The following is a 57,671-nucleotide window of genomic DNA, read 5'->3' as shown; positions in this document are numbered from 1 at the left end:
ACGGCGGGCAGACCGGGGGTGGCCACCAGCCGCACGAAGGGGACGTCCCCGCGGCCGAGGATGCGGTGGACCTCGCCGTCCACCCGCGCTCGCTCCTCGATCGGGCTCAGCGCGAGGGCGTTCTCGTAGTAGGAGCTCATCAGCTCGATGTCACCGACGCGCAAGGTGACGGCGTCCATCGCGAGATCACCGGAAAGGTGCCGCTCATCCACTGCGTCGCTCTCCGTGCCGGTGGCGGTGAGGGGGGAGGAGATCATGGCGATCCTTTCGATCGAGGGGTCGATGGATCCATCATCCCCCGAGTTGGTAGAAAATTCAACCAGAGCGGACTGTGGAGTGGCTCATGGGCGATGACCTGAGCGGCACGCCGGGCTGTGGCGCGAGATGCAGAGGCGGGCGGCAGGCGCCGGTGCGGGCGCTCGCGCGGACGTTCGCGCGGACGCTCGTGGAGGCCCTCCGGAAAGGGTTCAGGGCGGTGAGCTCAGCTCACCGCCCTGTCCCCAAGTCTGCTCTCCCCTGCCGACTCGGGGCCCTCCCGACCTCGACCCTCGAGATGCTCGAGGGGAGGCGTGGGCTCCACGATAGGCGGCCCGACGATACTTGTTCCGGGACCTAGTTCCCTCGCTGTGGAGGCTCACACCACCGACTGGAACGAACGTTCCTGCTGGTCACACCTTCGCATCAAGGGTCCGAGTCGAGCCCGCAGACCCGGGGAACGGCCGGTTCCCGCTCCCTCAGGCGGGCGTCCCGGTCACGTCCGGACGCGCCGCATGAGCCGCGGCGAGCTGCTCCGCCCGCTCGAGGAGCGCGGCGCGGGAGCCCGCGGTGGTGGCGACGTCGCGGATCACCCAGGCCATCGCCACTGCGGCGTCGTCCATCAGCCGGTAGCCCTCCACGGAGGCGGCATGACCCGCGAATTCACGGGTGTGCAGCGCTCCCCCGGCACCGCTGATGCCGACGAAGGGGTGGAGGCCGGGCACCCGCTGCGTCACGTTGCCCATGTCGGTCGAGGCGGCCATGACACCGAGCGAGCCGTTCAGCGGCCGGCCGAGTCGCTCCATCGCCGCATTCCAGGCGGCCCCCAGCACCTCATCCTGGCGCAGCGGCTCGTAGACGGGCTCGGTCTGCTCGATCTCGAGGCTGGCGCCGGTCGCGACCGCACCCGCCTCGAGGCAGGCGAACAGCTGGTCGCGCAGCGCTTCGAACTCGGGCATCGTCAGCGCCCGGCATTCGAAGTCGACCACGGCGGTCTCGGGGACGATGTTCGTGACCCCGGACTGCTGCGGAACCAGGGCCAGGCGCTGGCCGTCCTTGATCCGCTGGCGCAGCAGACCGGCCGCGACCTGCGCGACCACCGCGGCGTCATTGGCGTTGATGCCGTCGGTGGGATTGGCGGCGGCGTGAGCGCCGCGACCGGTGTAGGTGGCGCGCCAGCGGCCGACGGCCTGGCTGGTCGAGCCCAGCACGTCATAGGTGTCCGTGTGCGGAGTGGGGTGGCTCATCAGTGACAGGTGCACACCGTCGAAGATGCCGCGCTCGATGAGCAGCTGCTTGCCTCCTCCGTGCTCCTCCGCGGGGGTGCCGATCACCTGCAGCGTCACGTCCAGCGTGGGGACGAGCTCCGCGAGTGCCAGCGCGGCACCGAGCGAGGCGCCGGCGATAAGATTGTGCCCGCAGCCGTGGCCGATCCCCGGCAGCGCGTCGTACTCGACGCACAGCGCGGCCACCAGGGAGCCGGAGCCGAGGGTGGCACGGAAGGCCGTGGGCAACTCGGCGATGCCCCGCTCGACGGTGAAACCGGCCTCCTCGAGGAGTCCGGCGCAGCGGTCGTGGGCGCGGCGCTCCTCGAAGGCGGTCTCCGGATCCGCGTGGATCGCGCGGGCGAGGGCATGGACCTGCTCGCGCTGGGCGCCGTAGGCGGCGGCGAGGGTGTCCTCGGCGAGGTCTGGCTGGGGGGTGGTGGCGTCATCAGTCACCCGCTGATCCTGCCATGATGCCCGCCCAGGCGGGCGCGCTCGGAGCGCGCCGCTCGGGCTGGAGCGTCAGAGGGCCAGAGCCAAAGGGCCACGGTCAGAGGGTCAGCGGGTCACGGTCAGCGGGTCAGCGGGTCACGGTCAGCGGGTCAGCGGGTCAGCGGGTCAGCGGGCCAGGGTCAGCAGGCCGGACGCTCAGAAGGCCGCAATTACACCCCGATCACGGGGACGACGCCGCAGCTGCGGCCTCAGTCGCCGTTGCGCAGCAGCGGCGGCACCAGGTAGCTGCCCTGACCCGCGCAGTAGAGGCGCGCCGGGCGCCCCCCGGTGGGTGCGGCATGCCGGTCCAGCTCCACGAGGAAGCCGTCGGTGCGGGTGGCCTTGCGGTGGAAGTTGCCGGCATCCAGGGTGGTCCCCCAGACGCTCTCGTAGACCCCGCGCAGCTGCGAGACCGTGAACTCCTCGGGCAGGAAGGTGACGGCCAGGGTGGTGTACTCCAGCTTGCTGCGCGCCCGTTCGATCGAGGATTCGAGCACGGCGGCGTGGTCGAAGGCCAGCGTGACCTCGCCGAGGTCCTCGAGCGCCCACCAGCGGGCATCGGCCACGTCATCGCCGCGACGGGGATCCGGGAGATCCGCGCCGAGCGCCATGAAGGACACCGAGACGACGTGGCCGCGGGGGTCACGCCCGGGGGTGCCGAAGGTCCGCACCTGCTCGAGATGGACGGCGCCGCTGCCGAGCGAGGCCTCATCGGACAGCACCCGGTAAGCGGCCGCATCGAGATCCTCGCCGTGCTGGATGAATCCGCCGGGAAGCGCCCAGGCACCTCGGTGGGGCTCGTCCTCGCGCTGGATCAGCAGCACGTTCAGCACGCCGTCCCGGAGGGTCAGGACGGTGAGGTCGACGGCGACGTGGATCTCGGATGCGGTGGGAGCCATGTGTCCAGATTAAGCATAGTTATGGTCAGATTGACTTCAACTGCAAGGCGACTCACAGGTAGCCACCGCACGGTCGGCCTCCGAGCTCCGGCACCGAGTTCAGTCCACCGCGGAGCTCAGTCGGTGAGCCAGCGGTCCCACTTCTCCGCGCGGTGCTCGGCCTCCACGATGCGCACGGTGCCGGAGGTGGAGCGCATGACGATCGACTCGGTGACGATGCGGTCTCCTCGGTATCGCACGCCGCGCAGCAGGTCGCCATCGGTGATGCCGGTGGCCGCGAAGTAGCAGTTATCCGTCGCGACCAGGTCATCTGTGGTCAGCACGCGGTCGAGATCGTGCCCGGCGTCGATCGCCTTCTGCTTCTCGTCATCGTCGATCGGGGCCAGCCGGCCCTGGATCATGCCGCCGGTGGCCTTGACCGCGCAGGCGGCGATGATGCCCTCCGGGGTGCCTCCGGTGCCCAGCAGCATGTCGACGCCGGCGCCGCGGGCCGCCGCGATGGCCCCTGCCACGTCGCCGTCCATGATGAACTTGACGCGCGCCCCGGCCGCCCTGATCTGCTCGACCAGCGGTTCGTGCCGCGGCCGCTCGAGGACGCACACGGTGACCTGGTTGACCGGCTTGCCGAGCGCCTTGGCGACCAGCTTGATGTTCTGCTCGATCGGGAGCCGGAGGTCCACGAACTCCGCGGCCTCCGGGCCCACCACCATCTTCTCCATGTAGAACACGGCCGAGGGGTCGTACATGCTCCCCTTCTCGGCGACCGCGAACACCGCGAGCGCGTTGTTATAGCCCAGCGCGGTCAGTCGGGTGCCGTCGATCGGATCCACCGCGACGTCGACATCCGGGCCGGTGCCGTCGCCCACGGACTCACCGTTGAAGAGCATGGGGGCCTCGTCCTTCTCCCCCTCGCCGATGACGACGGTGCCGTTCATCTGCACGGTGTCCATGAAGGAGCGCATCGCGTCGACCGCTGCGCCGTCGGCCCGGTTCTTGTCCCCCGCACCGACCCAGCGCGCTCCGGCGATGGCGGCCGCCTCGGTCACCCGGACGAGTTCAAGGGCGAGGTTGCGGTCGGGAGCATTGGAGGCGGGGGTGATCATGAGGTCTCCTCGTCGTCGAGTTCAGGGCGATGTCATGGCCCGAACCTGCCGTCTCGACAGGCCGAGCGGTGCCTGACGTGCTCCTCGGACTCTACCCGGAGCGGAGTGCGCGCGAGGAGACTCGGGGCCCCTCGCCCTCAGGCGGTGACGGACTCCCGCTCCGCTGCCACGGTGCGGTCCTTGAGGGCTGCGCGCAGGGAGACGAACAGGGCGAACAGTCCCACGGTGAGGATGATGTGCCCGAGGCCCGCGATGCCGGGGATCGCGGCGGTGGTGGTCGCGGGGTCCTGGCCGTCGAGGGTGAGGATGCCGCGCACGGCCTGCATCACCACGGTGAGCAGCAGGCCGATGTTGTAGGTCCAGTAGAATACCGTGAAGGAGCGGCGGCCGGTGAGGGAGAAGACCGCGTCCAGAGCCAGCACGATCAGGAAGACCAGCATCCCCAGCGCTAGGAAGTGGGTGTGGAGGGTGCTGAGCTGGGTGTCGACCCCGAGAGCGTCGGTGGCCTTGGTGTACTCGCGGTAGAAGAGGCCGGAGGCGACGCCGAGGATCATGTAGACGAATGAGGTGCTGAGCAGTCGGTTCATGTCATCAACACTAGAAAGCGTGCCGAGTCCTGTGATCGGCCAAAGGGTTGATCTGCGCTGGTCCGTGCAGGACGGCGCCCGCCGTCCCCGACAGTGCGGGGGCGACGGGCGCCGTCGTGGTGCATGGCCCGGGACCGGGTCAGACAGTCCCGGATCAGACGATCATGCGGCCTTCGTCGCGGGCTTCCTTGGCGTCCTTGGCGAAGCCGCGGACGATCGTGATCAGGATGCCGAGCACGAGCACGGGCCACATCAGCACGTAGATGGTGAGCAGAGCGGTCATGACTGTTCTCCTCTCAGAGGGTGCGGACCGGCCGGAGCACGGTCACGCGGGGGACGGAGCGGCGGCCGGTCCGGTTGCCGCGAATGGATGGCGCAGCCGCCACGAAGGGGTGGCGCAGTTGCCGTGGACGGGCTGATCAGCTGTCGGTCGAACGCCCCACAGCAGCGGTGGCGCCCGGGAGGTCGATGTCCTCATCGGCGGTGAGGGTCTCGTCGTCGAAATCGCCGGTGACCTTGCGGATCGAGGAGAAGTCGAAGTTCTGCGTCGACCGGAAGCTCAGCAGGTAGCAGACCAGGAAGGAGACCGAGTAGGCCACCAGCGAGCCGGAGAGGGTCTCGAAGTCGCGCAGGTAGCCGAAGCCGAAGGGCAGCACTGCGAGGATGGAGACGACGCCGACGATCACGGCCACGCGCTTCCCGAAGAAGCCGAAGCTCATGATGCCGAGCACCACGCCCACGCCGATGATGGCGAGCAGCTCGACCACCAGTGCCCAGGCACCGGTGATCGGGATCAGCGTGAACCGCACCGGCAGGAACACCACCAGGGCGGCGATCACGGAGAGCGTGAACGCCTTGTTGGTGACCTTCTTCCAGTAGAAGGAGGCGATGACCGGGAACACCAGGCAGCCCCACAGCGCGCCGACGAAGACCAGCAGGTCCAGGATGTTGAACTTCGCCGTGGCGAAGTACAGGGCCAGGCCCGTGGCGACGATCATCGTGAGGCGGCCGATGAGGATCATCAGCTTCGGGTTCACGTTCTTGCGGCCGACGGACTGGCCGTAGATGTCTGTCATCACGATCGAGCTGAGCGCGGCCAGGTCGGAGTCTGCAGTCGAGGACAGCGAGCCGATGATCATGATGAATGCGAGCGCGACCAGCGCGACGGGCAGGTAGGTGCCCACCATCTGCGGCATCAGGTTGTTCACATCGCCGCCCATGGGCTCGACGCCCAGGTACAGCGCCATCACGCCCAGCATCCCGATCCCGATCACGGTCGCGCCGTAGCCGATCGTGGCGGTGATGAAGGTGGGCTTGATGAGGTCCTCGCGCACGGCGAAGAGGCGCTGGGCGATGGTCTGGTTGCCGATCGCGTAGGCGAGCACGGCGGCGATATACGGCGCACCCTGGTTCATGAAGGCGTCGGAGGAGAAGAAGCTCTCCTGCTGCGGCGTGACGTGGCCGGCTGCCACACCTTCGGCGAATATCGACGGGCCGCCGGCGAGGAGGAACACGGCCGGGATGATGATGACGGCAGCGCCGAGCATCGCCACCACCTGTGCGAAGTCGGTGAGGACGGAGGCGCGGAAGCCGGACCACAGGGTGTACATCAGGACCCCGGCGGCGATGATGAGGATGCCGTGACCGAAGTTCAGCGGGGAGAGCATCGCGATGATCGCGCCCCCGGCGATGAAGTTCGAGGTCAGGGAGATGACCGAGCCGAGCACGTTGGAGCCGGCGAGCATCAGCTGCGAGGAGCGGCCGTGGCGGGCGTACATCACCTCGGCGAGGGTGTGGGCGCGCGGGGCGACTTTGCGGATCCGCTTGCCGAAGGGGTAGATGAACAGGATCATCAGCGCCCCCCAGAGCCCGTAGTGGATGGGGCCGGAGACGCCATAGGTGTAGCCGGCGGTGACCGAGGCGTACATCGAGGACGCCCAGATCCAGGTGGCGGTCATCGAGGCGGCGGAGACGCCGAAGCCGATCTTGTTGCCGGCGGTCATGTAGTCGTCGGCGTTCTCCTTCTTGCGGGAGATGGAGACGGACATCCACATCGTGGCGCCGTAGAACAGGATCAGAAGGAGCAATACTCCGACGATTCCGAGCTGGACGATCTCACCTGAGGGCGCGGGCGGCACTGGGCTTCCTTTCATTGCGGACAACTGGTCTCCTGCAACCGGTCATCCGCGCACGCTGCTCAGAGCGCGCTGGCATCAGGGCGGAGCCCTGCGGGGCCGACCGGCAATCGACCCCCTCGCACGAGCCGTTCTTCGTCCACCCGGGCGGCGCCTGGCGCCTGCTCCGGGGACGGGACGGCGGCCGCAGCTCTTCGGCCCTCCCGGGACGGTCCGCGGCTCACATCGCACGTGGAGCCGTATAGATACTCGCACAGTGCATGCCGCTTGGCTACCGCGTGGGTAACATATCGATAAACCATGCAGGTCACAGCGGGTAAACTTTTTGTCGGACAAACTGATTCCGGGTAGCTTTTCGGTCGATCTGCATGTCGATGCACTCTGCGTTCCCCTCGCCTGCTCGCCTGCATCCTTCCCGTCTGCTCGCCCGCCTCCTCCCCGTCTGCACCCTCCCCAGAAGCGTCGAATGCATCCGATGGCATCTACTCGCTCTCCCGCAGACGCCCCACGTAAAGTGCGGACATCGACGTCGGTCGCATCGGTGCGGCCAGAAATGAGGAGACATGAGCGCCAGGCGCATCGGACTGATCGGGTGCGGCGACGTCTCGGTCGTGCACTTCGAGGCGATCCGGGACATCGAGGGACTCGAGCTGGTGGGTGTCGCCGACACTGACCCGCAGGCGCTCGCCCGCGCCACCGAGGCCACCGGGGTCCCCGGCTTCACCAGCACCCAGGAGCTGATCGATGCCCTGAAGCCCGACGCGGTGCACGTGACCACCCCGCACGACGAGCACATCGACCCCACCCTCACCGCGCTGGCCGCCGGGGTGCATGTGCTGCAGGAGAAGCCCCTCGCGCACACCCTCGAAGAAGGACAGCGCCTGGTGGACGCCCTGAAGAGCGCGGGTCCCGATGCTCCGAAGGTGGGCATCTGCTTCCAGAACCGCTACAACCTCGCCAGTGAGCGCCTGCGCGAGCTGCTCGCCTCCGGTGAGCTCGGCGCGGTGCGCGGGGCCTGGGCCTCGGTGGTGTGGACCCGCAGCGCGGACTACTACCGTGCCAAGCCCTGGCGCGGCACCTGGGCGAATTCCGGCGGTGGCCTGCTGATCAACCAGGCGATCCACACCCTGGACCTGGTGCAGTGGCTGCTGGGCGGCGTGGAGCGCACCGACGGGCATGTCGCGACCCGCAAGTATGGGGACGTGATCGAGGTCGAGGACACCGCGGAGCTGCTGCTGCATCACCCGGGCGGCGTGACCACCTCGTTCTACGCCACCCTCACCGCGCCCCAGCACCGCCCCGTCGAGGTCGAGCTGGACTGCGAGAATGCCTACGTGACGCTGCGCGGCGGCACCGATGGCGGGCTCACCATCCGCTGGGCCGACGGGCGAGTGGACACGATCGGCGAGCGCTCGGTCACCTCCGGCGGCCGCTCTTACTGGGGCGTCTCCCACGAGCTGCTGATCCGGGACTTCTACGAGCACCTCGAGGACCCCGAGCCCTTCTGGATCGGTCCGCAGGAGGCGATGGCCTCGCTGGAGATCCTCAAGGAGGCCTATCGGCTGAGCGGCGTGGGCGCGGGCGCCTGAGCTCTCCGTCCTGAACCCGGTGGCCTGAGCTCTGCGGCGACCGCAGGACCGCAGGCCCCCTGCCTTCCGGGCCCCGTCGACGCACCGACGGGGCCCGGACTGCTCCGCCGGCGCGGCGCTGGTCGACGAGTTCGGGCTTGCAGGACTCCGGGCTCGCGGCCGAGCAGCAGCCCGGGCCGGGGCACCTGTCCATCGCGACGGCGCGGAGGAATCGCTCGCCCTAGCCCTCTGCGACCAGTTCTGTCTCCTCAGCCGCGGGAGAGCTCGACGGAGCGCACCGTTGTATTGCCCTTGGTGTCCACGAAGACCAAGTTGCTCCCCACCCGGTAGTTGGATGCTGCATTGTTCGCAATCCTGAAGGTCTTCATCCGCTCGTCGAAAGTTCCGTCGAGATAGGTCTCAGTCACCGTGATCCTGAGCTCGTTCTCACTGCCCGGCAGACGGGTGACGACGGCGATCATCCCGTTGGCGCCCAGCACCTCGCTGTTGGCGGCAAGGCCCGTGATCTCCGGGGCGACGGGCTCGGCGCTCGGCGCGTCGGCTGCCTGACGTCCTGCCTGCGCTTCGATCGCGATGCGGAGCGTGTCCACCCCTGTCGCGGAGTTCGGCCGCTCACTCCTCGCGGCGCTCCACGATGCCACTGCGCAGCAGGTAGCGCAGCACGTTGCTCGCCGTGCGCTGCATCTCCCCCAGGGTGAGGCCGTCCTCGCGGGCGAAGGAGTCCATGATCGCGTCGTCCCGAGTGGTCCCGAAGTGGACCTTCGCCCCGGGCATCAGCACATCGACCTGCGCCCGCACTCGGTAGGCGCTGTCGCGCAGGGCCGGGAAGTGCGGATCGGGCTCGTTGCGCATCCACCAGTCGGTGACGACATTGCCGTCGTAGCCCCACTCCCCGCGCAGCACCGTGGTGACGAGGTCGTAGTGGTAGTGACCCCACACCCCGTTGATGCGGTTGTACGAGGTCATGAGGTTCTGCGGGGGCGCGACACGGACCAGGATCTCGAAGCCGCGCAGGTAGATCTCCCGCAGGGCACGCTCGGAGACCCGGGAGTCGCTCACGGTGCGCTGGGTCTCCTGATTGTTGGCGGCGAAGTGCTTGGGGCAGGCGGAGACCCCCTGGGACTGCACCCCGGCCACGATCGCACTCGCCATCGCTCCGGTGAGCAGAGGATCCTCCGCGAAGTACTCGAAGTTCCGCCCGCACAGGGGATCGCGGTGGATGTTCATCCCGGGGGCGAGGATCATGTCGGACCCCTTGTCGAGCATCTCCTGACCATGCAGCACCGCCAGCTCGCGCACCGCCTGGACATCCCAGGAGGATGCGAGCGCGGTGCCGCACGGGAGCAGCGCGGCGATCGTCGCCAGCCGCAGCCCGGAGGGCCCGTCGGTCGTGGTCGCGGGCGGAATCCCGCGACTGCGCAGGGCTTCGGTCACCCCGCCCAGCGTTCCGGCGTTCCCGGGAGCCCCCAGGGGGCTGTCCATCACGAGGTCGCCGTAGGCGAGGCTCGTGAGCTCCTCGGGGCTCAGCGTCGCGACGAAGTCCGACAGCTCCGCACGCCCGGCGAGCACATCCTCGAAGCTCACCTCAGAGCTTCCCTCCGCGCCCTCGACGAGGTCGAGCGCAGGCGGGAGCCGGTCCAGGATCCGCTGGGCGAGATCGACGCTTGCGGTGGGCACCGGCTCCCAGCTCACCTGCGCATCGCCGCCCTCCCCGCGGCGCACCACCATCCGGTCGAAGCCGTGGCCGGGCTGGACCGCGGCGACCTCCTCCAGCTGCCGCACCACTCTCAGCTCCCCGACCTGGACCGAGCCGACCAGGGCTGCCTGGCGCACGTCGGTGCCGACGAACACGCGGTACTCCCCCGGCTCGAGCACCCAGGCGCTGCGGTGTCCGGTCGCGCCGGTGTCGTCGTAGCTGGCCAGGTCCTCGAGCTGGACGGTGAGGGGAACGTTCTGGTTCTGGCCGGGCTCGAGCTCGGTAGTACGGGCGAAGGCGGCGAGGGAGCGGGCAGGCTTCGACAGCGCGCCATCCGGGGCCTGGACGTAGAGCTGGACGACCTCGGAGCCGCTGCGCGCTCCGGTGTTGGTGACGGTGGCCTGCACGGACAGTCCGGCGTCGGTGGCTGCGACTCCCGACGCGGCGATCTCGAAGGAGCTGTAGCCGAGCCCGAAGCCGAAGGGGAACAGCACCTTCTCCTGTGCGAAGGTCTCGAAGTAGCGGTAGCCGACGAAGATGTCCTCGACGTACTCGCTCACCTCCGGGTCACCGAAGTTCCCGGCCGAGGGGTAGTCCTCGTAGCGGTGGGCGATGGTGTCGGTCAGGCGTCCGCCGGGCTCGACCACCCCGGTGAGCACGTCGGCCGCGGCGCGCCCGCCCTCCATCCCACCGGACCAGGCCAGCAGCACTGCGGAGAGCGGGAAGTCCTCGACCCAGGAGAGGTCGATGACGTTGCCGGTATCCACCAGCACCACGGTGCGCTCGAAGCTGGTGGTGACCTGGTCCAGCAGCTCTCTCTCCGCGGTCGAGAGGTAGTACGCGCCCGGCTCGAGGACGTTGTCACGGTCCTCGCCGGCTGCCCGGCCGATCACCACCACGGCGCTGTCATTGCGCGCGGCGGAGGCGGCGATGATGCCCGCCGCGAGCTCCGGCTCGGGGAAGGAGCGGGGCCACTGCCCCCAGTCCTGGCCGGGATCTGCGGGATGCTGCGCGGAGAAGGCCTCGTAGAGGGCGGCGAGCTCCTCGTCGACGATGACCTCGCCGCCCTCCCGGAGGGAGTCCAGCAGGTTGGTGACATACGGCGGGTTCACATCGCCGCCGGAGCCGTAGCCCACCGCGATCCAGTCCTTCTGGATGCGGCCGAAGACGGCCACCCGCGAACCCTGTGACAGCGGCAGCACGCCGTCGTTGCGCAGCAGGATGGTGCCGCGGGCGGCAAGGGAGCGGGCTCGGGAGGCCAGCTCGGGGTCGACGCGCTGCTCTGCATCGGGAGCAGCGGCGGTCACGGCGGTGGAGGTCTGCGAGAGCAGGGTGTCGGTCATGGTGCAGGCACTTTCGTCAGCGGCACCGCCAGAAGCGGGCCGCGGGATGGAGCAGGCCGATGACGGGCCAGGGGTGAGGAAGGGCAGGGGCCCCGGGTGATGCAGGGTCAGCCCTTGATCGCCCCCGTGAGCACACCCTTGGTGAAGAACCGCTGCGCGAAGGGATAGACGATGAGGATCGGGATCGTCGCGACCACCACGATCGCCATCTGCACGGTCTGGGCAGGCGGGGCGGGACGGTCCGGGGCCTGGAGATCGCTCATCGCATTGCCCTGGACGACGTACTGGTTCAGCACCAGCTGGATCGGCCACTTCGTGGTGTCGTTGATGTAGAGCAGGGCGTTGAAGAACGAGTTCCAGTAGCCGACGGCATAGAACAGGGCGATCACCGCGAGCACCGCCTTGGACAGCGGCAGCACGATCGAGCCGAAGATCCGGAACTCGCTGGCCCCGTCGATGCGAGCCGACTCGAGCAGCTCGCTGGGCAGCTCCATGAAGAAGTTGCGCATCACGATCATGTTGAAGGCGCTGATCAGCCCCGGCAGGATCAGTGCCCAGTAGCTGTCCAGCAGGCCCAGCTGCTTGATCAGCAGGTAGTTCGGGATGATCCCGGCGCCGAAGAACATCGTGCACAGCACCAGCACCATCGCGCTCTTCGCATAGGGGACATCGCGGGTACGGGTGAGCCCATAGGCGAGCGTCGAGGTGAACAGCAGCGACAGCAGGGTGCCGACGATCGTGATCCCTGCGGTGACCAGCAGGGACCTGGTCACCACGCCGCCGGCGAAGATCGATTCATAGGCCGCACTGGAGAACGACGTCGGGATCAGCTGCCCGGAGGTCACGGAGCCGGCGTCGGCGAAGGAGAACAGGATGACGTACAGGAACGGGTAGAGCATCACCACGGCGATCATCGCGATGGCCGCCACCTTCAGCGCCTGCATCGTGGGCGAGGGGGTCCCCATCCAGGGCGGACGCCCTGGGGATCGGCGGGGGCCCTTCGCGCGGCGGGGCGCGGCGGGCTGGGCGATCTGGTCGATGACGGCCATCAGAAGATTCCTCCGGTTCCGAGGCTCTTCGCGATGCGATTCGCGAAGATGACGAGGACAGTGGCGATGACGCCCTTGAGCAGTCCGGCGGCCGCGGAGAGCCCCCAGTCACCGCCGGCGATGCCGCGGAAGTAGACGAAGGTGTCCAGCACCTGCGCCGCATTCGCGCCGACAGCGGGCTGTTGCAGCAGCAGTTGTTCGAAGCCGACGGTCAGCACGTTGCCCACGGTGAGGATGAGCAGCAGGGAGATGACGGGCACCAGGCCGGGCAGGGTGATGTGCCACATGCGCCGCCAGGAGCCGGCGCCGTCGGTCGCGGCGGACTCGTACAGCTCGGTCGGGATCGCCGAGATCGCGGCGAAGAAGATGATCGTCCCCCAGCCGATGTCCTTCCAGATCACCTGGCTGACCACGAGGATCTTGAACGTCTCGGGGTTGGTCATGATGTTGACGCCGTGGATCCCGATCGCCTCGAAGAGCTGGGCGACCGGGCCCGCACCGCCGAGGATCTTCTGCCAGATCGCGATCACGATCACCCAGGAGATGAAGTGCGGCAGGTAGACGACGGTCTGGATGATCCGCTTGATCCCCTCCCCCAGCAGGGAGTTCAGGAACAGCGCCAGGATGATCGGTGCGGGGAACGCGAAGACGATCTGCAGCAGCGAGATGACCAGGGTGTTGACGACGGCGCGCAGCACTTCGTCGTCGGTGAAGAGGTTCGCGAAGTTCTGCAGTCCCACCCACTCGGACTCGAAGACGCCCCGGAACGCGGAATAGTCCTGGAAGGCGACCACATTGCCCGCGAGCGGGACATAGGCGAACAGCAGGAAGAACAGCACACCGGGCACGATGAACACATACATCTGCCACTCGCGCTTCATCCGCTGCCACCGGGACCGGGACCGAGGGCGCGGTGGCCCCGCAGGTGGCTCGGGGTGCGTGGGACTCTCCTCGGGGACGCTCGCGACCGCCTGCGCGATCGCCGGGGACTCGACGTCCCGTGCTCCGATGCTCATCGAAGGATTCCTTCCTGGGCCGCGCCGGGGGCGCGGGTGGTGGGTGAGGGGCTGGAGATCCCCGGGAGCGCGTCGAGAACGGCCTCGCGCGGGGTGCACCGGGCGACGGGCAGGTTCTCGAGCAGCTGGTCGAAGATCTCCTGGGCGTGCGAGGGCGCGGGTCCCTGCTCGGACGTCCCCCAACCAGCGGCGAAGCGGATGATCTCCTCCCAGCGCTCGGGTGGGGTGATGATCTGCGGCGAGGTGCCGCGGGCGATCTTCTTCCAGGTCCAGAACGTCCAGGGGATGTCGTGCTGCTCGAACAGGCCGAACGCGTCGGAGTACCACTGATCGTCGTTCTCACCGCTCTCCCCCATCCACAGCGGAAGGCCCAGCCGGTCGCGAAGATCGAGATGCTGCTGGATGCTCTGAGTCGTCGGTTCCGACCAGTACTTGTGGAAGTGGACGCAGGAGTTCTCGTCCCAGATCTGATCGATCCCCTCGAAGCGGGTCGCCCAGTTCCAGCCTTCGATGGAGAGCAGATGGTGGGGGTCCGCCTCGCGGATCACCGCGATCACGTCGCGGTAGAACTCCGCCAGCCGCGGCACCAGGGCTGCGTGCTTCTCCGGCAGCGGTTCGTTGAGCAGGTCATAGGCGCTGACGGTGGGCTCATCGGCATAGCGCTGTGCCAGCAGCCGCCACAGGCGCAGCCCCTGCTGGTAGGCGGCGGGGTCGGTGAAGAGCTCGGGCAGGCGACGCGGTGAGTCGTCGATGTTCTCGCCGGTCTGGCCTCCGGGGGCGCCGTGGAGGTCCAGCACGCAGCTGATCCCCGCCGCGCGGCACCAGTCGATCGTGCGATCAACGTGCGCGATGCCCTCGTCGATCAGATCGTGGCCGTCGAACAGCGCGCGGGCATTCAGCGGCAGCCGCACATGGTCGAAACCGGCAGCCGCGATCTGGGTGATGTCCTGCGCCGTGAGGAAGCGCGCTCGATACTTCGCCCAAAACTCCGCGGCGGCGGCGGCCCCGAGCAGCTCGGTGACGAGCTGCTCGATGCGGCGCGGCGAATCGACCGGTCCCTCCAGGTCCCACATATATCCCTCCGGCAGCAGCCAGCCACCCAGCCCCATGCCGCGCCGGAAGGGGAGCGCTCCCTCAGGAGCGACGATGCTCGCCCCCTCGCGCCGGTAATACCTCGACTGCGTCATCCCTGGTCTCCTGTTCCTGGCCATCGAGCGGAGGCGCTAAGGTGCCGAACATGCCCAGCGCCTCCATGGATCCGGCCGATGCCTCCCTCGGCCCCCGAGCTCGTCGCTCTGCGCTGCGCCGCAAGGAGATCCTCGAATCCGCCGCCCGCACCATCGGCCAGCGCGGCTACGCGGGGGCCACGCTGGCGGCGATCGCCGAAGATGTCGGCATCTCCGCCCCGAGCCTCCTGCACCACTTCCGGAACAAGGAATCCCTGCTCACAGAGCTGATCGACTACCGTGACGACGTCTCGCGGGACATCGGGGGAACGTCCTTCGACGCCGGCGGGCAGGCGGCGCTGGACCACCTCGGCGACACCGCCGCCGCCAACACCGCCAACCGCGGGCTGACCCAGCTGTACGCGGTGCTCCTCGGCGAATCGATCACCGAGGGGCATCCCGCGCAGTCCTACTTCCGGGATCGTCTCGCGGGGCTGCGGGTCATGGTGCGCGACGCGATCCTCACCGCCGTCGCGGATCCGACGATCGCCGAGGCCGATGTCCTGGAGACCTCGGCGGCGATCGTGGCTGTGATGGATGGCGTGCAGTACCAGTTCCTGCTCGACCCCGGCGCCGTGGATATGACCGCGGTGACCCGTCGCACCATCCGGGCCCTGCTCGCCGACCTCAGGAGCGGCTCCGCGATGGGCGATGAGCACTGACATCGCTCAGGACGCCTCGTCGAGCGCTGCGGTGTACTCGTCGCAGAGGGTCTGCCCGCCGCCGCTGAGCCATGCCTCGCGGTAGGCCGCCAGCTCGCTGAGCGGGCGCCGACCGGTGATGAAGCCGTTGCGATAGTCCTCGTTCAGAGAATCCAGCTTCGCGTTGAGGGTCGCGGCGCTGGGTGCGATGGTCCCGGCCACCGGGTTCGGGACGGTCGCCGAGACGAGCTGCTCCATCGTGGTGCGGAAGTTGTCGACGTAGTCGGTGAGGGTGGCGCCGATCGAGAAGATCGGCGAGTTGAAGGCGCCCAGCCACTGCAGCGCCGCCCGGTCCGCGTCGGCCTGCTCGTCCTCGAGCCCGACGACCTCGTGGTCCGGTCCGAACTCATAGTTCACGCCCTCGGTGCCGGAGCCGATGAACAGGGCCTCCTGGGAGCCGAAGGGGGCACGCCAGTAGTTGATCACGCCCAGCAGGGCGTGCAGGCGGGCCTCGTCCTCGGCGGCTTCGGCGGAGATCGCGACGATGCCCCAGTAGCCGTCGTCGCGCTGGATGACGATGTCCCCGCCATCGAAGGCCGGCGGCACGAAGAACTCGGGCTCGGCCTCCGGGGTGGAGTCGACGACCTGGCCGATGATCGGGTTCCCGAAGAAGCCGTTGAAGGAGTCGATGGTCAGGGCGATCTGCCCGGTGGTGAATAGATCCGGCAGTTCGCCGCCGATCCCGTCGGGGTGGATGACCCCGGCATCCCACAGCTGCTTCTCGAACTCCATGACCTGCTCGAAGGCATCGGTCATCAGCACATTGGTGACCTTGCCGGCGTCATCGAGCTGCCAGGTGGTGCCCGCGCGGAACATCCACTCGAACATGGCCTGCTCGTTGCCGCCGATCGTGGACATGCCCCAGATCTGCTTGCCGTGCGCGGTGCCGAGGCCGGCGATATCGGTCATCACCTGCAGCCACTCCTCCGCCGTGGACCCCATGGAGTCGTGACCCGCCAGACGCATCAGGTCGGCGCGAACGAGCGGGAAGTTGGTGAGGAAGGGGTTCTCGTTCGGGACGCCGTAGATGTGGCCGTTCTTCGCGGAGACCTGCCAGGCGTTGGTGGAGACGTTGGCCAGGTTCGGCCACTTGAGGATGTTGTCCCCGGAGAGCACCTCGGAGAGGTCCGCGAAGGCTCCATCGGCGAGCGCGCGCTGGCCGATCGCATCGGTGTCCTGCACGAAGGACAGATCCGGCACCGAGCCCGAGGCGATGGTGGTGGAGAACTTGTCGTTGTATCCGTCGGCCGCGGTGAGCGTGGGGGTGAAGGTGACGTTCAGCCGCTCCTCCAGGGCCTGCCAGTACTCGTTCTGCTCGCGAGGGCGCGGCGGTGCGCCCCAGAGGACCTGGAAGGTGGTGACCTCGTCGCCGGTGCCCGGCGCTTCGTCGACGGAGGTGAAGTACTCCTTCAGGGGCGAGGTGAAGATCATCGGCATGCCTTCCACCTCGGAGGCGATGCCGCCCTCCGGGACCGGAGGCTCGACGTGGGTGGGCAGCGTGAGCGCCTGTTCCTCGAAGCCGCCGGAGCCGGATCCTCCTCCGGAGGAGCTGCCGCAGGCGGCGAGCCCGCTGACGGCGAGGGCGGTCGCGCCGAGTCCGAAGACGGCACGGCGGGAGGGGCGGAACGGGCGAGGCGAAACGTTGGTCATGACGCTCTCCTTTGAGGTCGACAGGAACGGGATCAGCCAAACACCTAACGAACGTTAGGCGTTCATGTCGAGGAGCGTACAGGGACGCCGCAGGCTTGTCTGTGACTCCGGTCGTCACGATCGGGTAACGGCTTCCGACGGAATCTCGCGCGCGCGAGCAGGTCTTTGATCACACCCTTGACCTGGTGTTCTGTACAGACTCGGGGGCTGGCGGCCTGCCCGCCGAGCACGCTAGCGTCGGCGCCGTTCCATCCCGGCCACCCGTTAGAGGGCGTTCTCCTCCCTCCCGCGGCGCCGGGTCGCACAGCACCGACCACCGCAGAGCAGCGGTGGCGATCGCTCCGGAAAGGGCACCCCATGACCACTCGTCATCCCCGTCGCACCCTGCTGGCCACCCTCGGTCTCGCCGCCGGGGCAGGTGTCCTCGCACCTGCCGCCGCGGGGGCCGACGGGCCGCCCGATCGATCAGATCCGCGGGGCCGCTCCGTCGGCGCCCTCTCTCGCGGTCAGGACCGGGCGCCGGGGCGGAGGGGCATGCTCGCGCAGCAGCACCGCGTGGACCGCACCGGCGGGGTGGTGGCGACCCACGGCGAGCGCGAGATCGTCTGGGAGCAGGTCGCCACCACCGCCCAGACCAGCTCGGCAGTGATCGACGTGGACCCTGAGGATCCCGGCCATCCCTTCGAAGGCTTCGGGCCGGCGCTGACCCATTCCGCGGCCTGGCTGCTGCTGCGGATGCCACGCCCCCGCCGCCTGGAACTGCTCCGGGGGATGTTCTCCCCCACCGGTCCGCTGCGCCTCACCGCCCTGCGGATTCCGCTCGGGACCAGCGACTTCGCCCCTGACGCTGGAGCCTCGACCTACTACACCTTCGCCGACGAGCAGGGCCCGGCGGATGATCCGCTGGCGCATTTCGACATCAGCCGTGACGAGGAGACGATCCTGCCGGTGCTGCGGGATATCGTCGAGATCGCGGGGACCCTGAGCGTGGTCATCTCGCCGTGGTCCGCTCCCGCGTGGATGAAGACCAGCGGTTCACTCATCGGTGGCCATCTGCTCGACGATGGGGCGACCCGGCAGACCTGGGCGAACTACCTCGCCCGCTCCCTGCAGGCCTACGAGCAGGCCGTCCCTGGCCTCACCGTCAGCGCGGTCACGGTGCAGAACGAGCCGCTCCACGAGACAGCGCAGTACCCCTGCATGGGAATGACGGCGGAGGTGCAGGCCGAGGTGATCGGCCAGCTGCTCGGAGAGCTCGACCAGCGCGGCTCGTCGGCGGCGGTGCTGTCCTACGACCACAACTGGGACCGGGTGGACTACCCGATGGCGGTGCTCGACGAGCTCCGCGCCACCGGACTCGACGATCCCGGACGGGTGGGCGCGGCGTTCCATGCGTACGCCGGAACTGCCGACGCGGTGGACCCGCTGCACGAGGCGCATCCGGAGGCTCCGCTGTGGTTCACCGAGCAGAGCGGCACCCAGGATCCCGCGAAACCCTATGAGGGCGACTTCGCCGACGGGATCTGGTGGATGTCCAACCAGCTCTTCCTGCCTGCGCTGCGTCATCACCACCGCGGCGTGATCCTCTTCAACCTCGTGCTCGACCAGGACGGCGGACCGGGACCGGCGACCTTCACCAACGGCACCGGCCTGTTCCAGATCGAGGAATCCACCGGTGAGCTGATCCCGAATGCGGAGCTGTACGTGATGGCCCACCACAGCCGGTTCCTCCCTCCGGGCACCCCGACCGTCGCCTCCACCGCCCCGCTGGGCCTGCCGAACGTCGCGGCACGGCGGGCCGACGGCTCCCTCGTGGTGGTCCTGCACAACGACGCTCCGGCGCGGGCCGTCACGGTCCGTGCCGGCGACCGGGTGCTCACGGCCGAGCTGCCGGGCTGGACACTCGCCACTTTCGTGCTGACCGAGCACCAGCGGGTGCGCGGCGGGCGGTGAACCCTCGACGGTGCGCGGCCAGGCGGTGAACGGGCGTGCGGCGAGCAGTGCCCGGCACTACTCTCACCCCATGGCAGAGCATCCCGCGACCGGCGGGCACCGGACACACCGCTCGGGCGGATATGCCCTGGCCTTCGGTCTGCTCGCCATCGCGTGCGCGCTGATCCCGGTGATCGGTGACCTGGTCGCCGTGCCCATCGCGGTCGTCGCGGTCGTCTGCGGCGTCGTCGGCGTCGGCCACCACGACGCCGGCCGGGCCCCGCGGATGCTCCCCGCACTCGCGGGTGCCATCCTGGGCGCCGTGGCGCTGCTGCTCGTAGTGGTGGGACTCATCGCGACGAGTCCGCTGGGCTGATCCTCGTCCGGGACGCCGGCGCTCTCGTTCTTCGCAGTGCCGGACGAGCTGGTGGTGTGGCTGGTCGAGCAGGGCGCCGACATCAACCAGCCCGACGCGTACGGCGAGACCCCTCTGCATCATCACGCGGGCTCCTGGCGCGGCAACCCGACGCTGATCCTGCAGCTCGGCGCCGACCTCCATGCCCGCGACGCCAGCGGACAGACGGCCCTGTTCGGGGCCATGATGCATCCCGGGCACGTGCGCACCCTCCTCGAGGCGGGCATCGACGTCAACGCCCTGGATCAGGAGGGCGAGACCGCCCTCGAAGCTCGCCTGCGGCGCACGAGCACCCACGAGATCACCGAGGTCACCGAGTCCGTGCAGCTGCTCCTCGCAACTGGGGCGCAGATCCCCGAGGGGATCGGCGAGGAGGTGCGCGCCCTCAGCGAGGACTTCGAGCGGATCCGCGAAGATTATGCCCCCGAGTCCGTCGAGGAGACGGGCGCCGCCGTCCAGGAGCTGTGCCGGCTCTTCGGGGTCGTGCCGGCCGCGGAGGTCGTGCGCCACGACGGCACCTCCCCCATCGACACCCGCGCGGACTCCCCCGTCGAGCAGTTCTCCGAGCTCTGGGATCTGCTGGTTCCCGGCATGGGACCGGCCGACACCGTGCAGGGCGAAGCCGTGCGCATCGTCGGCCGCGTGACCGCCGAGATCCATGGCACCGGCGGCGCGAACTGGGATACGGAGTTCGCGCGCATGATCACTGCGCTGCCCGCGCTGCTGAGTGCCCATACCGCCTCCGCAGCACAGTCCACCGCAGCAACGGCCACCACCGCAGACGCCTCCGGGACCTCGCCCGAGCTCGCGGCTGCCGAGCTGGCAGAGCTGGCCCGTGCGATGCGCAGCGGCGCGGCCGACGACATCGAGCTCGCGCGGCTACGAGACCTCGTCGTCGCCTGGGTGGCTCGGCACCCGGCACCGATCACCCTGCCGCCGCAGTCCTACCGCAGATAGCAGTCTCCTCGCAGGCAGCGGTCACCGCGGGTGCGCGTGGAGCAATGCTCAAGGAATCGTGCTCGAGGAAGGGTGCGCGACGAGGGGTGCCGCGTGTCCGTCAGCCCCAGCTCTCGGTGCGGTCCTTCAGCTCGCGGTACGCGCCCAGCACCTCAGGCGTGGGCTCGGCGCCGACGGTGCGGGACCCGCTGAGCCTCCAGGTCGGCGCTTCGCCAGCGCCGGAGAGCGCCCAGGCGGCCTGGCGAGCCGCACCGAGGGCGACGTACTCCCCCTCGGGGGCGATCGTCACCTCGCGGCCGAAAATCGCAGGAGCCAGCTGCTGGACGGCCTGGCTGCGGGCAGCGCCGCCGATCAGGGTGATGCGGGCGGCGGCGGTGCCGGTGCGGTCCTCGAGCGCAGCGATCCCGTCGGCCAGCGAGCACAGCAGTCCCTCGACATAGGCGCGAGCCACGTCCTCCCGGGTCGTCGCCGTGCTCATCCCGGTGAGGGTGGCGCGGGCGGTGGGACGGTTCGGGGTGCGCTCACCGTCGAAGTAGGGCAGCAGGGTCACCCCGTTCGCGCCGGGCACGGAGGCCAGCGCCAGGCGGGAGAGCTCCTCGTGCTCCACCCCGAGCAGCGCCCGGGCGGCCTCGAGGATGCGGGAGGCGTTGATGGTGGTGGTCATCGGCAGGAAGTTGCCGGTGGCGTCCGCGAAGCCGGTGACGGTGCCGCTCGCATCGCCGGGCCGGGTGGGGCTGACCATCGCGCAGACGCCGGAGGTGCCGATCGAGACGGAGACGTCGCCAGGGCCCTGCGAGAGGCCGAGCGCGGCACCCATGTTGTCGCCGGTGCCGGCGGCGATCACGGCGCCGCGGGCGGTGCGGGCCATGACCTCCTGGGGGGCGCCGGGCAGGCGGGGCAGCGCGAGTGCGGTGCCCAGCGCCCGCTCGGCCAGCTCGGGCGCCCAGGCCTCGGTGCGGGTGGAGTAGTAGCCGGTGCCGGAGGCGTCGCCGCGGTCGGTGAAGGGCGCGGCGCCCTGCTCGGCGAGATGGAGGGAGACGTAGTCATGCGGGAGCAGCACGCTGGCGGCGCGCTTCGCGTTCTCCGGTTCGTGGTCCCGCACCCAGCGCAGCTTGGAGGCGGTGAAGGAGGCGACCATCAGGCTGCCGATCTCCTCGACAGAGGCCTCCGGCCCGCCCATCTCCTCGATCAGGGTCTGGGCCTCGGGCGCGGAGCGGGTGTCGTTCCACAGCAGCGCATCGCGCACCACCTCGCCCTGTGCGTCCAGGAGCACCATGCCGTGCTGCTGGCCGCCGACGGATACCGCGTCGGCACGCTCCAGCAGCGGGCCGGCGGCCTCGTCGACCGCCGCGAGCCAGGCGCGGGGATCGACCTCGGTGCCCTCGGGGTGGGCGGCGCGGCGCTGCTCGAGGACCTCACCGGAGTCCGCATCGACGAGGAGGGCCTTGGTGGCCTGGGTGGAGGAGTCGATGCCGAGGACCAGGGGTGCCATCAGAGGGCCTTTCCGTCGTGAGTGCTGGAGCGGAGCGTGCTGGAGCAGATGAGTGCTGAACACATGGGTGCTGAACAAGCAGTGCAGCAGTGAAGTGGCGCTGGGGCGAGGATATGCCCCGCAGCGGAGGCGCGAGCCGGGTGCAGCGCGAGCCGGGCGCGAGCCGGGCGCAGCGCGAGCTGCTCCCGACGATTGTGCGCTGAGGACCTATATCGGTGTCCCGTATAGGTCCTCAGCGCACAATCCCGCGGCGGTCACACAACGGGCACGCGATCACGCAGAACTCACGGGAGCTCGGAAGCTCGAGCGAGCCGGGTGAGGCAAGCGAGTCGGGCGGGTCGAGTGAGTCGGATCAGGCGCGGAAGCCGAGCAGGTGCTGCATGGCGAGCTGCTGCAGGCGCACGAAGCCGAAGTTGCGCTCGCCGGCCTTGTCCGCGTCGAAGTCCTCGAACGTGGAGCGGTCCGCGAGCAGGTCCGCGAGGGACTCGCCCTCGGCGAGGGTCGGCTCTGCGAGCTCCTCGATGCCGGAGTACTTCAGCGCCTCCTGGACCTCGGAGTCCTGACGGAACGCGAGAGCGCGCTCCTTCAGCATCAGGTACATCTCCATGTTCGCCGCGGCGGAGTCGTACTGACCCTGCTCGTGCTCGGTGCGCGAGGGCTTGAAGTCGAAGTGACGGGCACCCTCGTAGGCGCCGGGCTTCGACGGGAAGCCGTTCTCGAGCAGGTCGACGGTGAAGAACGCGGAGATCAGGTCGCCGTGGCCGAACACGAGGTCCTGGTCGTACATCGGGCCGTGCTGGCCGTTGAGGTCGATGTGGAAGAGCTTCTCGCTCCACAGCGCCTGGGCGAGACCGTGGGTGTAGTTCAGGGTCGCCATCTGCTCGTGGCCGGTCTCGGGGTTGATGCCCACGATGTCGCCGTGCTCGAGCTGCTCGATGAAGGCCAGAGCGTGGCCCACGGTGGGCAGGAAGATGTTGCCGCGGGGCTCGTTGGGCTTGGGCTCGAGGCCGATGCGCAGGTCGTAGCCCTTGTCCTTGATGTAGCCGGCCACGGTGTCCAGGCCCTCGCGGTAGCGCTCGAGCGCGGCGAAGAGGTCCTTGGAGCCGTCGTACTCCGAACCCTCACGGCCGCCCCACATCACGAAGGTGCTCGCACCGAGCTCGGCGGCGAGGTCCACGTTCGCGAGGACCTTGCGCAGGCCGAAGCGGCGCACGTCGCGGTCGTTGGAGGTGAAGGCGCCGTCCTTGAAGACGGGGTGGGCGAAGGTGTCGGTGGTGACCATCTCGATCACGAGGCCGGTCTCGTCGGTGACGGACTTCAGCTGGTCGATGATCGTCTGGCGCTCGGCGGGGGTCGCGTCGAAGGGGACCACGTCGTTGTCGTGGAAGGTGAAGCCCCAGGCGCCGAGCTCGGAGAGCTTGCGGATGTGGGCGCTCAGCTCGAGCGGCGGGCGGGTGGCGGAACCGAACTGGTCACGGGCCTCCCAGCCGGTGGTCCACAGACCGAAGGAGAACTTGTCGTCGCGAGTGGGGGTGGGGGCGGCCATGGAAGGCTCCTTCGTCGTTGCGTATGGCGTGCTCTCGGCGGGCTGTCATCGCCGCGCCGCTGTTAGTAAGTTACAGTAACTAACGCAGTCGTGCCAAGCTGTTCCCAGATATTCCGGGTCAGCATGCCGCCGCTGCCCGCATCGGAGCCGGCGAAAGGGGCACAGGTGCAGTCCACCCATCTGCGTGAGCACAACCTGTCCATCATCCTCAGCACGCTGGCCACAGCCGCCTCGACCGCCTCCCCGCTCTCCCGCGCCGGGCTCGCCAAGCACACCCGGCTCACCAAGCCGACCGTCTCCAAGCTGGTCGAGGAGCTGGTGGGCGCGGGGCTGGCCGAAGAGGGCACACCCATCTCCGCCGGGGCCGGGCGGCCGATGGTGCCACTGACCCCCGCCCGCGGCACGCTGCTGGCGATCGGGCTCGAGATCGCCGCCGATCACGTCGCCTGCCTCGGCATCGACCTGGCCGGCGAGGTGCTGAGCCATCGGATCGAGTACCGGAAGGTCACCGCGACCTCCGCCGAGGAGTCGATCGACCTCGCCGCCGAGCTGGTGGGCAAGGTGCGCGCCGACGCCGGCGACCTGCCGGTGGTCGAAGTGGTCGTCGCCGTCCCCGGCCGCATCGCCCCGGACGACGGACGGGTGCTCTCCGCCCCGAACCTGGACTGGACCGAGGTGCCGCTCGTGGGGCGGCTGATCGCCCATCCGGAGCTCGCAGGCCTCTCGGTGCGCGCCCAGAACGACAACCGCCTCTCCGTGCTCACCGAGATCGATCATCGTCCCGACGAATCCTTCATCTACCTGCGCGGTTCCACCGGCATCGGCGGTGCGGTGGTGCTCGACGGAGCCCTCATGACCGGCGCGCACGGCTGGGCCGGCGAGTTCGGGCACACGGTGATCGAGCCGGGTGGCGCGACCTGCCGCTGCGGCCGCCAGGGTTGCCTGGAGGCGTACGTCTCGTATCACGCACTGCGGGAGCGGGCGGGGCTCAGCGACGACATCCTCATCGAAGACCTGGTCGATGCGCTCGCCCTGACTCGGGACCGTGCCGAGGTGATCGGCATGATCGGGCGCTCGCTGGGCCTGGCGATCGCCAATGCCCTGAACGTGCTGGACCTGACCACCGTGGTGCTCTCGGGATACCTGGCGCCGATCGCCGACGAGCTCGAGCCGGTGATCCGCGAGACCGTGGAACGCCACGCTCTGGCGGTCGAGGCCGGCCCGGTGCTGATCGCGCGCTCGGACGGCCAGGTCGACCCGGCCCTGCATGGCGCAGCACGCGCGGCCCTGCAGCCGGTGTTCAACGCCCCCGGGGCGTGGATCGCCCGCGCGCACCACATCACGGCCTGACATCACGGCCTGAGCCGCAGCCACCGCCACCCCCACCCCACCGGCACAGCCGTAGCCGCGACGGAGCGGCCGACGGGCCCGGCGCCACCCGCCCCGCCGGGCGGAGCGAAACTCCGCGATCCCACCGCACGTCTCGGCGGCCCGGCAGGCCGCCGTTTGGTGACTTCACCACCAGAAACATGACATTCCCGCCTGCGCAACTTTTCGATGACTTTTCAGAATCTAAGCATCGGCTCTATCGTGGCGCAATGTCCACTGTGACCTGCGGGGGCGCTCGGGAGCGCACAAGGTTTCACGTTCTCTGCAATGCCCTTGACCGCCCGTCGGCCGCTCCCTACTCTGGTGACGGACAACCCGTGGGGTATAAGTTTTCGAGAAACTTTTCATTCCATGGGAAGGGACGAATCGCGGCAGGGACGCTGCGACCAGTCCCTTCCCGACGGGCTGCGCCGCCGCCAGCTCACAGCTGAACCTGCGGCAACGGATGCTCGGCCGCGCACGATGCTCCACGAATCCGCTCTCTCATCTCGCCCCAGGAGTTCCCGATGATCACCCCCCGCTCACCGCTCACCAGCCGCCGCACCTTCGTGGGCCTGACCGCCGCGACCCTCGGCGCGCTCACCCTCGCCTCCTGCGGAGGCTCCGAAGAGGCCGAGGTCGACGCCGCCTCCCAGAACGTCGGCGCGATGGAGACCTTCGAAGCCGATCAGCAGTTCAAGGCCACCGAGCCGATCACCGTCTCGATCCTGTGGACGGACTGGCCCGAACAGCCCGTCAAGGAGACCTGGCAGGTCTTCGACCGCATCAAGGAGCTGACCAATGTCCAGCTCGAGCTCACCCACGTCCCCTTCAGCGACTCCGTCGAGAAGCGCAGCCTGCTGATCAGCGCGGGTGATGCGCCCACGATCATCCCCCTGATCTACCGCGGCGACGAGACCCCCTTCGTCTCCTCCGGCGCGATCCTGCCGATGAGCGACTTCGTCGAGCACATGCCCAACTTCCGCAAGTACGTGGAGGAGTGGGACCAGGCCGAGATGGTCGAGAACCTCAAGCAGGCGGACGGGAAGTACTACATGCTTCCGGGCCTGCAGGAGGTCTGGGTGCCGTCGTTCTCCCTGATCATCCGTACGGACGTCTGGGAGGAGATCGGGATCGGGATCCCCTCGACCTGGGATGAGGTCCACGAGGGGCTGCAGGCCATCAAGGAGAAGTACCCTGACTCGCTCCCGCTGGCCGACGGCTTCGAGGGACAGTCCCTGATCAACTACGGCGGCTACTCCTTCGGCACCCGCGCCGGCTGGGGCTTCGGGGACGGGACGATCGGCGGGCAGGACGGCGAGCCGCTCCGCTACGCGGCGACCACCGAGGAGTACAAGGCGATGGTCGAGTACTACCGCGCCCTCGTCGCGGAAGGTCTGCTGGATCCCGAGACGCTCACCGCCGCGAACGACGGCAGCGGTGCCGGCGGGGTCGCGGAGAAGTTCGCCAAGGAGGTCTGCTTCGCCGCCTCCGGCTCCTCCGGCACGGCCATCGAGTTCGCGCAGGCCCTTGACGAGACCGTCGGCGAGGGAAACTACGACCTCCGGCTCATCCCGCCGCCTGCCGGGCCGGGTGGGAACATCATGGGCCCGCGCAACTTCTGGCACGGCTTCATGCTCAACTCCGAGATCGCCGAGTCCGCGAACTTCTTGGCGATCCTCCAGTTCCTGGACTGGCTGTACTTCAACCCGGAGGCGCGCGAGATGCAGCGCTGGGGCATCGAGGGCGAGACCTACACCAAGGCCGAGGACGGCACCATCAAGCTGATGGAGGGCTACTCCCTGGATTCCTTCGACCTGAACGTCGGCGCCGGGACGGATCTGCTCAAGGACCTGGGCTTCTCCACCTTCCTGGCCGAGGCCACCGAGTCGCGGGCGCTCAAGGAGTCCTACAACTCCGCGGAGTACACCGAGTACATCGACGGCGTGACCGAGAATCTCGAATCGATGCCGCCGTGGGCTCCGGCACCGCTCGAGGAGGCGGAGCTCGAGCAGGCGTCCCTGATGGCGACTCCGCTGAAGGACGCCGTGGACACCGCCACGCTGCAGTTCATCCTCGGCGAGCGCGACATGGGCGAATGGGATGCCTTCGCCGCAGAGCTCGAGGCTTCCGGTCTGCAGAACTACATGGACCTGATCAACGGCGCCCGCGAGCGGTTCCTCGAAGGCTCCTGAGCCGGCACCGGGACGGCGCCAGCACCTGAGCCGCCGCCGGCACCTGAGCCGACGCCGCAGCCGGAGCCAGAGCCGGCGTTCGCGGCATCAGGGCCGGCGTGCTCCGGAGGTCAGGGACCCTGCTCCCCCTCCGGAGCCGCCGACTCCCGCGGAGCCGTCGACTCCCGCTGGATGAGCATGGTCTCGAGCTTGAAGGGATGGGCGAAGAGACCCGGGTCCGAGGACAGCGCCAGCAGGCGCTCGATCGCGACCTGACCCATCGAGAACAGCGGCTGGCGCACCGCGGTGAGCTGCGGGTGCGTCCACTGCGCGATCATCGTGTCGTCGAAGCTGATCACGCTGAGCTGCTCGGGGACCTCGACTCCGAGCTGGCGCGCGGCGCGCAGGGCACCCACCGCCAGGGTGTCCGCGACGGCGAAGATCGCGGTGGGCGGTTCGGGCAGCTGCAGCAGGCGCTCGGCGCCGCGCTGGCCGTCCTCGTAGGAGAAGTTCCCGTGCTCGATGAGCTCCCGCTCCCACTTCACTCCGGCCGCACCGAGCGCGGAGTGGTAGCCCTGGAGCCGCTGGCGCGCCGGGATCGAATCCTCCGGGCCGGCGAGCACACCGATCCGGCGATGCCCTTGGTCCACCAGGTGCTGGACGGCGGTGGTGCCTCCCTCCCAGTTGGTGGCCGAGATGGTGACGATCCCCTTGACGTCGGGGTCGATGGAGACGGGGTCGATCGCGATCAGCGGCAGCGAGAGGTCTTTGCTCCAGCGGGCATGGCGGACCCCGATCGGGGTGGTCACCAGGACCACTCCCTCGACGCCGCGGGAGGCGACCTCGGCCATCCAGGCGCGCGAGAGGCCGGCGGAGGTCTGATCGCCGCTGACGACGATGAGATCCACATCGGCGCGGTGCGCCGCCTGCTCCGCGCCCTCGAGCACCTGCAGCGAGTAGGGGCTGGTGAGGGTGTCGAAGTGGATCAGCGCCGAGCGTCGCTTGTCCCCTTCGCGGCGCTTGGGCTGGTAGCCGAGCTCCCGCGCGGCCTCGGCCACGATCTCTCGGGTGCGGTCGCGCACGTCGGCGCGACCGTTCATCACCTTCGAGGCGGTCGCCAGCGACACCCCGGCCTTCTCCGCCACCTCTTTCAAGGTGACCCGTCCGGTCCGCGTCTCGCTCTGTGCCATGACTTCACCTCTCCCGTGCCCGGGGCGCTCCGCCCTTGGAGCGCCGCCTCGCACCTTACCTGCGCGAACGAACCTTGACCGGCCAGCACGCGAACTCTAACCCTGCCCTACCTTAACTTTCAGTTCATTGTTTCGCCAGTTTTCGCTGGCGTCACCACGCGGGGAGCGGTCGTCGTCGATCACCCCACGGACTCGTTGGAGGCATCTCCATGGCCCTGTTCGACATGCCCCTCGATGCCCTGCGGGAGTATCGCCCCACGCTCGAGGAGCCGGCGGATCTCGAGGACTTCTGGGACCAGACCCTCACCCAGGCCCGTACGGCCTCGGCCCCGATCCTCGCCCAGGAGCGGGTCGAGAACGGGCTCACCCTGGTCGACACCTGGGACGTCACCCTCGCGGGGCACGGCGGCGCACCGGTGCGCGCCTGGTACAACCGGCCCGCCGGCACCGACGGGGATCTCCCGGTGATCGTCGAGTATCTGGGGTACGGGGGCGGACGCGGCGAGCCTCTCGAGCGCCTGGCCTGGGCCGCCGCGGGGTACGGGCATCTGCTGATGGACTCCCGCGGGCAGGGCTCGGGCTGGGGCGCGGGCGGGCATACCGCGGACCCGGCTGGTTCGGGTCCGGCCGCCCCCGGGGTGATGACCCGCGGCATCGAGTCCCCGCACACCTCCTATCTCACCCGCCTGCTGACCGACGCCGCCCGCGCCGTGGATGCCGCCCGCGCCCTGCCCGGCGCGGACGGCCGGGTGGTCGTCACCGGGAGCAGCCAGGGCGGCGGCCTCGCTCTCGGCGCCGCCGGGCTGGTCCCCGACGTCGACGCGCTGATGACCAACGTCCCCTTCCTCACCCATATGCGTCGCGCCACCGAGATCACCGATGCCGACCCGTACCAGGAGATCGTGCGCTACCTGGCGGTCCATCGAGGTCTCGAGGAGCAGACCTTCCGGACCCTGGCCTACGTCGACGCCCTGCACCTGGGCCGCCGTGCGACTGCGCCCGCGATGTTCTCGGTGGCGCTGCGCGACGTCATCTGCCCGCCCTCGACCGTGTTCGCCGCCTACAACCTCTATGGCAGTGCTACCGGGAAAGAGCCGGAGCGCGAGATCGTCGTCTACCCCTTCAACAACCATGAGGGCGGCGGTCCCGCTCAGCAGCGACGCCAGCTCGACTGGCTGCGCGAGAACCTGTGACCGTCGCGCCGGCCGGCCCCATCGGCCGCGGATGCTCCGCGGGGCAGCACCGGCCCCGCAGCCTCAGCGCCGCAGGACCGGCCCCGCGCTCTCGGGGCGCCGCAGCGCCGCAGGACCGGCCCCGCGCTCTCAGCGCCGCAGTGCCGGGTGTCCCGCCCGGCCGCTCGCCTCGGCGAGCGCGTCCTGCACGGCGTAGTAGGCGGGCTTGCGGGAGTAGTCGTCCCACAGCACGGTCGCCGCGCCCTCACCGGGGAAGGTGCCCGGCACCCATGAATAGCGATCCAGCACGCCCCACAGGGTCAGCGACGAGCAGCCCTCCACGGACAGCGCCGCTTCGGTCACCCGGCGGTAGTACTCGGCCTGCTGCGCGAGCTGGGCCTCCGTCGGCTCCTCGCCGTCGGGCAGGTCCATGCGCACATCGAGCTCGGTGATGGCCGTCTGCAGGCCCAGATCGGCGAAGCGCTGGAGGTTGTCGGCGAGATCGCCCGGGAAGCCGTAGCGGATCGACAGGTGCCCCTGGGTGGAGAAGCCGTGGACCGGGACCCCGTCGGCCAGCAGCTCTTGGATGAGCGCGTAGTAGGCGTCGCTCTTGGGGTTGATGCCGTCGACGTTGTAGTCGTTGAAGAACAGCAGGGCATCCGGGTCCGCGGCGTGGGCCCAGCGGAAGCAGTCGGCGATGATCTCCGTGCCCAGCTCGCGGATCCAGATGTTGCCCTCGGTGCGCAGGATGGCGCTGTCGTCGAAGATCTCGTTGACGACGTCCCACTGCTGCATGCGCCCGGCGTAGCGGCCGACCACCGTCTCGATGTGCTCCTTGAGGATCGCCCGGAGCTCCTCGGGCGAGAAGCCGCCCTCCGTCAGCCAGGCGGGGTTCTGGTTGTGCCACATCAGGGTGTGACCGCGCACGACCTGGCCGTTGGCCTCCGCGAACTCCATGATCGCGTCCGAGTCGACGAAGTTGTACTCGTCCCGGGCGGGGCGCATGTGGTCCCACTTCATCTGGTTCTCGGCCGAGAGCGAGGTGAACTCTGCCGCCAGCAGCTCGCGGTAGGGCTCGTCGGCGGTGAACGGATCGGGATAGGGCTGGCTCGTGTGGTGACCGCCGCCGGCGACGGCGCAGCCGATCTTCAGGGTGCTTCCGGCGGCGAAGGCGAGGTTGTCCTTCTTCGCGAGGCCCGGGGGCTTGGCCTGCCCGTTCCCGGGAACCCCGCCCGGGGCGGCGGCGGCGGGTGCGGCGACCGCGAGCGTGGTCGCGACAGCTCCGGCGGTGAGGATCTGGCGGCGTTTCATGGTGTCTCCTTCGACGTCATCATCGGGGGAACTGCGACTGCTCGTGCAGGCGCCCCGCCGGCCGCGGACGGCAGACGGGGCGCGAGGGTTCAGCCCTTGACAGAGCCGAGCATGATGCCCGAGACGAAGTACCGCTGCACGAAGGGGTACACGCAAAGGATCGGGATCAGGATCAGGATCATCGTCACCGACTGGATGTTGGCGTTGATGGCATCGACGCTGCCGCCCGAGGCCGCGGCCCCCTCCGACGCTGCGGTGGAGGCCCCGGCTATCAGGTTCCTCAGGAACAGGGTCACGGGGAACAGGTCCGTCTTGTCCAGGTACAGGAAGGCGGCGAACCAGTCGTTCCAGTACTGCACCGAGTAGAACAGCACCATCGTGGCGATCACCGCCTTGGACAGCGGCAGCACGATCCGGAAGAAGATCCCGAACCAGCTCAGGCCGTCGATATGCGCGGCCTCCTCGAGCTCCGTGGGCAGGTTCTCGAAGAACGCCTTCATCACCAGAAGGTTGAAGACCGACAGCGCCGGCGGAAGGATCACCGCCCACATCGTGTTCTTCATCCCCAGCGAGGAGATGAGCACGTAGTTCGGGACGATGCCGCCGTTGAAGAACATCGTGAACACGGCGATGCCGATCAGCAGGCCGCGCCCCTTGAGGTGCTTCTTCGAGAGCACATAGGCGTAGGAGGTGGTCAGCACCATGGCGATGGTCGTGCCGATCACGGTGTAGACCACGGTGTTGCCGTAGGCGCGCCAGAAGTTGTCGTTGTTGGCGACCACCTTGTAGGTGTCGAGGTTGAAGCCGACAGGGAAGAGGTTGACCTTGCCCGCGTTGATCGCACCCGCTGAGCTGAACGACTGGGCCAGCAGCATGACGAACGGGTACAGCATGAGCGCGCACATGAGGACCAGCACCGTCATGTTCACGACCGTGAAGACCTTGTAGGACGTGGAGTCCTTAATCCGGGAGGTCCGGGGGGCGACTGCGCTCTTGGAATTCTTGCGCGGCGCATCCGGGGCCATTGCTTCGATCACCACAGGCTCGTCCCCACCAATCGCTTCGAGATGTAGTTGGCGGACATGACCATCACGAAACCGATGATCGCCTGGAACAGGCCGATGGCCGCCGCATAGCTGAGGTTGTTCGACACCAGACCCACGCGGTACAGGTACGTCGAGATGACGTCACCGGTGGAGTAGGTCATGGGGTTGTACAGCAGCAGGACCTTCTCGAAGCCGACGTTGAGGAAGTTGCCGATGTTGAGGATCAGCAGGGTGACCATCGTCGGCCGGATCCCCGGGATCGTCACGTGCCAGGTCTGCTGCCAGCGGTTGGCCCCATCGATGCGTGACGCCTCGTAGAGGCCGTCGTCCACCGCGGTGAGCGCGGCGAGGTACAGGATCGTGCCCCAGCCGACCGTCTGCCAGGCCTCGGAGGCGACGTAGATGAACCGGAACCATTCAGGCTTCTGGAGGAACGAGACTGCGTCCCCGCCGAAGGCCTCGGTGATCTGGTTGACCGTGCCCTGCAGGGAGAGCAGCTGGTAGACCATGCCGACCACGATCACGACCGAGAGGAAGTGGGGCAGGTAGCTGATCGACTGCACGATCCGCTTGAAGTGCGTGCGTCGCACCTCGTTGAGCATGAGCGCGAGGATGATCGGCAGCGGGAAGCAGACCACCAGGGTCATGCCGCCGATGATCGCCGTGTTCGTGAAGACGTTCCAGAACGCGGGATCGTGGATGAACATATCCACGTACAGCATCCCGACCCATTCGTCGCCGAAGATGCTGCCTCCGGGCCGGAACCGTCGGAAGGCGATCACATTGCCGAGCATCGGCAGGTATCGGAAGATCGCCAGGAAGATCAGTGGGGCGATCGCGAGGGTGTACAGCGGCCAGTCGCGCCGGAGCGACCGCTTCCAACCTCCCGGTCTGCGTTTTGGGGCCGGGGGCCGCGGCGCAGGTTCCTGCGCCGCGGTCTCCCGAGTCTCCGTCAGTGTCATGACCTCAGCTCCTCCGTCAGTGCCTCGGTGCCATTCACCCGTTCGCCTCAACGAAGCGGTCACGTGCCTTGTTGAGCAGCTCGAGGTAGCGCGGCAGGCCCGCTGCCTCCAGCTCGCCCTTGAAGGCGTCCCATTCGCTCATGTCGCGCTCGCCCATGATGAACTGAAGGGTCGCCGTGTCCACGGAGTCCTTGATCGGGGTGGCCAGCAGCGAGGCCTGCTCGAGCTCGGTCTCGTCCATGGGCTTGGGCGGGTACGGATCGCGCGGGGTGCGCGTGGAGAGGACATTGTCGATGTACTCGACGAACTCGGGGGTGCTGTAGGACTCCTTGAGCTCCCGGGACTCAGTCGACTCAGCGGGGAAAGTCGAGAACCCGAGGTCCACGTTGATGTCCGTGCCGGCGCCGGTGTTGATGTTGAAGCTGTCGAGCGAGAAGCCGTCCATCAGTTCGATGGCGCCGTCCTCGGCCTTGGTGTAGTTGACGTCCTTCTCGCCCCAGCGCAGCATCTCGCGGGCATCCGGGTTGTAGTACAGCCAGTCGAGGAACTGCAGGGTGGCCAGGAAGTTCTCGGACTTCGTGATCTGCGAGTTGAGCATGAACCCGTGCCAGAAGTTGCGCGGCTCGACGTGCTCGCCGGCCGGCCCTGCGGGCGGCGGGATCAGGGTGACGGAGTGATTGCCCTCGCCGACGGTTTCGTTCAGTGCCTGGCTGAACTCGATCGCGGTGCCGGAGGAGCCGGAGGCGGCGAAGCAGGTCTCGGCCGCGAACTTCTCGGCGACCGACGCCGCACCGGAGCCGTCGTTGGAGGCGGTGAGGGACTCCCGATCCAGCAGGCCGTCCTCGACCAGGGTCCGGAACAGCTCGATCATGGTCTTGTACTCGTCTGTGATCGCAACGTAGGTGAGCTTGCCGTCGGGGCCCTCGATCGAACCGTCGCCGAAGCCCCAGCCGCCCTTGGTGAGCCAGGCGTGGGAGGCGAAGTTGAAGAGCGCGCCGCCCTCGAAGCCGTCGGCCAGCGGGGTCGAGTCGGGGTACTTCTCCTTGATGAGCTTGAGACCCTCGTGGAGTTCGTCCCAGGTGTTCGGCACCGCGCCGGTGACCTCCTCGAAGACATCCTTGCGGATGACCAGGCTGAAGACGGGCACCGAGACCTCCTGCAGGCCCGGCACCATGTAGTACTTGCCGTCCTCCTGCTTGAGGTTGTCGATCATGTCGGCGAGGTCCCATTCCTCGACGTACTTCTGGAAGTTCGGCATCTTGTCCACGTAGTCGCTCATCGGCACGACGGCGCCCGAGGAGACGAACGGGGCGTCCTCGCCGGTGTAGACCAGCGGGATCAGCGTCGGCGCGTCACCAGCGCTGATGAGCAGGCTGCGCTTCTCGGTCGCATCGCTGAAGGGGATGTGCGTCAGCGTGATCTCGACGTTCGTGAGCTCCTTGATGTGATCGAAGAGCCGCCAGGTGTCCTCGACGGGGACCTCGGGCCAGTCGGTCCACAGCATGCTGACCTGGATCGGCTCGGTGGCCTTGAACTGGGTGTCCGCGGCGTAGTCGTCCATCGCGCCCACGTTCTGGGACTCGACGTCGACCTCCTCACCGGAGTCGGAGCCGCAGGCGGCCAGCGCCACCGTGGCGAACGCGGCGGCGGAGAGTCCGACGAAGCTGCGTCGGGTCGGCGCGAAAGGGAAGTGGCGGGACGTGTTCATTGCCGTCTCCTCATGAGGGTCGGTGCCGGACCGGGTGGTGCGGCGTGGGCGAAGCGGGTCGAACCGGTGGTGCGGTACGTCGAGGCTCAGGTGCCGACAGGTCACCGGAGGTGGCTGAGGGACTGGCCGAACTGAGTGGATGAAGCTCTCGTGCGGGGCTCGCGCCGGCGACTATGCCGGAGGAATTGCCGAGAATTTCGTCAAGCTTTCGCTGTGACACACAACTTAGCTGGGGATGTGATCCTGGTCAAGAAGTTCACGAAAGTTTGAAAAGAACGCGTCCGTGCCAAGCAAAGCAGACTTGGCCTGGCCACTTGATGCCCAATCGCTCGCACGACCGCCCCTCAGGCAGAGCCTGCGAAGGTAACATTCCTGCAACTAGGGCTCGACAGGGATCGAAAGTTTCGTTGAGAATGGGGTTCCGTCGATCTATGGCGGCAGACTGCAGTTCTCTAGGCACTGCGAAAGCACTGCAGTGCTCTGGGCACTGCGACAGCACTGCAGTTCTCTGAGGACTGCGATCTCCAGGAGGAGCAATGACGCCACCCCGCCGCCCGCGAGGGATGTTCACCGAACTCACCGAGGGCGTCTACTGGTTCCTGGTGATCGACGTGATGCTGGTGCTGGCCGCCGTGCCGACCCTGCTGGTGTGGACCCTGCTCTCCCCCGGGCCGCTGAGCTCGCCGGTGTTCGTGATCGCCGCGCTGCCGCTGCTGCCGGCCATCGCCGCGGCCCTGTATGCCTGCCGCGCCTGGCGCGAGGACCAGGAGCTGGTCCCGGCGCGTCAGTTCCTGCGCGGGTACCGGTTGAACGCGCTGGACAGCCTCCGGGTGGGCGGCCCAGTGGTCCTCGTGCTGGCCCTGGCGGCGTTCAACCTCACCTATGCCGGTGCGGCCGGGACCAGCATGCTCAACATCGTCTTCCTGGTGCTGGGCGCGGCCGCACTGCTGGTGCTGGCACGGGCGCTCTCGATCATCTCCCGCTTCAGCTTCCGGGCCCGGGACGTCTTCCGGCTCTCGGCCTTCACCCTCCTGGTGAAGCCGCTGTCCACCCTGGCGCTGGTGTCGCTCGGCGTGCTGACGCTCGGGATCATCCTGCTGATCGGCGAGTTCATGCTGCTGTTCACGGCATCACTGCTGGTCTTCGCGCTGTGGGCCTCGGAGCGGAAGATCGCGGCGATGCTCACCGAGCAGTTCGTCAGCCCCGCAGGCGGCCCTGCGGTAGCCCCCGAGGCAGGCCCTGCTGGCGGCCCTGCGGTCGGCCCCGAGGCAGGCCCTGAGATCAGCTCTGCGGAGAGCTCTCCGCAGGACTGAGCTCCTGATGCCCGCCCCCTCGAGGGATCGTGAACTCCACGGACTCCCCCGCCTCCCCCGCAAGGTCGAGCCGGTAGTCCCCGGCGAAGCCGCGGACCGTCAGGACGCCATCCGCATCGCTGCGCAGCTGATGACTGCCAGTCCACCACTCCTCGCTGATCAGTGACTTCAGTGCGTGGTAGCTCGGCTTGGGGGTGCCGTCGGCCCGCACCAGCCCGGCGGGGGCGCCGAGCCAGGCACCGGCGTCGCCGAGCCCCCAGTAGGTCAGTGATTCGACGGCTGGCTGGGCGAGCACGGTGCGGTAGTGGCGCACCAGCTCATCGGCCTGCCGCTCCTCGCCCTCGGGCGTGGACGGCCAGGAGTCGACCACGTAGTCGTTGAGGTCGACGATGTGCGCGGGCATGATGTGGCCGGAGAGCAGCGTGGTCTCGGTCAGCTGGACCGGGAGGCCGAAGCGGGAGAAGCGCCCGATCACCTCCGCGATCTGCTCCTCGCCGCGGTAGCCCTTGTGCATGTGGGTCTGCACGCCGATCGCGTCGATCTCCAGCCCGGCCTCCAGGCACTCCTCGATGACGTCCTCGAAGGCGGAGGAGAGCTCGAAGTCGTTCAGCACCAGCCGGGCCGTGGGATCCGCGGCGCGGGCGGTCTCGAACGCGAGGCGGATGACATGCATCCGGCCGCGCGCCTGGGCCAGCCGGGTGACGGCATTCTCCTCGGCCTCGAACACCGGCAGGATCACGGTCTCGTTGATCGCATCCCACTGGTCGATCAGGCCCGCGAAATCGGTGGCATCGCGGGTGATCCGGTGACGGATCGCCTCTTCCACCTCCGCGGGCTCCTTCTCGAGCAGCCAGGTGGGGGCGAGGGTGTGCCAGAGCAGCGGATGGCCCTTCAGGCGCACGCCGTGCCCGCGCAGTCCCTTCGCCAGGCGGCGCAGCCTCTCGGTGTCCGGGGCGCCGGGGGTCTGCTCGAACCAGCGCCAGTAGAAGGGCAGGGTGGCCATGTTGAACAGGTCCAGCCACAGCCTGGTGTGCTCATCGGGATCCTCGGGCTGCAGCTCGAAGCCGGAGCAGCCGAAGCCGAAGTCGTGGGAGATCTGTTCGACGCGGACCTCCTCCCCTGCCCGTGCCGCGCCCTGCTCGTCCACGAGGCGGAGCCGGAAGGTCTCGGTGCGTTCGGCCATCACGGCCTGCTGCGCGGTGGTCATCACAGACCGCCTCCCATCACTGCTGCCGGGGCGCCCGCTGTCATCGGGTCCTGCGCGCGCAGCGCGACCGGGGACACGGTGGCCGGGGTGTCCAGGACGTGCCGGCCGGGGCTGAGGACCCGCACCTCGCCCTCGATCCGGAAGGAGCCCTCGAGGGTGACGTCCTCGCTGCTGGCGCCGAGCCGCACCCGGAACTCGCCGGGCTCGACGATGCGCTGCAGGTCGGGGCCGGTGAAGGAGGTGCGGTCGGCGTGCAGCTGGAAGGTCACGCGCGTGCTCTCCCCGGCGGCGAGGCCCACCTTGGTGAAGCCCACCAGGCGCTTGAGCGGTCGCACCACGCTGGCGACGGGGTCGCTGAGGTACAGCTGGACGACCTCCTTGCCGTCGCGGTCCGAGGTGTTGGTGACGGTCGCGGAGATCTCGACGGTGCCGTCCGCCGCGATCTGCGGAGCGGAGAGCTCGAGTGCGGAGTACTCGAAGCGCGAGTAGCTCAGGCCGTGGCCGAAGGGGAACAGGGGCTTGGGGTCGAGGTTCGAGATGCCGTCGCTCTCCCAGGCCAGCACCGGGGCGAGGTACGTGCCGGGCTGTCCGCCCACTCCGTTCGGGATGCCGATGGGCAGGCGACCGGACGGGTTCACGCGGCCGGAGAGCACTCCGGCGATCGCGCTCGCGCCCTCCTCGCCCGGCATGAACGCCTGCACGATCGCGTGAGCCCGGCCCTTGTAGGCGCCGAGCGAGTACGGGCGGCCGGTGACGAGCACCAGCACCACGGGCGTGCCGGTGGCGAGCACCGCCTCGACCAGCTCGTGCTGGGCTCCGGGCAGCTGCAGGCTCTCGACGTCGCAGCCCTCGCCGGAGGTGCCGGCGCCGAACAGCCCGGCGAGGTCGCCGACGGCGACGACGGCGAGCTCGGCAGCCTGCGTCGCCGCGACGGCCTCGGCGATCCCGGAGGTGTCGGGGCTGATGAAGTCCGTGCCGGCGGTGGTGGTGAGCGACGCGCCGGGGAACTCCGCGCCGAGCGCCTCGGTGAGGGTGGGCACGTGCACGGAGGTGCCGTTGTCCTCGAGCCGGGACAGGACGTGGTTGGTGAAGCTGTAGCAGCCCAGGAAGCTGCGGGGCTGCACGGCGGCAGGGCCGATCAGGGCAATCGACACAGGACCAGCGGGGCCAGCGAGGCCCTGCGCGTCATCCGCTGCGGTCAGCGGGTGCGACGGCGTCAGCGGGAGCAGCTCGTGGGAGTTGTCCAGCAGGATGATGGACTCCTCGGCCATCCTCCGAGCGAGCGCGCGCCCCTCCTCGGAGTCGAGCTCGATCGCCTCACCGGTGGTCGCGGCGTCGAAGTGCGCATCGAGCAGGCCCAGCTCGACCTTCTGGCGCAGGATCCGACGCACCGCGGTGTCCAGCACCTCCAGCTCGAGATCCCCCTCGCGCACGGCGGCGGCGAGGTGGGGGTAGGTGGTGGTCTCGGGCAGCTCGATGTCGAGCCCGGCGCGGAGGGCGGCGAGCGCCGCGCCCCGATCGTCCTCGACCACGCGGTGCATGGACTGCAGGAAGCTGACGGCCCAGTAGTCGGCGACCACGGTGCCTTCGAAGCCCCAGGTGTCGCGGAGCAGCTCGGTGAGCAGCCAGTGGCTGGCCGCAGGCGGGGTGCCGTCGATGTCCGCGTAGGAGTTCATGACGGAGCCGACCTCGCCGTGGCGGACGGCCATCTCGAAGGGGACCAGGTCGATGTCGTGCAGCTCGCGCAACCCGATGGAGACCGGGGCGTGGTTGCGGCCCGCGCGGGAGGCGGCGTGGCCGGCGAAGTGCTTGAGGGTGGCGATCGTGCCGGTGGACTGCAGCCCGCGCACGTACTCGGTGGCGAGCACGCCGGTGAGATAGGGGTCCTCCCCCATCGTCTCCTCGATGCGTCCCCAGCGGTAGTCGCGCACGATGTCCAGCACCGGGGCGAGTCCCATATGGGCGCCGATCGCACGCATGTCGGTGCCGATGCGCTCGCCCATCTCACCGATCAGGGCGGGATCGAAGCTCGCGCCCCAGGCGATCGCGGCGGGATAGGTGGTGGCGCCATGGGCCATGATCCCCGTCAGGCATTCCTCGTGGACCAGGGCCGGGATGCCGTGCGGGGAGCCCGCGACGACGGCCTGCTGCATCTTGCGCAGGTTCTCCCCTCCCTCCTGCCCGTCCAGGGGGGCGCTCCCGTAGGGGCGGGTGAGATGGCCGAGCCCGCCCTGGACCGCGGCGTCGAAGGGGTCGCGGCCCTCCTCGAACGTGGACTGCATGGGGGCGAAGCCCTCGGCGTCCCCGAGCGTCGGCCGCTTCCAGTAGCTGCCGAGCTGGGCCACCTTCTCCTCCAGGCTCAGCTCCGCGAGCAGCGCGTCGACGCGCTGCTCGGTGCTGAGGCTCCGGTCATTCCACAGCGGAATGGTCATGATGCTCCTTCGCACGGCCCGTGACGGTCGCGGCGGACGGAGGGACGACGACGTCGGCCCCGTCCGCTGCGCCTGCGCCCGGAGGCATTTTCAGGCTAGGTTTAGCAACCTTTTCGGTTGCTTTCGGTGGCGCGAGCGTACGACAGGGTGGATCATGGGGTCAACAGCCTCTCTCCGATAGGCTGGGCGGACAACGCCCCCGGGCCAGCACTTCACCCGGGAAAGCGCTGGACAACGCCTGGCCCTGCTGGTCGCGATGGTCCACCGCACCGGCTTCACACTCGGGCACCGAGATCCTGAACGTCCCGAAGACCCGTCTCATCCCGTCCGAAACTTTCACTCAGGAGTAGTGCTTCACCGATGACCACGACGCAAGCCCGCACCGGCACCCTGAACGTCGGCATGATCGGCTACGGCTTCATGGGCGCCGCCCACTCCCATGCCTGGCGCAATGCCCACCGCTTCTTCGACCTCCCGCTCACACCCCAGCTGCGCACCCTCGCAGGGCGCACCGAGAGCGCCCTGGTCGCAGCCGCCGAACGCTACGGCTTCGAGCAGATCACCACCCGCTGGCAGGACGTGGTCGAGGATCCCGAGATCGATGTCATCGACATCTGCACCCCCGGCGACACCCACTACGAGATCGCGATGGCCGCGCTCGCAGCGGGCAAGCACGTGCTGTGCGAGAAGCCGCTGGCGAACTCCGTCGAGCAGTCCGAGGAGATGACCGCCGCCGCGGCCGCGGCACGAGCCCAGGGCGCCCGTTCGATCTGCGGCTTCAGCTACCGCCGCACCCCCGCGCTCGCGTACGCCCGTCAGCTGATCAGCGAGGGCGCCGTCGGCGAGATCCGTCAGATCCGTGCCCAGTACCTCCAGGACTGGCTCTCCGATGCAGAATCCCCGATGACCTGGCGCCTGGACAAGGACAAGGCCGGCTCGGGCGCGCTCGGCGACATCGGCGCGCACATCATCGACCTCACCCAGTGGCTCACCGGGCAGCGGATCTCCTCCGTCTCCGGCACCCTGGAGACCGTGATCCCCACCCGCCCCGCGGCCGGCACCGCGCAGGGTCTGGGCGGCAAGGGAGACGCCTCCGCCGAGCGCCAGGACGTCACGGTCGATGACCTTGCCCTGTTCACCGCCCGCTTCGACTCCGGCGTGCTCGGCTCCTTCGAGGCCAGCCGGATGGCGCAGGGCCGCAAGAACGCGATGCGCGTGGAGATCAACGGCGCCGACGGCTCGATCGCCTTCGACTTCGAGCGGATGAACGAGCTCGAGGTCTACGACGCGACCGCCACCGCCGGCCGCCAGGGCTTCACCCGCATCCTCACCACCGAGCCCGAGCACCCCTACGCCGCGAACTGGTGGCCCACCGGGCACGGCCTGGGCTACGAGCACACCTTCACCCACCAGATCGCTGACCTCGTCACCGCGATCGGCGAGGGCGTGGACCCCTCCCCCAGCTTCGAGGAGGCGCTGCAGGTCCAGCACGTCCTCGCCGCCGTCGAGGCCAGCTCGAACAACGGCAGCGGCTGGACCCCGACCGACCCCACGACCACCACCATGCACACCACGACGCACACCACCACGGAAGAGACCTCCCGATGACCACCTCTCGCATCTGCCTCGTCGTCCGCGGCGGCTGGGACGGGCACCAGCCCGTCGAAGCCACCGATCTGTTCATCCCCTTCCTCGAGGAGAACGGCTTCACGGTCCGCATCGAGGATTCCCCCGCGATCTACGCCGACGCGGAGTACATGGCCACGGTCGACCTGATCGTCCAGTGCAACACCATGAACACCATCGAGCGCCCCCAGTTCGAAGGGCTGCGCGCCGCGATCGAAGCGGGCACCGGCATGGCCGGCTGGCATGGCGGGATCGCCGACTCCTACCGCAACGAGTCCGACTACCTGACCCTGATCGGCGGGCAGTTCGGCTGCCACCCGGGCAAGCACCCCGACGAGCGCACGGGCGAGCAGTCCGACAACTACATGCCGTACACGGTGAACATGGTCCCGGCAGCGGCAGACCACCCGATCACCGAGGGCATCACCGACTTCGACCTGGTGACCGAGCAGTACTGGGTGCTCGCCGATGACTACATCGACGTGCTCGCCACCACCACCCAGAAGGTCCGCGAGTGGGACCCCTGGCACCGCGAGGTGACCTCCCCCGCGCTCTGGACCCGCCAGTGGGGCGAGGGCCGGATCTTCGTCTCGACTCCCGGGCACCGCGTCGAGGTTCTCGAAGACCCCAACGTCCGCACCGTGATCGAGCGCGGCATGCTCTGGGCCGCCCGCGGCTCCGAGCAGCCCTACGGCGACCACGCAAAGACGGAGGCGACCCGATGAAGGTGGGAATGATCGGCTGCGGCGTCATCGCAGCCCAGTACCTGGCGACCTTCGGTCACCTCCCGGACGTGGAGCTGGTGGCGGTCGCGGATCTCGACGTCTCCCGCGCCGAGGCGGTCGCCGCTCAGCATGAGGGCGTGCGCGCCCTGAGCGTCGATGAGCTGCTTCACGACGCCGAGGTGGACACGGTGCTGAACCTGACCATCCCGGCAGCGCATGCCGAGATCGATCTGAAGGCGATCGCAGCTGGCAAGCACATCTACTCCGAGAAGCCCTTCGCGGTCACCACCGAGGAGGGCCAGGAGGTGCTCGCCGCCGCCGAGAAGGCCGGAGTGCTCGTCGGCTCCGCTCCCGACACGGTGCTCGGCACCGGCACCCAGACTGCCCGGGCCGCGATCGATGAGGGCCTGATCGGCCTCCCCATCGCCGCCACCGCCACGATGGTCTGCCCCGGCCACGAGCGCTGGCATCCGCAGCCGGACTTCTACTACAAGCCCGGCGGCGGGCCGCTGCTGGACATGGGTCCGTACTACATCCATGCCCTGGTGACCCTGCTGGGCCCGGTCGCCTCGGTGATCGGGGCGGCCAGCCGCGCCCGCGACACCCGCACCATCGGCTCCGGCCCGCGCGCCGGGGAATCCATCCCGGTCAGCACCGACACCCACGTCACCGGGGTGCTCGTGCACGAGTCCGGTGTGCTCTCCACGCTGGTGATGAGCTTCGACGCGGTCGCGACCTCGATCCACCCGATCGAGATCCACGGCAGCCAGGGCACCCTCGCGGTCCCCGACCCGAACCACTTCGCCGGAGAGGTCTCGATCCGACGCCTCGACGGCAAGGACTGGGAGGTCCTGCCGGTCTCGGCCGGCTACGAGGAGGCCTCGCGCGGGATCGGGCTGCAGGACATGGCGATGCGCGATGAGCAGCTGCGGGCCAGCGGCCGGCTCGGCCAGCACGTCCTGGAGACCATGAACGCGGTGCTCGAGTCCGCGCACTCGGGAACCCGGGTCGAGATTGCGAGCACCTGCGAGCGCCCGGAGGCGGTGGCGCTGACCGCGCTCGCACCCTCCGGGTCCTGACCCGTCCCCCGTAGACCCGTAGACCCGTAGACCCGTCGCCTCGCCCGAAAGGCACTCTCCTCCATGCTCTCCATCGGCATCATCGGCACCGGGAACATCTCCCGCGCCCACCTCGCCGCCTATCTCGAGTTTCCGGATGAGGTGCGGATCGTCGGCCTTGCGGACATCGATCCCGCGAAGGCCGAGGCGGCGCGCGCCGCTCATGGTCTGGAGGGTCCGGCCGGGACGCGGGTCTACGCCGAGGCGGGCGCGATGCTCGCTGCGGAGGACCTGGACCTGGTCTCGATCGCCACTCCCCCGGGCACCCACTGCGAGCTGACCGTCCAGGCGCTCGAGGCGGGGGTGCATGTGATCGTGGAGAAGCCGATGGCGCCCTCGCTCGAGGAGTGCGACCGGATGCTCGAGGCGCAGCGACGCTCCGGCAGGCTCCTCTCGGTGGTCGCCCAGAACCGGTTCCGTGACGACCTGGCTCAGCTGAAGGCCGTGCTCGAGACCGGGAAGATCGGTCGTATCGCCCATGCCCGCATCGCCTCGGCGTGGTGGCGCGGCCGCTCGTACTACGACCTGTGGTGGCGCGGGACCTGGGAGTCCGAGGGCGGCGGGCCCACCCTGAACCACGCCATCCACCACCTCGACCTCACGCTGTGGCTGCTGGGCCGGCCCCAGGCGGTCGCGGCGATGATGACCAACGCCGGGCATGACAACGCCGAGGTCGAGGATCTCTCCGCGGCGATCCTGCAGTACCCACGCGGGCTGGCGGAGCTGACCAGCTCGGTGGTCCATCACGGCGAGCAGCAGGAGGTCGTGATCCAGGGTGAGCACGCCCGGATCTCCCAGCCGTGGGCGGTCGCGGCCGAGACCGCCCGGCCCAACGGCTTCCCCGAGACCGGCGGGAACGAGCAGCTGATCCAGGAGCTCGAGACCCTCGCCGCGGCGCAGGCCCCGCTCGCGCACACCGGCCACGCCGGGCAGATCGGTGATGTGCTCGCCGCGCTCCGTGAGGGGCGCTCCCCGCTGATCGACGGGCAGGCTGGGAAGGACGCGATCGAGCTGGTGACCGCGATCTACGCCGCGGCGATCGAACGACGCACGATCGATCTGCCGATCCTGCCCGAGGATCCCTGGTACCGCGCGGGCACGCTCGTCCAGCGGGCCCCGCACTTCTTCGAGAAGACCGCCTCGGTCCGTTCGCAGGAGGGCGAGTCGATCATCGGCGCCACCCACGCGTAGAGGACTCCCTGGCCCTGCGCACGCGGGTCATGGGGCCGACGGGGTCGGGCCGACGGGTCACGGGTGCTGCCGCGTCACAGGTTCCAGATGACCGGGACCAGCAGGATCTTCACCACGATCGAGAACGCGAAGAGCGTGGCATAGGCGGCCTCGATGCGTTCGTCGGCCCGTCGGGCGTTCGCGGCCTCGAGCACCGCCGGCTGCCCGAGGAAGCCCGCCACCGCGCCCGCAGCGCGCGGAGCCGAGAGGTCCAGCACCCAGCGCCCGGCGATCACCAGGGCGAGGCAGCTCAGCGCCGCGACCACTGCGGACAGCACCGCCGCCCGCCACGCGGTCGGCGAGGCGAGCATGGTCGCGACCTCCGGCCCCGCGGTGAGCCCGAGCCCGGCGAGGAAGAGCAGCAGCCCCAGCTGGCGCAGCGTGCGGTTCGCGCTGCCCGGCAGCGCCCACACCACGGGGCCGGTGCGGCGCAGGGCGCCGAGGATCATGCCCACCAGCAGCGGGCCTGCGGCCGGTCCCAGCGAGAAGCTGCTCCCGCCAGGCATCGGGAGGCTGACCAGGCCCAGCGCGACGCCGAGCATCAGGCCGAGCCCCAAGGAGAGCGCGTCGAGCTCCCCCGCCTTGCGGTCCGAGTCGCCGAGGAAGGCGTGGACGGCGTCCAGCCGACTGCGGTCCACCACCACGGCGAGCCGGTCGGCCGGTTCGAGGACCAGGTCGTCGCGGGCCAGCAGCTCGAGATCGCCGCGCCGCACCCGGGTGACCACCGCGCCGAAGCGCACCGACAGGTTCAGCTCGGCGATCGAGCGGGAGGCGAGGTCGGGGTTGGAGACGGTGAGCCGGGTGAACTCCACCAGCGAGCGGTCATGCGCGATGTGGCGGTCGCTGGTCTCGCCGAGCTCGGCGGTGACGGCCTCCACCTGCTCGGGCAGGCCGACGGCGACCACCTCGTCCCCGGCCAGCAGGTCCTCACCGGGCACGATCACCCGCACCCTGCCGTCGCGGCGCAGGTAGGAGAAGCGCACCTGCTGCGCGTGCCACTGGGGGACGTCCCGCAGGTTCACCGAGCGCTGCACGCGCACCGTGGTCGAGGCCAGACTGGTGCCGGCCAGGGCCGGAGTGTCCTTCCGTCCCGGCCAGGCGCGGGTGACGATGCTCGAGACCAGCACGATCCCGACGATCACGCCGATCGGATAGCCGAAGGAGTAGCCCACCGAGGGCCCGGAGGTGCCGGTCAGGCGGGAGGCGGCGTCAAGAGCGGGGGCGGCGGTCAGCGCACCGGTGAACAGGCCGAGCGACAGATCGCGGGTCAGACCCAGCACCTGGCCGAGCACGAGGGTCGCGGCCGCGGCGAGCACGGTGCTGACGGTGGCGGCGGCGAGCAGCGGCAGCTGCCGGTTCAGGGAGCCGAAGAAGGCGGCGCCGGCGGAGATCCCGACGGTGTAGACGAACAGGGCCAGTCCCAGGGCCTGGACGATCTCCATGCCCGAGCCGAGGTGCGGGGCGATCGCGGAGAGAGCGAGGCCGGTGAACAGCGCACCGGCGGCGCCGAGGCGGATCCGGCCGAAGGGGATCGCGCCCAGCAGCGCGCCCGTGGCGACGACCAGGAACAGCGTGAGGAGCGGGCTCCCCTCAAGGACGTCGATCACGGTGCACCTTTCCCGTGCCCACGGCGGAGCACCGGATCCGGACGCCTGTGCGCGGGCACCGCCTATGGAGTGGTCTCCCACGATAGACCCGGCCCAGGGCGCTCACGCAGCGGAGTTGTGAGAGGTCACGACGCCGACGGTGGCGGTGCTCAGCCGAACGACAACGGCAGCATCTGCCCGCGCACGCCAAGAGCGTCCAGCTCCGCCTGCTCTGCCGGGGTGGCCGGGCGGCGTCCGGTCGCGACTCGGAGCGCGTCGGCGTCATTCCAGGTCGGGGGCAGCGGGAGCCGCAGTCGCCGCTCGACCATCTCGCGGGCAGCGGTCAGGCTCTCCGCGGGCAGGCCCTCCGTCGGCGGGCCCTCCGCAGGCGGTCCCTCCGCGGGCGAGCCGTCCGCCCCGGGCAAGTGCGCCACCAGATCGAGATGGTGCAGGGTCGCTTCAAGCACGAGGGCACCGAGGAGGTCCCGCGCCGTGAGCGTCCTCCCGCGGGCACTGACCGGCAGGTCGGGGTGGGCGAGCAGCGCGGCTCGGCCAGCGGCCGCTGCGATGTGCTCGAAGCTCTCGCGCAGTTGGGCGGCGCTCTCGTAGGCATCGGCCATTCGCCCGATCAGGGCATCGTGCGGGGCATGGCCATCCGGCAGGGTCGGCGTCAGGGTCCACCAGCTCAGAGCGTCATCGGTGGGGGCGGTCTCTGCGGGCGTGGCGAGGGCGATCAGCACCTCCTGCGCCTGCAGGACCAAGTGGTGCACGAGGTCCCGCACGCGCCATCCATGACAGCCGGAGGGGCTGTCAAGGGCGGTGTCGGGAAGCTGCGCCACGGCCTGTCGCAGCGCTGACCAGCTGAGAGTGAACAGTTCCACCTCAGGCACGCTAGCAGCAGGGGCGCGGCTCCTCCTGGTCGATGACCGGGGGAAGCCGCGTCCCTGCTGCTGCCGCGCGTGCTCAGAACTTCTTCGAGTACCGGTGCAGGAACGCCGCCATCGCATCGCGCTTGACGGGCTGCGCCGGCCGATAGGTGCCGTCGGCCCAGCCGGTCGAGATCCCCGTCGACTTCATCCAGGCCATCTCACGCGCGAACTTCTGACCCTTCCGCACGTCCTTGAACGGCGCCTTGGATGGAGCCGAGTAGGCGGGCTTCCCGGCGAAGCGGTACAGGAATGCCGCCATCGCGTCACGGTCGATGGGCTGGGTGGGCCGGAAGGTCCCGTCGTCCCACCCGGTGGTGATGCCCTTGTTGTACGCCCAGATGATCGCGGTGTAGTGCTCCTGGCCCGGCTTCACGTCCCGGAACGGAGACCTGCTCGGCAGGGACACCTTCGGGGAGCCCTCCATCCGGTAGAGGAACGCCGCCATCGCGTCCCGATTGACCGGCTGGAGGGGTCGGTAAGTGCCGTCGGGCCATCCCTTGGAGATCCCTGCCGATTTCATCCACGCCATCGCGACGTGGTGCTCCTGGCCCGTCCTCACGTCCTTGAACGGACCGGCGGGAGTGCTGGGCTTAGACGGTGCCGGCGCGCCGCCGATCATCTGCCACAGCGCGGTGCGCTCCGCCTCGCTGGCAAGCGACAGGTCGTAGTTGCTCTTGATCGAGATGTAGCGCTGGGCGTAGGCGGGCCAGGCCGCCTTGTTGCTCGGCTTCCACTGCGCGGGGCCCCGCGACCCCTTCGAGCGATTCTCCGACTTCGACACGGCGGCCAGCACCAGCGGGTCGTGGGAGAACTGCAGTCGCTGGTCCGCGTGCCAGCTCTTGGCGCCGTTGTTCCAGGCGTCCTGCATCGCCACGATGTGCTCGATGTCCAGAGTCGAAGCGTCGGTGGTTGTCCTGCCGGCGTAGGCCTCGTACCAGCGACCGCCGGTGACCTTGCAGTCGCTGGCGTTCCAGCGCACATCCCCGTTGACGGCGTCGCGGATCAGGGTGATCTCGCGGGCATCGCATCCCTTCTTCGGGGCGAGGGCGCGGGTCACATCCGGCTCCTTCCAGGTGCTCGAGGTGTAGGAGTCCCATCCGTACCAGCTGCGCAGTCCGCGGTTGCTGCCCTTCTGCGCGGTGACCACGCGCCAGGACTTGTAGAAGTGATCACGGTGGTAGCCGGAGTCCGCACCGTTGCGGTCGACCGCCATGGTCGAGAGCGCGCGACGCGCATCGGTGACGGAGAGCAACCCGGGCTGGCTCTTGTCGAGCGGTTCGGCGTGCGCGGGTCCGGCGCCCAGGCCTGGCAGGAGCGCGAGGCCGAGGAGCAGGGCGAGCAGGGCCGCCCACGCGCGATGGGTCCGGGAGGGCGCTATCAGGGAAGGCGGAGATGTCGACATGGGGGCAGGTGCTCCTACGGGCGCGGATCCCAGAGGATCCAGGGGAAGGGTGGACTATCGGGTGCTGCGAGCTCCTGGCCGTCGTCGTTGACGGAGGGGGTCGAGCGATGCATCTCTGGACGCCGGAGCGGGTGCCCCGGTGGGTCCAGCCGGAGCGTAGGCCGCCGACAGGCACCGCGGGCGTGACTTCAGTCCCTGGTCAGTCCACTGTTCCTATGCTCCGCCCGGCAGCCCGCTACTGGGGCTCCGCTCTCGCTCCATCTCGCCGCGCAAACCTGGCAACATCCGGCACATGACAGCGACGCCGGGGGTGATGCATGACACTGACCCCGTAGCCACCCTGCGGCACCCCAGGCGTCAGCGCCCCGCGACGGCGCGGTCCGTCGTCGGCCCGCCCCGGGCCCGGAGGCATCCGATGCCCTCATGCCGCTCCCTCCACCGAAAGGACACCCCCATGGCCGTCTCCGAAGGAGCCAACTACGCCCCGGACTCGATGCCGAAGCCTGTCGTCGAGCCCGGCGAGTTCGTCTTCGCCTCGATGCATCTCGACCACGGCCACATCGGCGGGATGACCCAGGGCCTGCTGGACGCCGGCGGCACCCTGAAGTGGGTCTACGACCCGCAGCCCGAGCGCGCCGCCGCGTTCCAGGAGAAGTTCCCGCAGGTGAAGATCGCCGCGAGCGAGGAGGAGGTGCTGGAGGACCCCGAGGTCCATCTGGTCGCCGCCGCCGCCGTACCGGTCGATCGCGCCCCGCTGGGCATCCGGGTGATGGAGGCCGGCAAGGACTACTTCACCGATAAGACGCCGCTGATCTCCCGCGAGCAGCTGGCGGACGCGAAGGCCGCCGTGGAGCGGACCGGCAGGAAATACGCCGTGTACTACTCCGAGCGGATCCACGTCGAGGCCGCGGTGCTCGCCGGTCAGCTGATCGACCGCGGCGCGATCGGCAAGGTCCTCCAGGTCCAGGGCATGGGCCCGCACCGCATGGGCGACCCCTCCACCCGTCCCGACTGGTTCTTCGAGCGCGCCCGTTATGGCGGCATCCTCACCGACATCGGCAGCCACAACTTCGAGCAGATGCTCGCGTTCACCGGCTCCGACGACGGTGAGATTCTCTCCAGCTCCATCGGCAACTTCGACAACGCCGAGCATCCCGAGCTCGACGACTACGGCGATGCGCACATCGCGCTCTCCAGCGGCGCCACCGGCTTCGTCCGCGTGGACTGGTTCACCCCCGCTGGACTGCGCACCTGGGGCGACGGCCGCACCTTCATCCTCGGCACCGAGGGCTACCTCGAGCTGCGCAAGTACATCGATGTCACCACCGACAACGGCGGCGGCCAGGTGATCCTGGTCGACGGCGAGGGTGAGCACCGCATCAACGCCAGCGGCGAGGTGGGCTATCCGTTCTTCGGAGAGCTGATCCTGGACGTGCTGAACCGCACCGAGAACGCCATGACCCAGGAGCATGCCTTCAAGGCCGTGGAGCTGGCGCTGGCCGCGCAGGAACAGGCCAGCGAGCTCACCGGCCGGGCCTGACCCCACCGGCACGCAAGACGCCTGCGACCGCAGCGGTCGCGCCGGTCGCCTCGACGACTCCCCTGTCCCCCGCCCCGAGCGGCGGGAGGCAGGGGACTCGTTGCTGTCAGCACGGAGCCCGTCGGCCGTCCGGTCGGCCCGTCGGCCCTAGCGGCCTCTGCGGTCCCGTCGTGCCGTCGGCCCTGTCGGCGCCACCCTCACCAGTCGTGCACATCTCACCGAAAGTTTTCCCCGGTTCCGGGGGTCACTTCGCGCCCTTCGGCACGGCCGCCTTCCATGAACATGCGCACGTCAGGACGGGTTGAGACGTAATCGAGTCCATCGCCGCTTGACCCATGGCAGTAAGAGGGATTAACTTAATGCCACCGACATTAGTTTCCGAAACCTTTCAGTCCGGTGTCGGTCCGTGACCCTGGAGGCAATGATGCAACCCACCCGCCGCGCAACTCTCGCGGGCCTTGGCCTGACGATCCCCGCGCTCGCCACCCTCAGCGCCTGTGGAGGCGGCACCAAGCCCGGCGGTGGCGGCGGCTCGCCGTCCAGCCTCTCCGTCTGGGCCCTGACCGGCGCCAAGCAGGACACCTACCAGGCCTCCTTCGACGCCTGGGACGAGGCCAACCCCGACAACCCCTTCGCCGTGGAGTTCTTCGCGAACGACTCCTACAAGGAGAAGATCCGCACCGCGATCGGCTCCGGCAACTCCCCCACCCTGGTCTTCAACTGGGCCGGAGGCACCCTGGCCGACTACGTCGCCAATGACGCCGTGGTCGACCTCTCCGGAAAGGTCGACGACGTGCTCTCGCGCACGATCGAGTCGATCGGGAAGGTCGGCCAGGTCGACGGCGCCCAGTTCGGCGTCCCCAACAACGACACCCAGCCGGTGATCCTCTACTACAACACCGCCCTGTTCGAGGAGCACTCCGTCACCCCGCCCACCACCTGGGCAGAGCTGATGACCGCGGTGGAGACCTTCTCCGCAGCCGGCATCACGCCGATCTCCCTGGCCGGCCAGAGCGTGTGGCCGGAGCTGATGTACATCCAGTACCTCACCGACCGCATCGGCGGCGAGGGCGTCTTCCAGAAGATCGTCGCCGGCGAGGCCGACTCCTGGGCCGATCCGGCGATCACCTCGGCACTCGAGGCGATCATCGAGCTGAAGGATGCCGGCGCCTTCGGCAACGCCTACGGCTCGGTCGCCGCCGACGCCGGGGCCGACGCCGCCCTGGTGCACACCGGCCAGGCCGCGATGCTGCTGCAGGGCAGCTGGGTCTACGGCACGTTCAAGCAGGATGCCCCGGACTTCGTCGCAGACGGCAACCTCGGCTTCCTGAACTTCCCGGCGAAGGACGGCGGCACTGGCGATCCGGCCAACGTGGTCGGCAACCCGGCCAACTACTGGTCGGTCTCCGCCGCTGCCGAGCCCGAGATCCAGGAGCTCGCGATCAAGTACCTCAACGAGTTCAACCTCAACCAGGACATGGTCGACAACTTCCTGGCGATGGGCGCGATCCCCGCAGTCTCGGGTCTCGAGGACTCCTTCGGCGGGCTGGATGACGAGGCCTTCCTGTCCTTCGCCTACGACATGGTGATGAACGCTCCGCACTTCCAGCTGTCCTGGGACCAGGCCCTGTCCCCGGCCCCCGCGCAGGAGCTGCTGAACAACCTCTCCCGCATCTTCCTCGGAGAGATCCAGCCCGAAGAGTTCGTGTCCAACATGAATGCGACCCTGTCGGCATGACCGCCGGGCAGTCGCACGCACCCCGCACCGGTGCCGACGCTGCCGCTGCCGCCACCTCGGCCGACGAGGGCACCCCGCCCTCGTCGGCCCACCCGGGCGGGAGCGTCGGCCGCTCCGGCGATCGTCGGCACCTGCAGACCGGACCCAGCAACTGGCTGCTGGTTCCCGCCCTGAGCTTCTTCGGGGTGTTCGCGCTGCTGCCCCTGGCCGGCGTGGTGGTGCTCTCGTTCTTCGCCTGGGACGGACTGGGCACGCCGCAGTTCGCCGGCCTCACCGCCTGGTTCCAGGTGTTCCAGAATCCCGTGACGCTGAACGCCATGTGGCTGACGCTGCTGATGACGGTGCTGAGCTACGCGGTGCAGTTCCCGCTCAGTCTGCTGCTGGGCGTCTTCATGGCCGGGCACCAGCGCTACCGCGAGGTGTTCTCGGTGCTGTACTTCCTGCCGCTGCTGTTCTCGGCGGCGGCCACCGGCATCGCGTTCAAGGCGCTGTTGGATCCGAACTTCGGCATCTCCCGCGCCTTCGGCCTGGACTTCCTGCGCCAGGACTGGCTGGGATCGCCGACCTTCGCCTTCTACACCCTGATCATGGTGATCTCGTGGTCCTTCGTGCCCTTCCACTCGCTGCTCTACCAGGCGGGCGTGCGGCAGATCCCGACCTCGATGTACGAGGCGGCCACGCTCGACGGCGCGGGGCGGGTGCGGCAGTTCTTCAACGTCACCCTGCCGCAGCTGAAGTACACCGTGGTCACGAGCTCCACGCTGATGCTGGTCGGCTCGCTGACCTACTTCGACCTGGTGTTCATCCTGACCATGGGCGGGCCGGGCAATGCCACGCGGATCCTGCCGCTGGACATGTACCTGACCGGCTTCCGCTCCTATCAGATGGGTTCGGCCAGCGTGATCGCCGTGATCCTGGTGGCCGTCGGGCTGACCCTGTCGCTGGTCCTCAACCGCATCTCGGGTGCGGATCGTATGGAAAGCCAGATGGAGGGCGCCTGAGATGAGCACGAGAACCCACCGCTCCCCCAATGTCGTCGGCGGTCTGCTGGGCTTCGCCTGGCTGCTGGTGATCCTGGTGCCGATCTACTACATCGTCGTCACCAGCGTGCGGCCGCGAGAGGACTACTACTCCTCTAACCCGCTGTCGCTGCCCTCCAACTTCACCCTCGAGCCGTTCCGCTACGTGCTCGAGAACGACTTCCTGCGCTACTTCGCGAACTCCGTGTTCGTCACCGTGATCACCGTGTTCGCGGTGGTGACCGCCTCGCTGCTGGCCGCGTACGTCATCGTGCGCTCCCGCACCCGACTGGCGAAGTTCAGCCAGAGGCTGTTCCTGATGGGGATCGCGATCCCGCTGCAGGCCACGATCATCCCGATCTACTACCTGATCGTGCAGCTGGGGCTGTACGACACCCTGTGGGCGCTGATCCTGCCCTCGATCGCCTTCGCGATCCCGATCACCATCCTGATCCTGACGAACTTCCTGCGGGACGTTCCCAAGGAGCTGTACGAGTCGATGACCATCGACGGGGCCAACGACTGGCAGATGTTCCGCTCGCTGGTGCTGCCGCTGGCGAAGCCGGCTGTGGTCACCGTGGGCATCTATGACGCGCTGCAGGTGTGGAACGGATTCCTGTTCCCGCTGGTGCTCACCCAGAGCTCTGACAAGCGTGTGCTGCCGCTGTCGCTGTGGGCCTACCAGGGCGAGTTCACGGTGAACATCCCGGCCGTTCTGGCCGCTGTGATGCTCTCCGCCCTGCCCATCCTGGTGCTGTACATCGCGGGCCGTCGCCAGCTGGTGAGCGGCCTGACGGCGGGTTTCAGCAAGTAGGCCTGTTCGGCGGGGGCTATGGCTCCGCGCCGTGGGCCGGCATCGCGGGCGATCCCCCTGGGCCGGCCCCGGGGCCGGCCCACCCCCGTTTCCGGCGCCGTCCGCGGCATCATCCACGCGATCCCGGTCGATTCCGAGCCAGAACCTTCACCGATCTGGCTCGGAATCGACCGGGATCGTGCTGTACAAAGTCCCGGTGGGCCGATGGTCGGCCCATGCCACCACTCGCACGGAGCGTGAGGGTTCAGCCCGCGATGTCTCCTGCGCCCTCGGTACCCTCGAACGCCGCCAGGGCCACCCGCAGCTGCGCGCTCTCGAGCCCGGCCGCGCTCACGGTGATCCGGAGTTCCCCCTCTGCGCCTCCCTCACTGGCCTCGCCGCGCACGATGGCCAGGGCCTTGCCACTGAAGGCCCTGCGCTGCGGAGACGGGAAGGCATTCAGGTCAGTGGGATCGCCGTTGTCGGTGGCCACCAGGGTGCCCGGCCCCTCCACCGTGAAGTGCAGCAGATGGTCCGCCGTGGGGACCTCGATCCCGTCGGCGTCGAGCACCCGTGCGGTGAGGAACGCCAGGTCACGACCGTCGGCAGCGATGTGGTCGCGATCCGCTGCGAGGGCGAGGCGGGCGGGGGCGCCGGCAGTGCGCACGACGTCCACGGCCCACGGCGCACCGTCGCGGTAGGTCTGCACGCGCACCTCCCCCGGCGCGTAGACCACCTCGTCCCAGCGCAGCCGGAACTGACCGGGCTGCATGGCGCGCCGGCCCTGGGAGGCCCCGTTGACGAACAGCTCCGCCTCGTCCCCCGAGGTGAACACATGCACCGGCGTCACCTCGCCCTCGCGCCCGGGCCAGGTCCAGTGCGGCAGCAGATGAGCGGTGGGCACCTCGGGCCGCCAGTGCGCGCGGTAGAGCCAGAACCGGTCCTTGGGGAATCCGGCCAGGTCCACGATGCCCGTGTAGGAGCTGCGGGCGCTGTAGTACGGGGTCGGCTCACCCAGGTAGTCGAAGCCGGTCCACACGAATTCACCGGCCACGAACGGATAGTGCTCAAGGGAGGCGAAGACCTTCTCCGCCGTGGAGCCGAAGTCCACCGCGTGGAGCTCGTAGGCGCTGACCATGCAGGTCGCGTCGTCGGCCCCGGCACCGTCCCGTGCCGGGTTGCTCTGCCCTTCCGCGACGGGGAACAGGTAGGTGCCGCGGGTGGACAGTGCGGAGGAGGTCTCGCTGCCCATGATCGGCGTGTCGGGGAAGGCCTCGCGGAACCGGCCGTACTGGGGTGGGGTGCGGATCCGGTCGGTGCCCTCGAACACCGGCTCCTGCCGGATGCCCTCGCCCTGATAGTTGATGCCGATGACGTCGACCTCGGCGGGCAGGGGCATGTGCGGCTTCGCGTAGTTCATGGCCGTAGTGGTCAGGCGGCTGGGATCCTCCTCGTGGGCGATCTCGACCAGCCGCCGTGCGATCAGGGCGCCTTCCTGGTCCGTGTACTGCTCGCCGACCTCGTTGCCGATCCCCCACAGGATCACGGAGGGGTGGTGCCGGTCGCGCCGGATCATCGCCCGCAGATCCGCCTCGTGCCAGTCCTCGAAGATCAGGTGGAAGTCCAGATCTGTCTTGCGGGCGTACCAGGAGTCGAACACCTCGTCGAGCACCAGGATGCCCATCCGGTCGGTGAGGTCCAGCAGCTCCGGCGCGGGCGGGTTGTGGGCCGTGCGCAGCGCGTTCGTCCCCATCTCCTGCAGGATCTCGAGCTGCCGCTCAGCGGCGCGCTCGTTGAATGCCGCGCCGAGGGCCCCGAGATCGTGGTGGTTGTTCACGCCCTGGATCCGGATCCGCTCACCGTTGACGAGCAGACCCTCGTCGGCGTCGAACTCGATCCGACGCACGCCGAAGGGCGTCTCGACCTGGTCCACGATCTCCTCGCCCCGGCGCAGCGTGGTGACCGCGAGATAGCGATGGGGATGCTGGGTGGGCGGCGGGCCCCAGAGGGAGGGCGCGTCGATCCGGGCCGACGCGGCGGTTCTCGCCGCAGCTCCGGGCCCGACGGCGACGGTGACCGGCTCGATCCGGGCGACGGGGGCGACGGGGGCGCCGCGCTCGACGAGGGCTCGTTGTCCGACGGGGACGCAGTTCTCGACAGGGTCGCCATCCGCGGCGGGGGCATCGTGTTCGGCGGGTGAACCGGGGATCTCGAAGATTTCCGTGGTGACCTGCACGGTGACCGGATCCGACCCGGTGTTCTCGAGTGCCACCTCGATCTCCACGACAGCGGACTCAGCGCCCACCTCGGGGGTGGTGATCGTCGTGCCCCAGTGCGCGACGGCGACCGGGGAGGTCTTGACCAGCCAGACATTGCGGTAGAGCCCTCCGCCCGGGTACCAGCGGGCCGAGCGGGGCGGGTTGTCCAGGCGGATCGCGAGCAGGTTCCGTCCGCCCGGGACGAGGTGAGGGGTGAGGTCCAGGCGCCAGCTGTTATATCCGTAGGGCCAGCCGCCCACGAGGGAGCCGTTCAGCCACACCGACGTATAGGACATCGCCCCGTCGATGTCCAGGTGGATCGAGCGGCCCGCGTCCTCCACCGGGATCTCGAGCTCGCGGCGGTACCAGCCCACGCCCCAGCTCTCCAGGCGCCCCATGCCGCCGTGAGGGCCGTCGACGAGGAAGGGCCCGGCGATCGCCCAGTCGTGGGGCACGACGACCCGCTGCCAGTCGCTGTCGTCCAGTGCCGGATCAGCGGCGTCAGGGGCGACGGGCGGTTGCTGGTCCGGTCGCTGCGCATGCCGTGCGGGATCGCGGAGGAAGGCGTTCGCGCCCGGCTGGATCCATGGCCGCAGGCCGGTCTCGGCGGCGTCGTGGCGCACCTGCTCGGGGCGGGCATCGGCGTCCTTGCCGTCCTGCGCCTCGCCGAGCTCGGGCCACGGCACGTAGTCCAGGGCACGGTCGACCTGGTCCGGCGCCACCCGGCGGAACCGCCAACCGGTCTCGAGGTGGAGTCGTTCACGGGGCGTGGGCGTCATGGGGATCGCTCTCCGGCAGCTCGCGGATGGGGTCTCACCCGTCGATGGGTGCGCAGTGTCGGAGTATATCGGGAAGCGCTTTCGCAGGGTTTCCGGGCTGCGGGATGAACGCGATCGACAGGCGTCTTCTCACCGACTTCCTCGACGCCTATGGTGGCAGGACCGACCCTTCAGGAGGCCACCATGTCCCACACCGCTGACCGTGCCACGACGCTCGCCGCACTGCATGACTCCGGCGAGGTGCTGGTCCTTCCCACCGTCTGGGACGTCTGGAGCGCCCGGGTCGCCGTGCAGGCGGGGTTCCGCGCACTCACCGTGGGCAGCCACCCGGTGGCGGATTCCCTCGGCAGCGCCGACGGCGAGAACCTGGACTTCGCCGACTACCTCGCGGTGGTCGCGCGGATCACCGGGGACGTCGAGGTGCCCGTCAGCGCGGACGTCGAATCCGGCTACGGCCTGGACCCGAAGGAGCTGATCGAGCGTCTGCTCGAGGCCGGCGCCGCAGGAGCGAACATCGAGGACGTGGTCCACGGGGAGGGGAAGCGGGTCCGCGATCGGCAGGAGCACGCCGACTACATCGCCGCAGCCCGCAGTGCGGCCGACGCCGCCGGGGTGCCGTTCGTGCTCAACGGACGCACCGATGCGGTCAAGCTCGGCACGGACGTCTTCCCGGACCCGCTGGCGGAAGCTGTCGAGCGCATCCAGCTGATGGAGGGTGCCGGTGCCCGCGCCGTGTACCCCGTCGGGCTGACCACCGCGGAGCAGGTCACCGCACTCGTCGGCGCGGTCTCGGTGCCGGTCAACGTGACCGCCCATCCGGTGACGGGCCACGGTGCCGGCACGCTGTCCGCCCTGACCGAGCTCGGCGCACGCCGCATCACCTTCGGGCCGCTGTGGCAGAAGTGGCTCGCCGAGGTCTCGGCGGGGCAGCTGGCCGAGTGGGTCGCCTCGGAGTGAGCGGAGCCAGCACCTGGCGCCCCGCGGGACCTCATGCAGGACGTGCGCAAAGCCCTCACCCTCGGAGAAGTGACGTTGCCGCCGTGCTCACCAGGCCCCCGGACTGATCCAGCTTTCCGGCACCCCGGCCGACGGTATTGCTCGGCTCGGCACCAGCCGGGACCTCGTGCCAGACCACGCCCGCAAGACCGTGCGGAGGCAGCTGGACCAGCCGAGCTGACGCCACGAGAGCCCGCACCATAAACGGCCCTCCGTGAACCGGTCTCACCGTTGTGCTGCGCAATGCCGAGCTCAGTCGGACAGCGCTCTGCCGATGAGTGCGCCGAAACCTCCAGCGAGGACGTGAGCATCATGCAGAGGGAGCCACCAGCACGTCCAAGTGACCGGCCCGCCGCCGCTCGACGGGTCACGCTCAGCTCCGGACCACCTCTCCTCCGCTGGATACTCGTCCACCTCGACTCTGAAGTAGTGACGCACAGCGCGCTCATCACGCATCGGACGGAGGTCATACTCCTGCGACCCGAGAAAGCGAACCCCAGCCGCGTGGAGCCCTGTTTCCTCGGTGAGCTCCCGCCGCACCGCAGCCTCCAACGTCTCGCCACGCTTCACCGAGCCCGCCGGGACCTGCACACCCGTGACTGTCAGAGGCAGCTCATCGTGGGTGAACACGAGGAGCTTCTCCGCTCGGATGACATAACAGACAACCTTCTGTGTAACGCGGCTCATCCGCGCAGATTACA

The 57,671-nt window shown here is 69.1% G+C and carries 45 protein-coding genes (1 of these 45 running past the window's edge); 18 read left to right on the top strand and 27 right to left on the bottom strand.

The window, feature by feature from the left end; translation table 11 throughout:
* The 7 genes from ACT3SQ_RS04865 to ACT3SQ_RS04835 form a co-directional block, all read right to left on the bottom strand.
* A protein-coding gene (locus ACT3SQ_RS04865; RefSeq protein ID WP_444600884.1) for a VOC family protein crosses the window boundary here: on the bottom strand, window positions 1–257 show its 5' portion. Its footprint begins 694 nt before the window's first position; the window shows 257 of its 951 coding nt (coding positions 1–257); the start codon lies at window positions 255–257; its stop codon lies beyond the left edge, outside the window.
* A gap of 477 nt (window positions 258–734) precedes the next feature.
* Window positions 735–1,976: an amidohydrolase gene (locus ACT3SQ_RS04860; protein ID WP_441444641.1), complete on the bottom strand. Its 1,242-nt coding sequence runs from the start codon at window positions 1,974–1,976 to the stop codon at window positions 735–737.
* Window positions 1,977–2,221: 245 nt separating this feature from the next.
* A complete protein-coding gene (locus tag ACT3SQ_RS04855) occupies window positions 2,222–2,911 on the bottom strand; it encodes an NUDIX hydrolase (RefSeq protein ID WP_441444642.1) in 690 nt (229 codons plus the stop codon).
* A 116-nt stretch (window positions 2,912–3,027) separates the two neighbouring features.
* Window positions 3,028–4,014, bottom strand: coding sequence for a class II fructose-bisphosphatase (gene glpX, locus ACT3SQ_RS04850; protein WP_441444643.1), 987 nt, complete (start codon window positions 4,012–4,014; stop codon window positions 3,028–3,030).
* A 137-nt stretch (window positions 4,015–4,151) separates the two neighbouring features.
* Window positions 4,152–4,601 carry a DUF2871 domain-containing protein gene (locus tag ACT3SQ_RS04845; RefSeq protein WP_441444644.1) on the bottom strand — a complete coding sequence of 150 codons (450 nt, stop codon included), beginning with the start codon at window positions 4,599–4,601 and terminating at the stop codon, window positions 4,152–4,154.
* 154 nt (window positions 4,602–4,755) lie between these two features.
* On the bottom strand, window positions 4,756–4,884 hold the full coding sequence (locus ACT3SQ_RS04840; RefSeq protein ID WP_345076133.1) for a putative transporter small subunit: 129 nt from the start codon (window positions 4,882–4,884) through the stop codon (window positions 4,756–4,758).
* A gap of 136 nt (window positions 4,885–5,020) precedes the next feature.
* Window positions 5,021–6,739: a sodium:solute symporter family protein gene (locus tag ACT3SQ_RS04835; protein WP_425548329.1), complete on the bottom strand. Its 1,719-nt coding sequence runs from the start codon at window positions 6,737–6,739 to the stop codon at window positions 5,021–5,023.
* 560 nt (window positions 6,740–7,299) lie between these two features.
* Here ACT3SQ_RS04835 and ACT3SQ_RS04830 point away from each other — a divergent pair.
* Window positions 7,300–8,325: a Gfo/Idh/MocA family protein gene (locus ACT3SQ_RS04830; protein ID WP_444600883.1), complete on the top strand. Its 1,026-nt coding sequence runs from the start codon at window positions 7,300–7,302 to the stop codon at window positions 8,323–8,325.
* 248 nt (window positions 8,326–8,573) lie between these two features.
* Here the strand turns inward: ACT3SQ_RS04830 and ACT3SQ_RS04825 are convergent, their stop codons facing one another.
* From ACT3SQ_RS04825 to ACT3SQ_RS04805, 5 genes are all read right to left on the bottom strand, one after another.
* A complete protein-coding gene (locus ACT3SQ_RS04825) occupies window positions 8,574–8,915 on the bottom strand; it encodes a hypothetical protein (protein ID WP_444600882.1) in 342 nt (113 codons plus the stop codon).
* 22 nt (window positions 8,916–8,937) lie between these two features.
* A complete protein-coding gene (locus tag ACT3SQ_RS04820; RefSeq protein WP_444600881.1) occupies window positions 8,938–11,364 on the bottom strand; it encodes a glycoside hydrolase family 3 protein in 2,427 nt (808 codons plus the stop codon).
* Window positions 11,365–11,471: 107 nt separating this feature from the next.
* Window positions 11,472–12,413 (bottom strand): carbohydrate ABC transporter permease, encoded by a 942-nt coding sequence (locus tag ACT3SQ_RS04815; protein ID WP_345076128.1) that lies wholly within the window; start codon window positions 12,411–12,413, stop codon window positions 11,472–11,474.
* Window positions 12,413–13,429, bottom strand: a complete 1,017-nt coding sequence (locus ACT3SQ_RS04810; RefSeq protein ID WP_345076127.1) for an ABC transporter permease — start codon at window positions 13,427–13,429, stop codon at window positions 12,413–12,415. The genes ACT3SQ_RS04815 and ACT3SQ_RS04810 overlap by 1 nt, the downstream gene beginning before the upstream one ends.
* Entirely contained in the window at window positions 13,426–14,616 is a 1,191-nt protein-coding gene (locus ACT3SQ_RS04805) for a glycoside hydrolase family 5 protein (protein ID WP_444600880.1), read from the bottom strand. Before ACT3SQ_RS04805 ends, ACT3SQ_RS04810 begins: the two co-directional genes overlap by 4 nt.
* A 50-nt stretch (window positions 14,617–14,666) precedes the next feature.
* Here ACT3SQ_RS04805 and ACT3SQ_RS04800 point away from each other — a divergent pair, with 50 nt between their 5' ends.
* The gene (locus ACT3SQ_RS04800; protein WP_345076125.1) at window positions 14,667–15,317 is read left to right on the top strand and encodes a TetR/AcrR family transcriptional regulator; all 651 of its coding nucleotides are present in this window, start codon (window positions 14,667–14,669) and stop codon (window positions 15,315–15,317) included.
* A gap of 6 nt (window positions 15,318–15,323) precedes the next feature.
* Here ACT3SQ_RS04800 and ACT3SQ_RS04795 read toward each other — a convergent pair whose 3' ends face one another.
* Window positions 15,324–17,006, bottom strand: a complete 1,683-nt coding sequence (locus ACT3SQ_RS04795) for an extracellular solute-binding protein (protein WP_345076123.1) — start codon at window positions 17,004–17,006, stop codon at window positions 15,324–15,326.
* A 357-nt stretch (window positions 17,007–17,363) separates the two neighbouring features.
* On the opposite strand from ACT3SQ_RS04795, the gene ACT3SQ_RS04790 reads away from it, so the two are divergent.
* From ACT3SQ_RS04790 to ACT3SQ_RS04780, 3 genes are all read left to right on the top strand, one after another.
* Window positions 17,364–18,959, top strand: a complete 1,596-nt coding sequence (locus ACT3SQ_RS04790) for a glycoside hydrolase family 30 protein (RefSeq protein WP_444600879.1) — start codon at window positions 17,364–17,366, stop codon at window positions 18,957–18,959.
* 70 nt (window positions 18,960–19,029) lie between these two features.
* Window positions 19,030–19,314 (top strand): hypothetical protein, encoded by a 285-nt coding sequence (locus ACT3SQ_RS04785; protein ID WP_444600878.1) that lies wholly within the window; start codon window positions 19,030–19,032, stop codon window positions 19,312–19,314.
* A gap of 36 nt (window positions 19,315–19,350) precedes the next feature.
* Entirely contained in the window at window positions 19,351–20,310 is a 960-nt protein-coding gene (locus ACT3SQ_RS04780) for an ankyrin repeat domain-containing protein (RefSeq protein WP_345076119.1), read from the top strand.
* Between the two features lie 100 nt (window positions 20,311–20,410).
* Here ACT3SQ_RS04780 and xylB read toward each other — a convergent pair whose 3' ends face one another.
* Together xylB and xylA are read right to left on the bottom strand one after the other, a co-directional pair.
* On the bottom strand, window positions 20,411–21,802 hold the full coding sequence (gene xylB / locus ACT3SQ_RS04775) for a xylulokinase (RefSeq protein ID WP_444600877.1): 1,392 nt from the start codon (window positions 21,800–21,802) through the stop codon (window positions 20,411–20,413).
* Between the two features lie 352 nt (window positions 21,803–22,154).
* A complete protein-coding gene (xylA, locus tag ACT3SQ_RS04770; protein ID WP_444599188.1) occupies window positions 22,155–23,348 on the bottom strand; it encodes a xylose isomerase in 1,194 nt (397 codons plus the stop codon).
* A 165-nt stretch (window positions 23,349–23,513) separates the two neighbouring features.
* On the opposite strand from xylA, the gene ACT3SQ_RS04765 reads away from it, so the two are divergent.
* A complete protein-coding gene (locus ACT3SQ_RS04765) occupies window positions 23,514–24,698 on the top strand; it encodes an ROK family protein (RefSeq protein ID WP_441446203.1) in 1,185 nt (394 codons plus the stop codon).
* A gap of 545 nt (window positions 24,699–25,243) precedes the next feature.
* A complete protein-coding gene (locus ACT3SQ_RS04760; RefSeq protein ID WP_441446204.1) occupies window positions 25,244–26,911 on the top strand; it encodes an ABC transporter substrate-binding protein in 1,668 nt (555 codons plus the stop codon).
* Between the two features lie 110 nt (window positions 26,912–27,021).
* On the opposite strand, the gene ACT3SQ_RS04755 is transcribed toward ACT3SQ_RS04760, so the two are convergent.
* Entirely contained in the window at window positions 27,022–28,080 is a 1,059-nt protein-coding gene (locus ACT3SQ_RS04755; protein ID WP_441446205.1) for a LacI family DNA-binding transcriptional regulator, read from the bottom strand.
* A gap of 209 nt (window positions 28,081–28,289) precedes the next feature.
* On the opposite strand from ACT3SQ_RS04755, the gene ACT3SQ_RS04750 reads away from it, so the two are divergent.
* A complete protein-coding gene (locus ACT3SQ_RS04750) occupies window positions 28,290–29,273 on the top strand; it encodes an acetylxylan esterase (RefSeq protein ID WP_441446206.1) in 984 nt (327 codons plus the stop codon).
* Window positions 29,274–29,402: 129 nt separating this feature from the next.
* Here ACT3SQ_RS04750 and ACT3SQ_RS04745 read toward each other — a convergent pair whose 3' ends face one another.
* The 4 genes from ACT3SQ_RS04745 to ACT3SQ_RS04730 form a co-directional block, all read right to left on the bottom strand.
* Window positions 29,403–30,563: an endo-1,4-beta-xylanase gene (locus ACT3SQ_RS04745; RefSeq protein ID WP_444600876.1), complete on the bottom strand. Its 1,161-nt coding sequence runs from the start codon at window positions 30,561–30,563 to the stop codon at window positions 29,403–29,405.
* An 89-nt stretch (window positions 30,564–30,652) separates the two neighbouring features.
* The gene (locus ACT3SQ_RS04740) at window positions 30,653–31,588 is read right to left on the bottom strand and encodes a carbohydrate ABC transporter permease (RefSeq protein WP_444600898.1); all 936 of its coding nucleotides are present in this window, start codon (window positions 31,586–31,588) and stop codon (window positions 30,653–30,655) included.
* An 8-nt stretch (window positions 31,589–31,596) separates the two neighbouring features.
* The gene (locus ACT3SQ_RS04735; protein ID WP_441444280.1) at window positions 31,597–32,571 is read right to left on the bottom strand and encodes an ABC transporter permease; all 975 of its coding nucleotides are present in this window, start codon (window positions 32,569–32,571) and stop codon (window positions 31,597–31,599) included.
* Window positions 32,572–32,605: 34 nt separating this feature from the next.
* Entirely contained in the window at window positions 32,606–34,279 is a 1,674-nt protein-coding gene (locus ACT3SQ_RS04730) for an ABC transporter substrate-binding protein (RefSeq protein ID WP_441444279.1), read from the bottom strand.
* A 536-nt stretch (window positions 34,280–34,815) separates the two neighbouring features.
* Here ACT3SQ_RS04730 and ACT3SQ_RS04725 point away from each other — a divergent pair.
* Entirely contained in the window at window positions 34,816–35,592 is a 777-nt protein-coding gene (locus tag ACT3SQ_RS04725; RefSeq protein ID WP_441444278.1) for a DUF624 domain-containing protein, read from the top strand.
* On the opposite strand, the gene ACT3SQ_RS04720 is transcribed toward ACT3SQ_RS04725, so the two are convergent.
* The gene (locus tag ACT3SQ_RS04720) at window positions 35,561–36,799 is read right to left on the bottom strand and encodes an endo-1,4-beta-xylanase (RefSeq protein ID WP_444600875.1); all 1,239 of its coding nucleotides are present in this window, start codon (window positions 36,797–36,799) and stop codon (window positions 35,561–35,563) included. The two genes, ACT3SQ_RS04725 and ACT3SQ_RS04720, sit on opposite strands and share 32 nt — an antisense overlap.
* Window positions 36,799–39,231 (bottom strand): glycoside hydrolase family 3 N-terminal domain-containing protein, encoded by a 2,433-nt coding sequence (locus ACT3SQ_RS04715; RefSeq protein ID WP_444600874.1) that lies wholly within the window; start codon window positions 39,229–39,231, stop codon window positions 36,799–36,801. Before ACT3SQ_RS04715 ends, ACT3SQ_RS04720 begins: the two co-directional genes overlap by 1 nt.
* Before the next feature lie 360 nt (window positions 39,232–39,591).
* Between ACT3SQ_RS04715 and ACT3SQ_RS04710 the strand changes: the two genes are divergently transcribed.
* From ACT3SQ_RS04710 to ACT3SQ_RS04695, 4 genes are all read left to right on the top strand, one after another.
* Window positions 39,592–40,839 (top strand): Gfo/Idh/MocA family protein, encoded by a 1,248-nt coding sequence (locus tag ACT3SQ_RS04710; RefSeq protein ID WP_444599184.1) that lies wholly within the window; start codon window positions 39,592–39,594, stop codon window positions 40,837–40,839.
* Window positions 40,836–41,582 carry a ThuA domain-containing protein gene (locus ACT3SQ_RS04705; protein WP_444501953.1) on the top strand — a complete coding sequence of 249 codons (747 nt, stop codon included), beginning with the start codon at window positions 40,836–40,838 and terminating at the stop codon, window positions 41,580–41,582. The genes ACT3SQ_RS04710 and ACT3SQ_RS04705 overlap by 4 nt, the downstream gene beginning before the upstream one ends.
* Window positions 41,579–42,661, top strand: a complete 1,083-nt coding sequence (locus tag ACT3SQ_RS04700) for a Gfo/Idh/MocA family protein (protein ID WP_444599183.1) — start codon at window positions 41,579–41,581, stop codon at window positions 42,659–42,661. Before ACT3SQ_RS04705 ends, ACT3SQ_RS04700 begins: the two co-directional genes overlap by 4 nt.
* A gap of 63 nt (window positions 42,662–42,724) precedes the next feature.
* Window positions 42,725–43,891 (top strand): Gfo/Idh/MocA family protein, encoded by a 1,167-nt coding sequence (locus tag ACT3SQ_RS04695; RefSeq protein WP_444599182.1) that lies wholly within the window; start codon window positions 42,725–42,727, stop codon window positions 43,889–43,891.
* Window positions 43,892–43,965: 74 nt separating this feature from the next.
* Here ACT3SQ_RS04695 and ACT3SQ_RS04690 read toward each other — a convergent pair whose 3' ends face one another.
* The 3 genes from ACT3SQ_RS04690 to ACT3SQ_RS04680 form a co-directional block, all read right to left on the bottom strand.
* Complete coding sequence (locus ACT3SQ_RS04690) at window positions 43,966–45,537, bottom strand: aspartate:alanine exchanger family transporter (protein ID WP_444501950.1); 1,572 nt, start codon at window positions 45,535–45,537, stop codon at window positions 43,966–43,968.
* 149 nt (window positions 45,538–45,686) lie between these two features.
* On the bottom strand, window positions 45,687–46,397 hold the full coding sequence (locus ACT3SQ_RS04685) for a maleylpyruvate isomerase N-terminal domain-containing protein (RefSeq protein ID WP_444501949.1): 711 nt from the start codon (window positions 46,395–46,397) through the stop codon (window positions 45,687–45,689).
* Between the two features lie 82 nt (window positions 46,398–46,479).
* Window positions 46,480–47,847, bottom strand: a complete 1,368-nt coding sequence (locus ACT3SQ_RS04680) for an S-layer homology domain-containing protein (protein ID WP_444600873.1) — start codon at window positions 47,845–47,847, stop codon at window positions 46,480–46,482.
* 454 nt (window positions 47,848–48,301) lie between these two features.
* Here ACT3SQ_RS04680 and ACT3SQ_RS04675 point away from each other — a divergent pair, with 454 nt between their 5' ends.
* From ACT3SQ_RS04675 to ACT3SQ_RS04660, 4 genes are all read left to right on the top strand, one after another.
* Window positions 48,302–49,387 (top strand): Gfo/Idh/MocA family protein, encoded by a 1,086-nt coding sequence (locus ACT3SQ_RS04675; protein WP_444600872.1) that lies wholly within the window; start codon window positions 48,302–48,304, stop codon window positions 49,385–49,387.
* A gap of 421 nt (window positions 49,388–49,808) precedes the next feature.
* Entirely contained in the window at window positions 49,809–51,125 is a 1,317-nt protein-coding gene (locus tag ACT3SQ_RS04670) for an extracellular solute-binding protein (RefSeq protein ID WP_444600871.1), read from the top strand.
* On the top strand, window positions 51,122–52,126 hold the full coding sequence (locus ACT3SQ_RS04665; protein WP_444600870.1) for a carbohydrate ABC transporter permease: 1,005 nt from the start codon (window positions 51,122–51,124) through the stop codon (window positions 52,124–52,126). The genes ACT3SQ_RS04670 and ACT3SQ_RS04665 overlap by 4 nt, the downstream gene beginning before the upstream one ends.
* Before the next feature lies 1 nt (window position 52,127).
* Window positions 52,128–52,958, top strand: a complete 831-nt coding sequence (locus tag ACT3SQ_RS04660; protein ID WP_444501944.1) for a carbohydrate ABC transporter permease — start codon at window positions 52,128–52,130, stop codon at window positions 52,956–52,958.
* Window positions 52,959–53,202: 244 nt separating this feature from the next.
* On the opposite strand, the gene galB is transcribed toward ACT3SQ_RS04660, so the two are convergent.
* Entirely contained in the window at window positions 53,203–55,974 is a 2,772-nt protein-coding gene (gene galB, locus ACT3SQ_RS04655) for a beta-galactosidase GalB (RefSeq protein WP_444600869.1), read from the bottom strand.
* 183 nt (window positions 55,975–56,157) lie between these two features.
* On the opposite strand from galB, the gene ACT3SQ_RS04650 reads away from it, so the two are divergent.
* Entirely contained in the window at window positions 56,158–56,931 is a 774-nt protein-coding gene (locus tag ACT3SQ_RS04650) for an isocitrate lyase/PEP mutase family protein (protein WP_444600868.1), read from the top strand.
* 291 nt (window positions 56,932–57,222) lie between these two features.
* On the opposite strand, the gene ACT3SQ_RS04645 is transcribed toward ACT3SQ_RS04650, so the two are convergent.
* Window positions 57,223–57,657 (bottom strand): NUDIX hydrolase, encoded by a 435-nt coding sequence (locus ACT3SQ_RS04645; protein WP_345076085.1) that lies wholly within the window; start codon window positions 57,655–57,657, stop codon window positions 57,223–57,225.
* Window positions 57,658–57,671 lie beyond the last annotated feature (14 nt).

The organism is Brachybacterium sp. AOP42-C2-15 (assembly GCF_052377065.1).
GTDB lineage: Bacteria > Actinomycetota > Actinomycetes > Actinomycetales > Dermabacteraceae > Brachybacterium.
The sequence above is the reverse complement of the archived record's forward strand: the minus strand, read 5'-3'. Positions and strand labels throughout refer to the sequence as shown.

Coding starts and splice junctions, on each gene's coding strand:
- ACT3SQ_RS04645 (WP_345076085.1), bottom strand. CDS start 57,657: ATGAGCCGCGTTACACAGAAGGTTGTCTGTTATGTCATCCGAGCGGAG.
- ACT3SQ_RS04700 (WP_444599183.1), top strand. CDS start 41,579: ATGAAGGTGGGAATGATCGGCTGCGGCGTCATCGCAGCCCAGTACCTG.
- ACT3SQ_RS04715 (WP_444600874.1), bottom strand. CDS start 39,231: ATGACCATTCCGCTGTGGAATGACCGGAGCCTCAGCACCGAGCAGCGC.
- ACT3SQ_RS04705 (WP_444501953.1), top strand. CDS start 40,836: ATGACCACCTCTCGCATCTGCCTCGTCGTCCGCGGCGGCTGGGACGGG.
- ACT3SQ_RS04845 (WP_441444644.1), bottom strand. CDS start 4,601: ATGAACCGACTGCTCAGCACCTCATTCGTCTACATGATCCTCGGCGTC.
- ACT3SQ_RS04680 (WP_444600873.1), bottom strand. CDS start 47,847: ATGTCGACATCTCCGCCTTCCCTGATAGCGCCCTCCCGGACCCATCGC.
- glpX (WP_441444643.1), bottom strand. CDS start 4,014: ATGATCACCCCCGCCTCCAATGCTCCCGACCGCAACCTCGCCCTTGAA.
- ACT3SQ_RS04755 (WP_441446205.1), bottom strand. CDS start 28,080: ATGGCACAGAGCGAGACGCGGACCGGACGGGTCACCTTGAAAGAGGTG.
- ACT3SQ_RS04710 (WP_444599184.1), top strand. CDS start 39,592: ATGACCACGACGCAAGCCCGCACCGGCACCCTGAACGTCGGCATGATC.
- ACT3SQ_RS04720 (WP_444600875.1), bottom strand. CDS start 36,799: ATGACCACCGCGCAGCAGGCCGTGATGGCCGAACGCACCGAGACCTTC.
- ACT3SQ_RS04840 (WP_345076133.1), bottom strand. CDS start 4,884: ATGACCGCTCTGCTCACCATCTACGTGCTGATGTGGCCCGTGCTCGTG.
- ACT3SQ_RS04855 (WP_441444642.1), bottom strand. CDS start 2,911: ATGGCTCCCACCGCATCCGAGATCCACGTCGCCGTCGACCTCACCGTC.
- ACT3SQ_RS04820 (WP_444600881.1), bottom strand. CDS start 11,364: ATGACCGACACCCTGCTCTCGCAGACCTCCACCGCCGTGACCGCCGCT.
- ACT3SQ_RS04760 (WP_441446204.1), top strand. CDS start 25,244: ATGATCACCCCCCGCTCACCGCTCACCAGCCGCCGCACCTTCGTGGGC.
- xylB (WP_444600877.1), bottom strand. CDS start 21,802: ATGGCACCCCTGGTCCTCGGCATCGACTCCTCCACCCAGGCCACCAAG.
- ACT3SQ_RS04665 (WP_444600870.1), top strand. CDS start 51,122: ATGACCGCCGGGCAGTCGCACGCACCCCGCACCGGTGCCGACGCTGCC.
- ACT3SQ_RS04790 (WP_444600879.1), top strand. CDS start 17,364: ATGACCACTCGTCATCCCCGTCGCACCCTGCTGGCCACCCTCGGTCTC.
- ACT3SQ_RS04795 (WP_345076123.1), bottom strand. CDS start 17,006: ATGACCAACGTTTCGCCTCGCCCGTTCCGCCCCTCCCGCCGTGCCGTC.
- ACT3SQ_RS04650 (WP_444600868.1), top strand. CDS start 56,158: ATGTCCCACACCGCTGACCGTGCCACGACGCTCGCCGCACTGCATGAC.
- ACT3SQ_RS04740 (WP_444600898.1), bottom strand. CDS start 31,588: ATGGCCCCGGATGCGCCGCGCAAGAATTCCAAGAGCGCAGTCGCCCCC.
- ACT3SQ_RS04675 (WP_444600872.1), top strand. CDS start 48,302: ATGGCCGTCTCCGAAGGAGCCAACTACGCCCCGGACTCGATGCCGAAG.
- ACT3SQ_RS04750 (WP_441446206.1), top strand. CDS start 28,290: ATGGCCCTGTTCGACATGCCCCTCGATGCCCTGCGGGAGTATCGCCCC.
- ACT3SQ_RS04810 (WP_345076127.1), bottom strand. CDS start 13,429: ATGAGCATCGGAGCACGGGACGTCGAGTCCCCGGCGATCGCGCAGGCG.
- ACT3SQ_RS04830 (WP_444600883.1), top strand. CDS start 7,300: ATGAGCGCCAGGCGCATCGGACTGATCGGGTGCGGCGACGTCTCGGTC.
- ACT3SQ_RS04670 (WP_444600871.1), top strand. CDS start 49,809: ATGATGCAACCCACCCGCCGCGCAACTCTCGCGGGCCTTGGCCTGACG.
- ACT3SQ_RS04815 (WP_345076128.1), bottom strand. CDS start 12,413: ATGGCCGTCATCGACCAGATCGCCCAGCCCGCCGCGCCCCGCCGCGCG.
- ACT3SQ_RS04785 (WP_444600878.1), top strand. CDS start 19,030: ATGGCAGAGCATCCCGCGACCGGCGGGCACCGGACACACCGCTCGGGC.
- ACT3SQ_RS04660 (WP_444501944.1), top strand. CDS start 52,128: ATGAGCACGAGAACCCACCGCTCCCCCAATGTCGTCGGCGGTCTGCTG.
- ACT3SQ_RS04745 (WP_444600876.1), bottom strand. CDS start 30,563: ATGAAACGCCGCCAGATCCTCACCGCCGGAGCTGTCGCGACCACGCTC.
- ACT3SQ_RS04800 (WP_345076125.1), top strand. CDS start 14,667: ATGCCCAGCGCCTCCATGGATCCGGCCGATGCCTCCCTCGGCCCCCGA.
- ACT3SQ_RS04725 (WP_441444278.1), top strand. CDS start 34,816: ATGACGCCACCCCGCCGCCCGCGAGGGATGTTCACCGAACTCACCGAG.
- ACT3SQ_RS04730 (WP_441444279.1), bottom strand. CDS start 34,279: ATGAACACGTCCCGCCACTTCCCTTTCGCGCCGACCCGACGCAGCTTC.
- ACT3SQ_RS04695 (WP_444599182.1), top strand. CDS start 42,725: ATGCTCTCCATCGGCATCATCGGCACCGGGAACATCTCCCGCGCCCAC.
- xylA (WP_444599188.1), bottom strand. CDS start 23,348: ATGGCCGCCCCCACCCCCACTCGCGACGACAAGTTCTCCTTCGGTCTG.
- ACT3SQ_RS04805 (WP_444600880.1), bottom strand. CDS start 14,616: ATGACGCAGTCGAGGTATTACCGGCGCGAGGGGGCGAGCATCGTCGCT.
- ACT3SQ_RS04735 (WP_441444280.1), bottom strand. CDS start 32,571: ATGACACTGACGGAGACTCGGGAGACCGCGGCGCAGGAACCTGCGCCG.
- galB (WP_444600869.1), bottom strand. CDS start 55,974: ATGACGCCCACGCCCCGTGAACGACTCCACCTCGAGACCGGTTGGCGG.